The organism is Pseudomonas sp. AF03-9 (assembly GCF_020515815.1).
Classification (GTDB): Bacteria; Pseudomonadota; Gammaproteobacteria; order Pseudomonadales; family Pseudomonadaceae; genus Aquipseudomonas.
Genome location: NZ_JAHPJF010000017.1, coordinates 115,344 through 157,708 on the forward strand (window position 1 = coordinate 115,344; position 42,365 = coordinate 157,708).

General features: G+C 61.3%; 38 protein-coding genes and 3 pseudogenes (1 of these 41 only partly in view). 21 read left to right on the forward strand and 20 right to left on the reverse strand.

What is annotated here, in order from left to right; translation table 11 throughout:
- The 7 genes in view from LIY36_RS21430 to LIY36_RS21460 are tightly spaced (at most 60 nt apart) and all read left to right on the forward strand, a layout consistent with a single transcriptional unit that may run on beyond the window.
- On the forward strand, positions 1–526 hold the 3' portion of the coding sequence (locus LIY36_RS21430) for an SDR family NAD(P)-dependent oxidoreductase (protein ID WP_192300975.1). 269 nt of this gene lie to the left of the window's left edge; 526 of the gene's 795 nt are visible here — the last part of the coding sequence; its start codon lies off the left edge, out of view; its stop codon occupies positions 524–526.
- Between the two features lie 12 nt (positions 527–538).
- On the forward strand, positions 539–1,579 hold the full coding sequence (locus tag LIY36_RS21435; RefSeq protein ID WP_226457058.1) for a WD40/YVTN/BNR-like repeat-containing protein: 1,041 nt from the start codon (positions 539–541) through the stop codon (positions 1,577–1,579).
- 11 nt (positions 1,580–1,590) lie between these two features.
- A complete protein-coding gene (locus tag LIY36_RS21440) occupies positions 1,591–2,049 on the forward strand; it encodes a VOC family protein (protein ID WP_192300973.1) in 459 nt (152 codons plus the stop codon).
- A 10-nt stretch (positions 2,050–2,059) separates the two neighbouring features.
- The gene (locus tag LIY36_RS21445) at positions 2,060–2,662 is read left to right on the forward strand and encodes an amino acid synthesis family protein (protein ID WP_192300972.1); all 603 of its coding nucleotides are present in this window, start codon (positions 2,060–2,062) and stop codon (positions 2,660–2,662) included.
- A gap of 60 nt (positions 2,663–2,722) precedes the next feature.
- Positions 2,723–4,330: a bifunctional 3-(3-hydroxy-phenyl)propionate/3-hydroxycinnamic acid hydroxylase gene (locus LIY36_RS21450; RefSeq protein ID WP_226457059.1), complete on the forward strand. Its 1,608-nt coding sequence runs from the start codon at positions 2,723–2,725 to the stop codon at positions 4,328–4,330.
- Positions 4,327–5,106: a 2-keto-4-pentenoate hydratase gene (locus tag LIY36_RS21455; protein WP_226457060.1), complete on the forward strand. Its 780-nt coding sequence runs from the start codon at positions 4,327–4,329 to the stop codon at positions 5,104–5,106. Before LIY36_RS21450 ends, LIY36_RS21455 begins: the two co-directional genes overlap by 4 nt.
- A gap of 43 nt (positions 5,107–5,149) precedes the next feature.
- On the forward strand, positions 5,150–6,091 hold the full coding sequence (locus LIY36_RS21460; RefSeq protein ID WP_226457061.1) for a helix-turn-helix domain-containing protein: 942 nt from the start codon (positions 5,150–5,152) through the stop codon (positions 6,089–6,091).
- Positions 6,092–6,109: 18 nt separating this feature from the next.
- Here the strand turns inward: LIY36_RS21460 and LIY36_RS21465 are convergent, their stop codons facing one another.
- The 5 genes from LIY36_RS21465 to LIY36_RS21490 all read right to left on the reverse strand — a co-directional run bounded on the left by LIY36_RS21465 (position 6,110) and on the right by LIY36_RS21490 (position 10,435).
- Positions 6,110–7,030: an ABC transporter six-transmembrane domain-containing protein gene (locus LIY36_RS21465; protein ID WP_226457062.1), complete on the reverse strand. Its 921-nt coding sequence runs from the start codon at positions 7,028–7,030 to the stop codon at positions 6,110–6,112.
- The gene (locus tag LIY36_RS21470; RefSeq protein ID WP_226457063.1) at positions 7,003–7,395 is read right to left on the reverse strand and encodes a hypothetical protein; all 393 of its coding nucleotides are present in this window, start codon (positions 7,393–7,395) and stop codon (positions 7,003–7,005) included. The genes LIY36_RS21465 and LIY36_RS21470 overlap by 28 nt, the downstream gene beginning before the upstream one ends.
- 249 nt (positions 7,396–7,644) lie before the next feature.
- Positions 7,645–8,721 carry an ATP-binding protein gene (locus LIY36_RS21480; protein WP_226457064.1) on the reverse strand — a complete coding sequence of 359 codons (1,077 nt, stop codon included), beginning with the start codon at positions 8,719–8,721 and terminating at the stop codon, positions 7,645–7,647.
- The gene (locus LIY36_RS21485) at positions 8,718–9,464 is read right to left on the reverse strand and encodes a response regulator (RefSeq protein WP_226457065.1); all 747 of its coding nucleotides are present in this window, start codon (positions 9,462–9,464) and stop codon (positions 8,718–8,720) included. The genes LIY36_RS21480 and LIY36_RS21485 overlap by 4 nt, the downstream gene beginning before the upstream one ends.
- 155 nt (positions 9,465–9,619) lie before the next feature.
- Entirely contained in the window at positions 9,620–10,435 is an 816-nt protein-coding gene (locus LIY36_RS21490; protein ID WP_192300964.1) for a helix-turn-helix domain-containing protein, read from the reverse strand.
- Between the two features lie 186 nt (positions 10,436–10,621).
- Here LIY36_RS21490 and LIY36_RS21495 point away from each other — a divergent pair, with 186 nt between their 5' ends.
- From LIY36_RS21495 to LIY36_RS21510, 4 genes are read left to right on the forward strand one after another with little or no spacing between them, the layout of a single operon-like run.
- A complete protein-coding gene (locus LIY36_RS21495; RefSeq protein ID WP_226457066.1) occupies positions 10,622–11,761 on the forward strand; it encodes a tyramine oxidase subunit B in 1,140 nt (379 codons plus the stop codon).
- 34 nt (positions 11,762–11,795) lie between these two features.
- Entirely contained in the window at positions 11,796–12,218 is a 423-nt protein-coding gene (locus LIY36_RS21500) for a RidA family protein (RefSeq protein ID WP_226457067.1), read from the forward strand.
- Between the two features lie 60 nt (positions 12,219–12,278).
- Positions 12,279–13,571: an NAD(P)/FAD-dependent oxidoreductase gene (locus LIY36_RS21505; protein WP_226457068.1), complete on the forward strand. Its 1,293-nt coding sequence runs from the start codon at positions 12,279–12,281 to the stop codon at positions 13,569–13,571.
- 17 nt (positions 13,572–13,588) lie between these two features.
- On the forward strand, positions 13,589–14,443 hold the full coding sequence (locus tag LIY36_RS21510) for an alpha/beta fold hydrolase (RefSeq protein ID WP_226457069.1): 855 nt from the start codon (positions 13,589–13,591) through the stop codon (positions 14,441–14,443).
- Between the two features lie 26 nt (positions 14,444–14,469).
- Here the strand turns inward: LIY36_RS21510 and LIY36_RS21515 are convergent.
- From LIY36_RS21515 to oxdA, 12 genes and pseudogenes are all read right to left on the reverse strand, one after another.
- A pseudogene (locus LIY36_RS21515) lies at positions 14,470–14,970 on the reverse strand (zinc-binding dehydrogenase); the annotation flags it as partial.
- Positions 14,971–14,983: 13 nt separating this feature from the next.
- Positions 14,984–15,277, reverse strand: a complete 294-nt coding sequence (locus LIY36_RS21520) for an AraC family transcriptional regulator ligand-binding domain-containing protein (RefSeq protein ID WP_226457090.1) — start codon at positions 15,275–15,277, stop codon at positions 14,984–14,986.
- A 35-nt stretch (positions 15,278–15,312) separates the two neighbouring features.
- Positions 15,313–15,888, reverse strand: a complete 576-nt coding sequence (locus tag LIY36_RS21525) for a TetR/AcrR family transcriptional regulator (protein WP_226457091.1) — start codon at positions 15,886–15,888, stop codon at positions 15,313–15,315.
- Positions 15,889–15,899: 11 nt separating this feature from the next.
- Positions 15,900–17,540, reverse strand: coding sequence for an AMP-binding protein (locus tag LIY36_RS21530; protein ID WP_226457070.1), 1,641 nt, complete (start codon positions 17,538–17,540; stop codon positions 15,900–15,902).
- Positions 17,541–17,615: 75 nt separating this feature from the next.
- Positions 17,616–17,900, reverse strand: a pseudogene (locus tag LIY36_RS27945) (methyl-accepting chemotaxis protein); the annotation flags it as partial.
- Positions 17,901–18,899: pseudogene (locus LIY36_RS27750) on the reverse strand (PAS domain-containing protein); the annotation flags it as partial.
- A 28-nt stretch (positions 18,900–18,927) separates the two neighbouring features.
- On the reverse strand, positions 18,928–20,178 hold the full coding sequence (locus tag LIY36_RS21545) for a GTP-binding protein (RefSeq protein WP_226457071.1): 1,251 nt from the start codon (positions 20,176–20,178) through the stop codon (positions 18,928–18,930).
- Positions 20,175–20,837: a nitrile hydratase subunit beta gene (gene nthB, locus LIY36_RS21550; RefSeq protein WP_226457072.1), complete on the reverse strand. Its 663-nt coding sequence runs from the start codon at positions 20,835–20,837 to the stop codon at positions 20,175–20,177. Before nthB ends, LIY36_RS21545 begins: the two co-directional genes overlap by 4 nt.
- Before the next feature lie 41 nt (positions 20,838–20,878).
- Positions 20,879–21,481 (reverse strand): nitrile hydratase subunit alpha, encoded by a 603-nt coding sequence (gene nthA / locus LIY36_RS21555; protein WP_226457073.1) that lies wholly within the window; start codon positions 21,479–21,481, stop codon positions 20,879–20,881.
- Positions 21,482–21,561: 80 nt separating this feature from the next.
- Positions 21,562–23,076, reverse strand: coding sequence for an amidase (locus LIY36_RS21560; RefSeq protein WP_226457074.1), 1,515 nt, complete (start codon positions 23,074–23,076; stop codon positions 21,562–21,564).
- Between the two features lie 117 nt (positions 23,077–23,193).
- Positions 23,194–24,063 (reverse strand): transporter, encoded by an 870-nt coding sequence (locus LIY36_RS21565; protein WP_226457075.1) that lies wholly within the window; start codon positions 24,061–24,063, stop codon positions 23,194–23,196.
- On the reverse strand, positions 24,060–25,127 hold the full coding sequence (oxdA, locus tag LIY36_RS21570) for an aliphatic aldoxime dehydratase (RefSeq protein ID WP_226457076.1): 1,068 nt from the start codon (positions 25,125–25,127) through the stop codon (positions 24,060–24,062). Before oxdA ends, LIY36_RS21565 begins: the two co-directional genes overlap by 4 nt.
- A gap of 544 nt (positions 25,128–25,671) precedes the next feature.
- On the opposite strand from oxdA, the gene LIY36_RS21575 reads away from it, so the two are divergent.
- Positions 25,672–26,607 (forward strand): helix-turn-helix domain-containing protein, encoded by a 936-nt coding sequence (locus LIY36_RS21575; RefSeq protein WP_226457077.1) that lies wholly within the window; start codon positions 25,672–25,674, stop codon positions 26,605–26,607.
- A 162-nt stretch (positions 26,608–26,769) separates the two neighbouring features.
- On the opposite strand, the gene LIY36_RS21580 is transcribed toward LIY36_RS21575, so the two are convergent.
- Complete coding sequence (locus tag LIY36_RS21580) at positions 26,770–27,684, reverse strand: LysR substrate-binding domain-containing protein (RefSeq protein ID WP_225595727.1); 915 nt, start codon at positions 27,682–27,684, stop codon at positions 26,770–26,772.
- 268 nt (positions 27,685–27,952) lie between these two features.
- Between LIY36_RS21580 and LIY36_RS21585 the strand changes: the two genes are divergently transcribed.
- The 4 genes from LIY36_RS21585 (at position 27,953) to pgm (ending at position 34,325) form a co-directional block, all read left to right on the forward strand.
- Positions 27,953–28,975 (forward strand): zinc-dependent alcohol dehydrogenase family protein, encoded by a 1,023-nt coding sequence (locus tag LIY36_RS21585; protein WP_192300956.1) that lies wholly within the window; start codon positions 27,953–27,955, stop codon positions 28,973–28,975.
- 713 nt (positions 28,976–29,688) lie between these two features.
- On the forward strand, positions 29,689–31,125 hold the full coding sequence (locus LIY36_RS21590) for a hypothetical protein (RefSeq protein WP_226457078.1): 1,437 nt from the start codon (positions 29,689–29,691) through the stop codon (positions 31,123–31,125).
- A 36-nt stretch (positions 31,126–31,161) separates the two neighbouring features.
- Positions 31,162–32,568 carry an aminotransferase-like domain-containing protein gene (locus tag LIY36_RS21595; RefSeq protein ID WP_192300955.1) on the forward strand — a complete coding sequence of 469 codons (1,407 nt, stop codon included), beginning with the start codon at positions 31,162–31,164 and terminating at the stop codon, positions 32,566–32,568.
- 113 nt (positions 32,569–32,681) lie between these two features.
- Positions 32,682–34,325 carry a phosphoglucomutase (alpha-D-glucose-1,6-bisphosphate-dependent) gene (pgm, locus tag LIY36_RS21600; RefSeq protein ID WP_226457079.1) on the forward strand — a complete coding sequence of 548 codons (1,644 nt, stop codon included), beginning with the start codon at positions 32,682–32,684 and terminating at the stop codon, positions 34,323–34,325.
- A gap of 69 nt (positions 34,326–34,394) precedes the next feature.
- Here pgm and LIY36_RS21605 read toward each other — a convergent pair whose 3' ends face one another.
- Positions 34,395–35,090 (reverse strand): pirin family protein, encoded by a 696-nt coding sequence (locus tag LIY36_RS21605; protein ID WP_226457080.1) that lies wholly within the window; start codon positions 35,088–35,090, stop codon positions 34,395–34,397.
- A gap of 219 nt (positions 35,091–35,309) precedes the next feature.
- Between LIY36_RS21605 and LIY36_RS21610 the strand changes: the two genes are divergently transcribed.
- Positions 35,310–37,757 (forward strand): UvrD-helicase domain-containing protein, encoded by a 2,448-nt coding sequence (locus LIY36_RS21610; protein WP_226457081.1) that lies wholly within the window; start codon positions 35,310–35,312, stop codon positions 37,755–37,757.
- A 93-nt stretch (positions 37,758–37,850) separates the two neighbouring features.
- Here LIY36_RS21610 and LIY36_RS21615 read toward each other — a convergent pair whose 3' ends face one another.
- On the reverse strand, positions 37,851–38,123 hold the full coding sequence (locus LIY36_RS21615; protein ID WP_003174017.1) for a DUF1652 domain-containing protein: 273 nt from the start codon (positions 38,121–38,123) through the stop codon (positions 37,851–37,853).
- A gap of 256 nt (positions 38,124–38,379) precedes the next feature.
- Between LIY36_RS21615 and LIY36_RS21620 the strand changes: the two genes are divergently transcribed.
- Genes LIY36_RS21620 through LIY36_RS21635 form a run of 4 tightly spaced genes read left to right on the forward strand, consistent with a single transcriptional unit; the run spans position 38,380 to position 42,153 of the window.
- Positions 38,380–39,189, forward strand: a complete 810-nt coding sequence (locus LIY36_RS21620) for a helix-turn-helix transcriptional regulator (protein ID WP_226457082.1) — start codon at positions 38,380–38,382, stop codon at positions 39,187–39,189.
- Positions 39,190–39,238: 49 nt separating this feature from the next.
- Positions 39,239–40,645 carry an NAD(P)/FAD-dependent oxidoreductase gene (locus LIY36_RS21625; RefSeq protein ID WP_226457083.1) on the forward strand — a complete coding sequence of 469 codons (1,407 nt, stop codon included), beginning with the start codon at positions 39,239–39,241 and terminating at the stop codon, positions 40,643–40,645.
- Positions 40,646–40,671: 26 nt separating this feature from the next.
- Positions 40,672–41,013 (forward strand): cupin domain-containing protein, encoded by a 342-nt coding sequence (locus LIY36_RS21630; protein ID WP_226457084.1) that lies wholly within the window; start codon positions 40,672–40,674, stop codon positions 41,011–41,013.
- Between the two features lie 60 nt (positions 41,014–41,073).
- Positions 41,074–42,153 carry a polyamine ABC transporter substrate-binding protein gene (locus LIY36_RS21635; RefSeq protein ID WP_226457085.1) on the forward strand — a complete coding sequence of 360 codons (1,080 nt, stop codon included), beginning with the start codon at positions 41,074–41,076 and terminating at the stop codon, positions 42,151–42,153.
- The last annotated feature ends 212 nt before the right edge of the window (positions 42,154–42,365 follow it).

Below are 42,365 nucleotides of genomic sequence, written 5' to 3' on the forward strand. Positions count from 1 at the left end.
CAACGGCGCGGCAGCACCGTCCGGTGTGGTGCGCAATGACATCGAACATGCCGGCGACGACGAACTGCTGTCGGACCTCAACACCAAGGTGATCGGCTACTTCCGCTGCGCCAAGGCCGTGACCCCGCACATGAAAGCCGGTGGTTTCGGACGCATCATCAACATCGGCGGCCTGACCGGGCGCGGCAGCAAAGTGCTGTCGGGCATGCGCAACCTGGCCATCGCGCACATGACCAAGACCCTGTCCGACCAACTCGGCCCGTCGGGTATCACGGTCAACCTGATTCACCCAGGCGTGGTGGATACCCCGCACATCCAGGAGCTGTACGAGCGTGAAGGGGTCAAGCAAGGCAAGACCCCGGCGGAGGTGGAGCAGGGCTACATCGACGCCACGCCGATCCGGCGCACCCTGGCACCGATTGAAATGGGCTGGCTGATCGGTTTCCTGGCATCCCCCAAGGCCGGTGCGGTCACCGGCGAATCCATTGGCATCGACGGCGGCCTGACCCGCGGCATCTTCATCTGAGGAGCATCAGCGATGAGTAACGGAACCCTTTTGGTGGCAACTGTCGGGCAGGCGGTGATCCGCAGCGCCGACGATGGCCGGACCTGGCATCGCCTTGGCCTGGGGCAGGACCTGGAGTTCGACGCAATCACCCGCTCGTTGAGCATGCACCCGGACACCCCCGAGGTGATCTACGCCGGTACGGATGTGGGCCTGTGTGTCAGCTACGACACCGGCGGCCGCTGGCAGCGCATCAACTCGCCGTTCAACGGGCAGACGGTGTGGAAAGTCGCGGTCGACCCGCAGGACGCCCAGCGGATTTTCGTCGGCACCGGAGCACCGTCGCGCGCGGTGTTGTGGCGCACCCTCGACGGTGGCCTGACCTGGGACCGCGCGCCGGTGGAAATCCCCGAGTTCTGCGACGGTGTCAGCCGCCCGCGCTTGCTGGCCTTCGCCTACGACCCGACCGACCGCAACCAGCTGTGGTTCGGCCTGGAAGAGGGTGGCCTGTTCCACTCCCGCGACGGCGGCGACAGCTGGACCCGCGTCGATGACCGCTTGCTGTGGGACTACAACTCGGACGTACACAACATCCTGGTGCTGCCCAACGGTGGCCAGAAAGTCATCGTGGTGGTGTGCGTCAACGCGGTCTACCGCAGCCTCGATGAGGGCCTGACCTGGACCGGCATTATCGGCCGTGAAGCCTTCGGCCTGTATTACATCCGCGCCATGAACGCGCCGCTGGGCACGCAAAGCGATCTGTACCTGAGCATTTCCGATGGTACGCCGGGCACCACCAGCAAAATCCTGGTGTCCCGCGATGCCGCGCTCAGCTGGGAAGTGCTGCCGCTGCCGCAGCAACCGAATTCCTGCGTGTGGGCGATTGCCATCAACCCGGCCAACCCACGCCAGATCGTCGCGGGCACCAAGTACGGGCATTTGTTTACCTCGGAAAATGGCGGTGAAGGCTGGCAGAAGCAGTGGCGCGATTTCAGCGAAATCGCCGATGTGCTGTGGACGCCTGCCGTGGCGCAGATCAAGGCCGGGCATCAATCCATCGTCAAAAAAAGCTGAGGTGGCCCGCGATGAAAGTCGACATCCTTCGTACGCACTTATCGCTGTGGGTCAGTGACCCTGACGTGTCGGCCCGCTGGTACGCCGACATCCTGGGCATGCACGAAAGTGCCCGTGGCGAAAGCTGGGTGATGATGGCGTTTGGCACCAAGCATCACGACATTGCGTTGATCCGTGCCGACCCCGGTGCCCACCAGGGCGGCATGGGGTTGCAGCACTACGGCCTGGAAATCGCCGGGGACATGACCACCTTGCGCCAGCTGTACGGCATGTTGCTGGGCAAGGGCGTGGAGGTGGTGAAAATCACCGACCACGAAATCGGCCATGGCGTGTACTTCAACGACCCGGACGGCAACCGCATGGAGTTTTTCCTGGAGACCGAACACGACGATGCGCGTGGCAAGGCGCGGTTCAAGGAAGCGGGCGCGCCCAGCCGACATTTCAAACTCGACCCACTCGACCCCTTGTGAGGCAACCCCGATGAAAACTGCGAATTTCGCCACCTATCACATCCGCAAATGGTACAGCTTTGTCGAAGAAACCCTGGCCAATGAAACCGGCCAGTTGGCCGATGGCGAGCCGTTGTTCAAGTACGCCGTCGCGGCGGTGATCGCCAACCCCTATGCCGGGCGCTACAGCGAGTCGCTGGCCGAGCTGGTGGAGCCGTCGCCGCTGTTGGGCGAAGAGTTCGGCCGCCGTATCCAGGCGCTGGCCGGCCAGCACGACATCGTCAGCTACGGCAAGGCCTGCCTGGTGGGCAGCCAGGGCGAGTACGAACATGGCAACGCGTTCCTCACCAACCCGGCGGCCGACCCGGTGCGCGTGGCGCTGGGCGGAGGCAAATCGTGGGTGCCGTCTACCGGCAAGCGCGGTGGGCCGGGTTCCACCATTGATGTACCGCTGGCACACAAGGATGCCCTGTATGTGCGCTCCCACTACGACAGCATGTCGCTGATGTTTGGTGACGGCCCGGCGCCAGACGAGGTGATTATCATCTGGGCGTTCGCCACTCGCGGGCGTTTGCATGCACGCCTGGGCGGCTTGCAGGCCGACGAGGTCAAAGGGCTGGATGGGCTGCACTGATACACGCGTGCGGCTTCGGCGGCGCAGATTAAAACCACAACAAGAAAGCGGTGATAAGCGATGAAGCAGCAGAAGACCCAAGTTGTCATTGTCGGCGGCGGCCCCAACGGGATCACAGCCGCACACTATATGGGGATGTACGGTGTCGACTGCGTCGTCCTTGAACTCGCCGACTGCATCTTGCCGTACCCGCGCGCGGTCGGCATGGATGACGAGGCCCTGCGCGTACTGCAAGGCATCGGCATCGCCGAACTGGCCGCACGCGACATGATCTGCGATGTGCCGCTGCGTTATTACAACGCACGCGGCGTGTGCTTCGCCGAGGTCAAGCCGAGCACCGCCCATTACGGTTGGCCGATGCGCAATATCTTCATGCAGCAGTTGCTGGAAGGCACGCTGCGCGAAACCCTTGGCCAGCACGCCAGTGTCGAGTTGCGCCAAGGCCATGAAATGCTCGAACTGGAGCAGGACGGCGAAGGCGTGACCTTGCAGGTGCGCGATGCCCAGGGCGAGACCTATCAACTGCGTGCCGATTACGTGATCGGCGCCGACGGCGGGCGTTCCACCGTGCGCAAGAAGCTCGGTATCGAGCTGCTGGGGCTGACCCATGCGCGCAAATGGGTGGTGGTCGACACGGCCAACGACACCCTGGATGCGCCCTATACCGCCTTGCATGCCGACCCGCAACGGCCGTTCGTGTGCATTTACCTGCCGTACCAGCAGCGGCGCTGGGAGTTCATGCTGCTGGAGGGCGAAGACGAAGCGAAGATGTGCGAAGAGCACACCATCCGCGACCTGATCCGTGGGCATATCGGCGATGCGGTGGACTCACTCAACATCATCCGCATCCGCGCCTACACCCACCATTCGCGGGTCGCGGCGCGGTTTGTCCAGGGCCGCGTGGCCTTGGTGGGCGACGCCGCACATATCTCGCCACCGTGGGCCGGGCAGGGCCTCAATTCCGGGCTGCGGGACGTGGCCAACGTGGCCTGGAAACTCGCCGCGATCCTCCAGGGCCGCGCCGCCCACGGGATTCTTGCCAGCTACGACCAGGAACGCCGTGGCCACGCGACCGAACTGGTGGCCCTGGCCGACAACATGGGCGCGGTGCTGGGCCTGACCAATCCGTTGATGGCCGGGGTGCGCGACTGGTTGTTCCAGGCGGTGAACAGCGTCGACAACCTGCGCTCGCATTTGCTGGAGTTCAAGTTCAAACCCAAGGCAACCATCACCAAGGGCCTGGTGCATCACGAACGTGCCGAATTGCGCGAGGACGATCTGGTCGGCCAGCTGTTTGTGCAGCCGCATATCGAAGATGCCCAGGGCCAGCGCCGACGCCTGGACGATGTGCTGGGCAACTCGTATGCGGTGCTCGGTTACCGGGTCAACCCACACGCGCATCTCAGTGGCGAAATGGCCGCGTATTGGGCGCGCTGGGATACGCGGTTTATCCAGGTCAACCGTTCGCGCAGCGGCCTGGGGCGCGGCCAGCCGTTGACGGCCGCAGCGGCCCTCAGTGTGGAAGACGTGGATAACCGCCTGGGCGAATGGTTCTCCAGAGTGCGCGATTGCATTGTGGTGGTGCGACCGGATCGGTTTGTCGCCGCCATTACCACCCCCGAGCGGCTCGACGGCGTGCTGCGCAAACTGGCGGAGCAACTCTCATGAATGGCAACAACGAATTGCTCAACCGCTTGCGCCAGGCCACGCATAGCGCGCAGGCCTTGCCAGCGCTGCCGGCGGATGCGCTGGACGTGTATTCCGGCTACGCGCTGCAACGCCTGGGCCTGGAGGCACGCCAGGAAGCAGGCGAGCGCCTGAGCGGCTGGAAAATCGCCTTCGCCGGCCGCGCCGCGCAACAGCGTTTTGGCCTCGACCAGCCGGTGTATGGCGCGCTGACCACGCCGATGCACATCGCGCCCGGCACACCAGTGGCCATGTCGCGGCTGATCCAGCCCAAGCTGGAGATTGAAGTGGCGATCATCATGGGCCGCAGCCTGGCGCCCGGTGAATACCGTGACGAGGACATCCTGGCCGCCATCGGCGAGGTGGCGCCGGCCTTCGAGATCGCCGATTGCCGCTGGCAAGGCTGGGCGTTCGGCGCCGGGGCATTCCTGGCCGACAACGCGGCGGCAGGGCTGTATTGCATCGGGCCGCGCACGCCGTTTGATCCGTTGCTACACAGCGGCGTCGACTATCGCCTGGAGTGTGCCGGCGCGCTGTGCGGCGAGGGCAATACCGCCGAGCGCGAGGACCCGCCGCTGATCAACCTGTGCTGGCTGATCCGCCGCCTGCTGGCTGACGGTCAACCGGTGGAGGCGGGGCAAGTGGTGCTGTCCGGGGCGTTGCTGGCGCCGATGGCGATCCAGCCGACCACGTACCGCTTGCGGATGTTTGGCACGGAACTGGCTTTGGTTTTCACGGTTGATACCGCCCCAGTGTGAACACCAGTTGCCGTCATGCCGGGGCCACCGAGGAACCACGACCATGCTTGCTGAAGCGCGAACCTTCAATGACCCTCAACAACACGCCGGCTCGATCCACGGTTGGCGACAGGTGTACGACCAGCTTGGCCGTGGCTGCCTGACCAGTGAGCTGCGGCAGTTGTCCGCCGACCGCTTCCAGGTGTTCCAGGAGGTCCTGGACAAGCGCGTGGTCCAGCGTGGCTATGCGCCAAAAGGGCGGCTGTGCGCGGCGATGTCGTTGGGCAGTGCTCCGGTGGTGCAGGGGCAGCAAGTGGGCAGCCACAGCGTGGTGCTGTTGCGCGACGCCGAGGAGTTTGTGCTGCACGCGCCGGAGGGCACGCACTTTTTTGCGTTCAATGTCGACACGGTGCGCTTCGCCAAGCTGGCGGCCTTCGAATTGTCCAGTGAACAGCTCAAACGGCTGAAGACCACCTCGCAACTGAGTGTGGATGATGCGTTGCTGGCGCGCATCCACCAGCGCATCCAGCCGCTGTTTCGTCACCTTGTGGAGCAGTCCGACGCCATCAGCCCCATCGCCGAAAAAATGCTGGAGGACGCGCTGCTCAACGCTTTCCTCGATCTGTTCAGCAACGCCACCGATGAGGTGCGCTGCCGACGTGGCAATGTCACCGTGAGTGCCTATCTGGTGAAACGCTGCCAGGACCTGATCGACGCCAGCGGTGACACGCCCCTGAGCATTCTTGACCTGTGCGAACACCTGCGGGTGAGTCGCCGGACCTTGCAGAACAGTTTTCAGGCGGTGACCGGCATGCGCCCTGTCGAATACCTGCGTAACCTGCGCCTGAATGCGGTGCGCCGGCGCTTGATCACCACGTCGGCATGCACGCAGAACGTCGGCGAAGTAGCGGTGGCGATGGGGTTTTTTCACCTGAGCCATTTCGCTACCCATTACCGCGAGCTGTTTGGCGAGTCGCCCTCGGAAACCCAGCGGGCGCCGCGTTGAAGGCGCTGTAGCGTGGGCTCAGTGAGTGGTGCCGCCCAGCCCGGGGTCAACGCGCTTGCCGATGTCCTTGAGCCTGGCCAACTGGTCGACCATGCCAGGGGCCTCATCCAGGCAACTGACAAACGTCCATAAATACGTCATCACCGCGTAGATGTGCCCGGCCTTGACCGCAGGTGACAGGGCGAGTTGGGTGATGGCGAGCACAAACAGCAACGCCGCGAGTACCCCGATGGTCAGGAAGGCGATGGCCTCGCGGTCCGACAGCCCGATGCGCAAGCGCGACAGTACCCGGTAGTGGCGGCGCAGGGTGTGGGCGCCGACCTGTTCCACCAGGCTGATTTCCTTCTCCAGGCGGTTGTTCAGGCGCTCGTGCAACTGCTCGTTGCGCCGGGCGAAGCCGGGCAGCACGGTAAGGCACAGCCCCAGGGCCAACAGGCAGCCCAGGCCGACCCACGGTTCGATCACCAGCAGCATCGCCGCTGCGCCGATGATGGACACCAGCGCGGTGGCCATGATCGGCACGTGCTTCTCGAAAAAGTCCACGAAGTCCCGCGCCAGCACCACCCGCGCCGCGGCCTTGGAAGTGCTGTGGCGTTGCAGGCGCTGGTTGAGGATCACCGGCACCGCGAGGTCGGCATAGATACGTGTAAAGGTGCGGGTGTCCAGAGCCCGCCGGGCCGCGCCCACCACCCAGAACCCCAGCACCACCAGGGCATAGAACAGCGCGTTGGCAGTATCGCCACGGATAATCGCGTCCACGGCGAACCCGGCGAAGAGTGGGTAGGCAAGCAGCAGCGCGTTCTCCAACGCCACCAGCGACAAGGTGGCAAACAACTTGCCGGGGTAGGCCCTGGCGATGGCCTTGAGGGTTTGGCTGGCGGATTGTTGACCGATGTTGTGGCTGTGCTCGATCACTCTTTGTGGTGTGGCGGAGGGCATGGGGCACCTGTGTGCAGCGCAGTGGGGGGACGCAATGAGTCGGTATACAGACCGCGAGTGATGTCGAGCAGATAACGGGCTTCCTCGGTCATCAGCAGCAGGTCGATCTGCATTTCGTCGATGACGATCTCGAGGACGATCAACAGGCAGATCGCCGGTGCGGTGAACAGCCAGTGGGCATAGGACTGGGTGAACAGCGACGCGCTCACCCCAAGCACCCACAGCACCATCACCAGGCGCGGCGCCTGTTTTTGCAGGGGGATCCAGAAGCGCTGCAACTTTCTGAGCCTGGCGCTATAGAACTTTACCGAGTCTTCCAGTTGGGCCAGGTCAATCAGGTTTCGACTGCGATAGTTGAGGGGCATAGGTGCAATCCGCGTGTGAATCACAAGGGTCGGTTGGCGTAGTCAAGGCGCCCGCAGGCAACGCCCGGTTCAACCAGGCGAGCTTGACTTCGTTGACTTGTACCCACTTGCCGTTCTGTGGCATCCCTTCGCAGCTCTTGAAAGCGATACAGCGTCCGTGTGTGTCCAGCAAGGCAAAGTGGCGATAGGGTGTGGCTCTATAGAAACCAAACATAGAGAGGCGCATGCCTTCACCTGGGCCGGTTGAGTTCAGAGGTCAGTGGGATGGTCGGGCCAGCTCAGTTCGAACAACGTGCCGCCGCTCGCCAGGTTGCGGCAGGTCACGCTGCCGCCATGGGCCAGGGCAATCGCACGCACCACGGCCAGCCCCAGCCCGCTGCCACCCTGGGCGCGCGAGCGAGAACTTTCGCCGCGCTGGAACGGGTCGAAAATGTGCGCGACGAAGGCTTCATCGATTCCCGGGCCTTCGTCCGCGACACTCAAGGTGTTGAGGCCGTCCCTGCTGTCCAGGCGCACGATGACGTTGCCGGGCGTGGCATGCCGCCGCAGGTTGTCGAGCAGGGCCAGCAAGGCCTGGCGGATGCGCGCCGGGTCGCAGTGCACGGGGTGCTTGAGCAGGTCCAGGTGCAGGGTAAAGCCACTGGCGTTCAGGCCAGGCTCGAACAGTTGTGCGTCGGCCTCGATTTCCTCGGCCAGGTCGGCGTGCTGGATGTGCACTTCCAGGTAGCCGTTGTCCGCCAGGCCGACCACACGCAGGTCTTCGATCAGGCGCGTCAGGCCCTCGACCTGGGTGAGCAAGCTGTAGAACTGGGCCTTGTCCGGCTCGAACACACCTTCGGCCAGGCCCTGCAAGCGGCCACGCAAGATGGTCAGCGGGGTGCGCAGTTCGTGGGCGATGGCGGCGTTCCAGAACGACTGTTCTTCAGCCATGCGTTGCAGGCGCTTGGCCATACTGTTGAAGTCATCCACCAACACGGCGGTCTCTCCCAATGAAAGGTCGGGCGCAACGGCCCGCGCATCGAGGTCGCCGTCGGCCAGCCGGCGCAGGCTGGCGGCGACGGAGTTCAAGGGCATGAGAATGCGCCGGGACAGCTTGATCGCGACCACGGCACCCACTGCCAGGCTGATGCAGGTGATCAGGCCCATCCATGCCCATTCCATGCCGGTGGGCAGCCACTCATCGACGTCAAGGTCCGACGGCGGCCAGAACGTCCACAGCACCGCGTAGAACACGTAGGAGCCAACCACCGCGAGGGCAATCACGCACAACACCACGGCCGACATCGACACAATGATCTGCCGGCTCAACCCGTTGACGACCTTCATGTGTGGCTCCCGAATCGGTAGCCGACGCCACGGATGCTGGTGGGTACGCCCTGCACGCCGAGGTCTTCGATTTTTCGCCGCAACTTGCTGATGTGGCTGTCGACCGTGCGTTCCAGGCTGTCACTCTCGGGGGCGCACAGGGCCAGCAGTTCGGCGCGGCTGAACACGCGCTTGGGCGCCTTGGCCAGTTGCGCCAACAGGCGGAACTCCGTGACGGTCAGGTGCAGCGGGTGCTTGTCGGCACCGACCTGCACGTTGACTGCATGGTTGTCGATGTCGATCTCGAACGCCTGCACGCGCAGCACGCGCTGGCCGCTGCCGTAGCCGTGATCGATGCTGCGGCGCAGCACGGCCTGGGTCCTGGCGACCACTTCTGCCGGGTTGAACGGTTTGACGATGTAGTCGTCGGCACCGATGCGCAGGCCCAGCAGTTTGTCCATGTCCTGGTCTTGCGCGGTGAGCATGATCACCGGGGTGTTGCCGCGGTGGCGGATCTCGGCGAGGACCATCCAGCCATCCAGCTGCGGCATCAGTACATCGAGCAGCACCAGGTTGGGCTTGAGTGTCTGGTGCAGTTCCAGGGCACGGCGCCCGTCTAGCGCATGGGCGGTCTGGAAGCCGCTGCGCTTGAGGTAGGCGGCGAGGATGTCGGCAATTTCCGGCTCGTCTTCGGCGATCAGCACCAAGGCCTGGTGTTTGCCGGTGGAGTCCTGGGGTGTCGGTGCAAGCGGCGATTCAGTCATGGCAGGCTCGGGTCTGGGTCAGGTGCACTGGGATCGTCGCAGTATGACGAATCATCCAAGGGCAACGAAGGCCAGTGTGCACCCCGAGCGTGCGCTTTCATGGGAGGTTTTGTGGAGAAACGATGGAGACGCGAATTTATTTTGTCGGCGCGTGATCAGGCGTAGCTGATGCGGTCGGTGTAGGCGTTCTGCAGCATTTGGCGCTGGTAGTCGCAGGGCGTGGTGCTGACCAGTTTCTTGAAGTCGCGCAGGAAGTGCGACTGATCGGAAAAACCCAGGTCCAGGGCCAGTTCGCAGAACGATACATCGGGCTGGGTGTTGAGGGTTTCAAGCGCGGCCTGGCAGCGGATGATCCGGCAGAACGCCTTGGGCGACAGACCGGTGTCCTGGCTGAACTGGCGGTGCAGGGTGCGGCTGGTGTAGCCGCTGAGGTCTTCGAGTTGCCTGATGCGGATCGCCCCGCGATGACGCAAGGCTTGCTGAATGACCATGCGCGTCAGCGGCGACGTGCGCCCCATCAACTGGGGGGCCAGGTAGTCGTTGAACAGGCGCATCTGTTCGCCCAGTTGCGGGGCCTGCACGATGTTGTCGAAGATGCGCCGGGCAAACCGCGAGACCTCCAGCAGGTCGAGTTCGCGCTCGGTCAACTCTTCAGCCAGCACATTGATGAAGCCGGGGATGACGCCGGGGGCAAAGCGCACGCCGAAGTAGTGGTGGTTCTGGTTCAACTCGACGGCCTGGGCCGCCAGTGGCGTGCCGCAGATCTTGGCGCTGGGGCGGGTGGCGTCGCAGTCGAAGACAATGTCCACGCAACCATCCGGCACCGCCAGCACCTCAGTGGTTTGCGCCACATCGAAGGCATAGAAATGCGAGATCGCCGGGTGTTCGGAAGGCATCACCGAATACCGTGAGGAGTTGAGGACGAACCAGGGCTGTTCGTTTGCCGTGTGGTGCCGTGGAGTCGGAGTCATGTGTGCACTGTCGATAGGCTGCGAGGCGGGATTTATCACGCATGATTCGCGCCAACTACTGCGGTGACACGGGCCCTGGCGTGTCCGAAATTTACAATACGGCGCGCAAGTGCCCCTCGATACTCGACGTCGACAGCGTGGAGCTGCGCCTATCGCAGCGATCTCACTTGCGGCCCGAGAATGACTATGTCTACTTCCACAAAAATCGACTTTATCTACCTCTCCGAGCAGGACATGATCCGTGCCGGCGTCACGGACATGCCGGCCTGCGTGAATACCATGGAAGAGATGTTCGGCTTGCTCTATGCCGGCGATTACCGCATGGCCGGGCCGAACAATGACTCCCACGGGGCGATGGTGGTCTTTCCCAAGGATTCGCCATTCCCGAACATGCCCAAGCCCACGGCGGACCGGCGCATGATGGCGATGCCCGCCTACCTGGGCGGCAGCTTCGGCACGGCCGGCGTGAAATGGTACGGCTCGAATATCGCCAACCGCGACAAGGGCCTGCCGCGTTCGATTCTGATGTTCACCCTCAATGACCCCGATACCGGCGCGCCGTTGGCGCATATGTCGGCCAACTTGCTGTCGGCGTATCGCACCGGCGCGATCCCCGGCGTTGGTGCGCGGCACCTGGCGCGCAAGGCGGCGAGGGTGGTGGGGTTGCTCGGCCCGGGGGTGATGGGTAAGACCACCTTGTCGGCGTTCATTGCGGTGTGCCCGCAGATCGATACGTTGAAAATCAAAGGCCGTGGCCAGAAGAGCCTGGATGATTTTATTGCCTGGGTGAGGGCGACCTACCCACAAATCACCTCGATCAGCGTGGTCGACACCCTGGAAGCGGTGGTTCGCGACTCGGACCTTGTTACTTATTGTAGCTCCGGCGAGACGGGCGACCCCTCGATCTACCCAATTGTGCGGCGCGAGTGGGTCAAGCCGGGCGCGTTCCTGGCGATGCCGGCGGCGTGTTCCCTGGATGACGGCATGGAGCAACCCGACGTGCGCAAGGTGCTGGACAACACCGGCCTGTACCAAGCCTGGTTTGACGAGCTGCCCAAGCCCGCGCACCACAACGTGCCGGTGATTGGCGTGCGCTTCATGGACATGATCGCCGAAGGCAAGCTGCGCCTCGAAGACGTCGAAGACATCGGCAAGATCATCGCCGGTGCCGCGCCCGGCCGCCGGAACGATGAGGAAATTATCATCATGTCGGTGGGCGGCATGCCTGTCGAAGACGTGGCCTGGGGCACGGTGGTGTACCGCAACGCGGTTGAAAAAGGCATCGGCGTGACCTTGAACCTGTGGGACACCCCGGTGCTGCGCTAAGCCACCCGACACTTACTCTGAAGAGGCATTCGACATGACAAAAATCATCAAGCTCAAGACCGGCTCCCCCTTCGAAGAAATGGGCAGCTATTCACGCCTGGTGGTCGTGGACAACTGGATCTACGTGTCCAACACCGCCGGCCGCAACCCGCAGACCAAGCTGATCCCGGAGGATGTGCTGGAGCAGACCCATCAGGTCTTCGCCAACATCGAAACCGCCCTGGCAGCGGTGCAGGCGAGCCTGGCGGATGTGGTGTGTTCACGGGTGTTCATCCAGGACCCCAAGGACGTCCCGGCGGTGATGGGCCTGATCGGCGAAAAGTTTCGCGGCGTCGATCCGGCCAGCACGGTGACGTGCCCGCCGCTGGGCTCGACGGTCTACAAGGTCGAGCTGGAAGTGACGGCGTATCGCAACGCCGCCAAGGCACAGGTTGAAGTGATCCGCCTGGCGCCATGACCGTCACGCGGCCGCGCAGCACGGCGGCCGCTTTTATTTGCCTATCACCGAGTCTTGAGCATGGCACCGACTATCGCGCCCGTGAACACCTCCACCGCGTTTCCCGCCAGCACCAGCGTGGTCATTATCGGCGGCGGGATTATTGGCCTGACCGCCGCGCTGACCCTGGCCGAACGCAATATCGCCGTGGTGGTCCTGGAAAAAGGCCGCATCGCCGCCGAGCAGTCGTCGCGCAACCTTGGCTGGGTGCGCAAGACCAGCCGCCATGCGGCCGACATTCCCCTGGCCCTGGCCGCCGACCGCTTGTGGGCGCAGATGCCCGAGCGGGTCGGCGCGGACGTCGGCTACCGCCAGGAGGGCATTATGTTTGTCGGGCGGACCCCGGCGCAGATGGCGATGCATGAAGGGTGGCTCAAGTCGGTGGAGCACCTGTCGCTGGATTCGCGCCTGCTCAGCAAACGTGAAATCGACGCATTGGTGCCGGGTGGCGTAGGCGACTGGGCCGGCGGCATCTACACGCCGTCCGACGCGCGTGCCGAGCCGACCCTGGCCAGCAGCGCGATCGCCAAGGCTGCCATGGCGAAAGGGGTGGTGATCATCGAACAATGTGCGGTACGTACGCTGCAGATGTCCGCCGGGATTGTCAGCGGGGTGGTCACCGAGCGCGGTGAAATCCGTTGTGATCACGTGCTGCTGGCGGGGGGCATGTGGTCGCGGCGTTTCCTCGGCAACCAGGGCGTGGCGTTGCCGACCTTGCCGCTGACCTGCTCGGTACTGCGCACCCACCCCATGGAAGGCCCGACGCAGATTGCGGTCGGCGCGCCGGATTTTTCGTTTCGCAAGCACAAGGATGGCGGCTTCATCATCACCCAGCGCGGCAAGCTGGACGCGTTCCTGACCCTGGATCACCTGTTGCTCGCCAAGCCATACATGCCGCAGTTTCGCGCACAGCGCCATGTGCTGAACGTGTCGCTGGGCAAGCCTTTTCTGGACGATCTGAAACTTGCAAGGCGTTGGCGCGCCGACAGTGTCAGCCCGTTCGAGCGGGTGAGGGTGCAGGACCCGGCGGCCAACCCGCGCCTCAACGGTGACGCGATGAACAACCTGATCGCCGCCTGGCCGGTGTTCGAACAGGCGCGAATTGCCCAGGCGTGGGCGGGCACCATCGACGTCACGCCGGACTCCAATCCCGTGATCGGGCCGGTCGCGCAGATCCCCGGGCTGACCGTAGCCACGGGTTTTTCCGGGCACGGCTTTGGTACCTCACCGGCGGCGGGCCACCTCGCGGCGGACCTTGTCAGCGGGGACACGCCGATCATTGATCCAAGCCCGTATCGTTTCGATCGTTTCTGACGCAAAGGAATCAACCCATGGCTTCTGACAGCTGTTTTTTCACCAATCGTTCAGGCCTGCGCCTGCACTTCGTGCACTGGGGCGATTCGAGCGGCGTGCCGCTGGTTCTGCTGCATGGCTTGCGGGCCTACGCACAGACCTGGGAATCGCTGGTGCAGTCCCTGGGAACCGGTTACTGCATTTACGCCCTGGACCAACGTGGGCGCGGTTTAAGCGACTGGGCCGCACCAGAGACCTACCACACGCAATCCTATGTGGAAGACCTTGAGGACCTGGTGGCTCATCTGGGATTGGGGCGTTTCGTCTTGCTGGGGCATTCCTTGGGGGGAGCCAACGCCCTTGAATATGCACGGCAAAACCCGGGGCGTTTGATGGGGTTGATGATCGAAGACATCGGCCCCGGCTCTTCAACCCAAGGTGATGGTGCCGCACGTATTCGCCGCGAGATGAGCCAGACGCCGTTGCAGTTCGGCAACTGGGAACTGGCCCGTGCGTTCTGGCAGGCGTCGCGCCCAGGCCTGTCGGAGCAGGGCCTGGCCTCACGGCTCGCGCACTCGATGAAAGACAGTGGCACAGGGGTCACCTGGCGGCATGATCAGCAAGGCATTGCCAAGGCCCGCCTGAGCATCGAACCGACAGATTTGTGGCCCGCCGTACGCGCCCTGGACTGCCCGACCCTGTTCATTCGCGGCGGCCGCTCGGACTTCCTGCCGGCCGCGACGCTTGAGGCCATGACTGCCTGCAACCCGCACATCAGAACGGTGGAGGTCGCGGACGCGAGTCACTATGTGCATGACGATCAGGGGGAGGTGTTCAATGGTTTGGTTGCAGGCTTCTTGAAGGGGCTGTGTGAATCGCCCCGGGTTTCGTAGACACCTCATTGCCTGAAACAATGCTGTCAATTATTGACGTTAACCACAACCCGTCCGCGTACTTCGCCGGCGAGCAGTTGCTCTGCCGTCTGAACAACCGCGCCCAAACCAATCTCTCGCGTTACTTCTTTTAAGATAGAGATATCAAGATCTCGTACCAGACGATCCCAAGCTGCGATCCGATCTCTTCGCGGACGCATCACGCTGTCGATACCAGCCAGTGTCACCCCACGCAAAATGAAGGGGGCAACGCTGGCAGGTAAGTCCATCCCTTGTGCGAGTCCGCATGCCGCAACGGTGCCTCCATAACAGGTGCTGGCACATACGTTGGCCAGCGTATGGCTACCAACCGAATCAATCGCGCCTGCCCATCGTTCTTTGGCAAGTGGGCGACCTGGCCCGCTTAAGACTGAGCGATCAATGATCTCCGAGGCGCCAAGCCTCTTTAGGTAATCAGATTCTTCAAGACGACCAGTTGAAGCCACGACGGTGTAGCCCAAGCCAGCGAGGAGGGCGATAGCAAAAGAAACGTTGCGCTTTTCATGCGTGAGACCCCTCGTTTTTATTTTTGTGGGAAACCGTCATCTCCAGTAGCTCAACGACTTGTCGATTGATTAGCGCATCGTGGGTGCCGATGGGGGTATTGGCCCAGTGATTGGCACAGATAAATAGATTGTTCTTGCGATCAAAGTGCACCGGGCGTCTAAACAAGTGTTCATAGTGATCGGCGTAGGCGGGCCTTGGGTAACTCAGTTCGATCGACGATGGGCTGAAGGTCGGGCCCGCCAGCGCGCGGGCGATATTCAGCAGCATCCCGAAGGTGAGCTCACTGATGAATTCGGATGGTTTTCAGATCTTGGTACGCGCACTCAGGGTAGGGAGTTGATGGCTCGTAATACCGCATCAGCGATGGTTTTGGTGATGATTTGGCGCTGAGCGTCATCGATTGTCGGGCTTAACCAGGTAGGCAGGCTGTTCAGCATGGGGACAATGGCGATGAGTGCATTCTCGCGCAACGGCCCGCCAGGCTGATGGCCTAGTTGGCCGATCACCTTAATGAGTTCTGACTCATAGGCACGTCTCAGTTGCTCGACGCTTGCCTGCATCGGGGCGCCCAGGCAATTGGCGTCCATGACCGCTAACTTGAAGTGCCCGGTCATGTGGGCATGCAATTGAAGATGGCCCTCGATCAGTTTTGCCACGCGTTGCGCAGGCGTCAATCTTCGCGTCTTGATCAGATCAACGTGCGACAACAACGCCTGATACAGCTCCATCAGCCATTCAAAGAGCATTGCCTCCTTGCTTTCTACATGGTGATAAATCGCTCCAGGGCTAATGCCAACGTGCGCCGCTAGTTCACGCATGCTGACCTGGCCGAAACTACGCTCCTTGAACAATTCCATGGCTCTGCGCTGAAACTCCGACCGGCTTATCACCGGAGTCATCCGCCCCTGGGTCATGTGTCGAGTGCCTGCTGTTTGGCAATTTCCTGGTTGCGCAGAATGAACCGCTGCAACTTGCCACTGGGTGTCTTGGGCAGTTGTTCGACGAACTCGATTTCCCGTGGGTACGCATGTGCAGCCAGGCGCTGGCGGACATGCAGGCGCAGGATTTCAGCCAACTCGGCACTTGGCGGGTACTGAGTGTTCAGCACGACAAACGCCTTGATCAGCTCGGTGCGTTGCGGGTCGGGTTTGCCGATCACGGCGGCTTCGACAACAGCCGGGTGTTCGATGAGCGCACTTTCAACATCGAAAGGCCCGACACGATAGCCGGACGTGGTGATCACGTCGTCGTTGCGCCCGACGAAGCTGATACTGGCGTCATGATTAAGCTCAACGATATCGCCGCTCAAATAATAGCGGTCGACAAAGGCCTTGGTGGGCATGCCGAAGTAGCCGTTGAACCAGCACAGGGGTGAGCACTCGCGGTCCACCGCCAGTACGCCGGGCTGGCCCGTCGGTAATTCCCGTTGCGCATCATCCAGCACAACAATGCGGTACCCCGGCACCGCATAGCCTGCCGAGCCTTCACGGATAGGGTGTTTTAAGCCGTGGTGATTGCACAGCACCATGCCGATTTCAGTCTGGCCGTAGTGGTCGTGAATGACCACGCCGAGCTGTTCGGCAAACCATCGGATGACTTGCGGGTTGAGCGGTTCACCAGCGCTGCTGACCACACGCAGTTGGCCACGCACGGCGTCGGCGAACTCGGCTCCCGCCGCGATCAGCAAGCGATAGGCCGTGGGCGAGCCGGCCAGATTGGTGATCGCATACTTGGCGATGATCCGGCAGGTAGTGTCCACCGTGAACGGGCCATCATAGAACAGCGTGGCACGGCCACAGGCCAACGGGCCGGTGACTGCGTAATACAAACCGTAGGCCCAGCCAGGGTCGGCGAGGTTCCAGAAATGGTCTTCCTCGCGCAGGTCGATGGCGTCCCGCACATAGCCCTTGAAGGCCAGGATGGCGCTTAAAGGCACTTCCAACGGCTTGGCCGGCCCAGTGGTTCCCGAAGTACACATCAGCAGGAAAGGTGCGTTGGCGTCCAGTAACGTTGGTGTGCATTCAGCCTGTTGACGTTCCATTGTGCTCCAGAAGTCGTAATCGCTCGGGTGCTTTACGGCCCCGTCGGTCACGATGATGGGCGGGCAGTCGGTGACTTCGTCCAGCTTGGGGCGATTGAGGGCGTCGGTCACGATCCAGCGTGCGTTTGAACAACCCAATCGCTGCTCAATCGCCTTGGGACCGAATGCGGTAAAGAGCGGCTGGTAGACCGCCCCGATGCGCCAAGTGCCCAGAATGGCAATCAACAGTTCCACCGTGCGTGGCATCAGGCCCGCGACACGGTCTCCTGGCCGGACGCCTTGCTCGCGCAGAAAATTGCCGAAGCGCGCGGCGTGCGCCTGCAGTTCGCTGAAAGTGTACTGAGTGGCGCGGCCATCCCGCGTCTCGCAGTACAACGCCACGGCATTCCCGTGGGTGTGTCGGTCGCAACATTCGACGCAGGCGTTCAACGCAGTCAACTCGCCATGCAAGTCCTGAGTGGCCAGCTGTAGATAGTCGAAAGAGGTCATTGCTGAGTCGTAATCGCGCATAACACACCTGGTTGTTATTGTTGAAATAGGTTCTGTACCCACGCCATCGCGCAGATGTTCAAGGGGCTAGCTGTCCATCATCTCGGCCGCTTGCTGGGTCGCCTGGCTGGTTCGCGTGGCCAGTTTGCGCACTTCGTCGGCGACCACCGCAAACCCGCGCCCGGCATCGCCTGCTCGTGCCGCCTCGATGGCGGCGTTCAGCGCCAGCAGGTTGGTCTGGCTGGCAATGCCCTGGATGGTGGCGACAATCTGCGTCAGCTTGCTGAGGGTTTCCTGCATGACCCGATGCTGTTGTGCCTGCGCCTCGCGCATCGCGGTTTCTTCATGGTGGGCATGAATATCGGTGATGGCGCCCACCACCCTTTGTGGGGAGCCGTCCTGCGCACGACGCGTTTGTCCTCGGCCACGAAACCAGCGATACGTGCCGTTTTTGTGTTTCAGGCGATAGTCCACATCGAACGGTGTCTTGCCGCTTCGATCGTCGACGTGTGCCACAAACGCGCCGATGGCCCGCGCGCTATCCTCGGGATGCAAGCGTGAGGTCCAGCTTTCCAGGGTGTTGGGGAACTCCTCAACCGTGTTGCATCCCAGCAGCCGACGCATTTGCGACGACCACCAAATGGTGTTTTTCGGGTTCGCTGGGTCGCCGGCTACAACCTCGATATCCCATAGCCCGTCATGCAGCATTTCCCGGGAAATTTCGAAACGTGTTGCGGCCAGTTCGAGTGCTTCGTTGTGCAGGTGCTGTTCGTGCACGTCACGAACGGTTCCGCCGATGGCCAGTGGCATGCCTTGCTCGTCGCGTCGCGATAGGCCGCTGACCCTGCACCAGCGATAGTCGCCGCCGGATGCAGGCTTCATGCGCACGTCTAACGTAAACGGTGTTCGCCCGCTGCGGTCGGCGAGATGCTGGTTAAGCGCTTCCAGATGCGCTTGCCGGTCAGCCGCGTGCAACTGTTCGCTCCAACGGCCCAGTTGATCAATGCCCTGGACCTGGATCGACGTAAGCCCCGTCCATTGCATCGCGCATTCCGGCTCGGGGGTAGTGCTTCCCTCCAGCTCCAGCACCCAGAACAGTTCACCCGCGCCTCTGCTGATCAGGGCCCAGTACGCTTCCATTTGGCGCACATGCTGGTCGCGACCGGCCAGGTGCTCCTGCAATTGGGCAACTTCCAAGGCGAGTGCCTGGGTTTGGTCTTTCAGCGCTCGCCGCTCCTGAAGCAGTTGCTCTGCGCCGGCCAAGATGCGGCGTAATATCGGGTTGCTTGACGATAACGGCGTGCTCGTCTGGTCAGGCTGTTCCAGCCTGTCGGCGAGTGGCGCCAACACCCAACGGGTGGTTCGGCTAAAAAAAAGCATGGAACACCTCTATCTCTGTCAAGTCGGATCAGCCCTCGAGGCGGTGCCTGGGACGTGCCGACAGGGTCCGGGCGTCAAAGGCCGTCGCCCCCGCCAAGTTCTGCCAAGTTGACGGACCGCCGGCGATTTCCTCAGCACTCAGCAGGCAATGGTCGAGTTCGCGCTGTAACGCGTGGGTATCGAGGCCTTGGCCGATGAAAACCAACTCTTGTCGGCAATCGCCGACAATGCTGTCCCACTTGGTCATGATGCTTTGCAACCGATACTCATCCCGTGGCCATTGCGACTGCTCGATGAAGTTCCACCAGTGCCCCACATAGTCCCACTGGAATTGTTTGCCGCTCTGCACCAGCAGACCGGTTTCCAGGTGTCGGCTGGCTACCCAGAAGTAACCTTTACTGCGTAACAGGCACCCGTTGTTCCAGGGGCGGCTGAGAAAGTCGAACAAGCGCTGAGGGTGAAAAGGGGCACGCTCGCGGTACACCCAAGACGTCACGCCATAGGCGTCCGACTCGGCGGCCGGTGCGTCTTCAATTTCCATTTTCCTCATCCAACCCGGCGAGGCCGCAAGACTGGGTAAATCAAACAGGTGGGTGCCGAGGATGTTGGATAACCCGACATTACCCTGCGTCATTGGCACAATCCGCGCGGTCGGGTTAAGGCCGGCGAGGATCGCGTGCAGCGCCTGATAAGCCGATGCGCCGATCAGGTCCAGTTTGTTGACAAGAATGACGTTGGCGTACTCCACCTGCTCAATCAGAAGATCCGCCAGAGGGCGTTTGGGTTCGTCTTCCTGTACGTCGTCGCGGACCACGGCGTCCGGTAACTCCAGCAACGCCTGAAAACGGCTGCCATCGACCACCGTCACCAACGTATCGAGCCGTGCCAATTCGCTGAGGCTGAAACCTTCGGCGTCGAGGAAGGCGAATGTCTCTGCCACCGGCATCGGCTCCGAGATCCCCGTGGACTCGATCAGCAGGTAATCGAAGCGCTGCTGACGTGCCAGGGTACTGATCTGCTCCAGCAAATCAGCGCGTAGCGTGCAGCAGATACAACCATTGCTCATCTCGATCAATTCATCTCGGCCACGGTGCAGCGATACATCGCGTTGCACCTCTGCGGCATCGATGTTGACCTCACTCATGTCATTGACGATGACCGCCACTCTCAGACCTTCGCGATTGCGCAAGATATGGTTGAGCAGGGTGGTCTTGCCGGCGCCGAGGAAGCCGGAAAGCACGGTCACCGGCAGTCGGCTCGCCTGGGCGCCGTTCATCATGCGTTCACCACTCGACTGCCCTGGGCGTGGTCCAGGTAGCTTTCGAAGAGATCGACCACCACCAAGCCCTCGTCTGCCGCGTCGCCCCACAGATCGAATGTACGGAACTCAACATGGTAGGTTGGCTGATGCGCCGCGCTCGTATCGCCATGGCCAATCGCGTCCGGGAATGGCCATTGTTCGGATGTGCGATGCACCACCACGCCTTGCTTGCCGCGCACGTAGGCTGGCATGCGGGTATGCCCGGCCACATATTCGTCGCGCACGACCACGTGGTCGCCAATCTCAAAGGGGACTCGACCAGTGATAGCCGGGCGACCTTGAGCATGTGCTGGGTTCGCCAGCTTGAAGTGGGAACCCAGCGCCTGGTCGAGATCGGCCTGGGTGATCACACCGGTTTCGACCAGCAGGGTCGCGGTGGCGATGACATAGCGTTCGTAATACTGGGTGCCGACATGTTGGCGAACATCCAGGCGTTCGACGGCATGGCGCACTTCGTCCACGCTGAACTTTTTCAAGTGGTCGGCACCGATAAACATCAGGCTATAGGCCAGGTGCTCCCAGTCCTGCTTGAATACCTGTTTATAGCTCAGGCTATTGATGGTGTGGGGGACTTTGCCAAAGCCTTGGAAACCGCCGAGATCGTGAAAGCCATCCATAATAGAAACTCCGGGAATTGAACGATGATGCGTTGTTTTTCTCAGTCAACGCGGGGCAGGGCGACACCGATCAGCACGTCTTTGGTCACCAGTGTCTGAAGCTGCTCCTCACTCATGTGCTCGGAGCCTTCAGGCCTTACCGGCAACACCAGATAGCGGCTTTCGGCGCTGGTATCCCAAACCTTGACCACCATGTCGCTCGGCAACTCAGTGCCCAGTTCGCGCAATACGGTGCGTCCTTCCCGGACCAGGCGTGCACGGAACTCAAAGCCCTTGTACCACTCAGGTGGCAGGCCGAGCACCGGCCAGTTGGTGCAGGAGCACAGACTGCAGACAATGACGTTCTTCACCTGCGGCGTATCTTCCAATGCGACGATGTATTCGCCCTGCGGGCCGGTATAACCGAACTGGGCACACGCAGCGGTCCCGTCCTTGAGTAACAGCGCGCGGAACTGCGGATCGACCCAGGCCTTGGCGACCACGCGGGCGCCGTTCTCCGGGCTCCAACCGTGTTCCATCAATTGTGTGAGCTGCTCGACGTAGCCCTCCGGGATGAGCTCCTTGCTTTTGAGTACTTGAAACAATGCCCTGGCCCGTTCGCCGGGCGTTGAAGGGCTCACAGGTGTGGAAGTGGATGGACTCATTGGTTCTCTCCTATCAGTCAACGCGGTTGGGGTGTGATTGAAACGTACCGGTCTTTCTTATTGTTTTTCCGCTAGGAAACTCAGAGTGTGCGCCAGTCCACCGAGGCTTCAAATGCCGCCGCTGCCTGGTAAATTGTGCCTTCGGCATAGTGCTTGGCCACCAGCATCAACCCGACGGGTAGGCCGTCTACCAGGCCGCACGGGATCGACATGGCCGGATGCCCGGTAATGTCCTGTGGCGCAGTGTTGCCGATCATTTCCAGCGCCCGCGCCACGTATTCGGTGATCGAGCAGCCCGCCGCAGGGTGGGGTTGGGCCGTGATGGGGGTGGTCGGCATCACCAGCAGGTCATAAGTCTGCAGCGCCTTGTCGTAGCCTTGCCGGGCAAAGCGGGAAAGGTTTTGTGCCTTGGCGTAGTAACGTCCGTTGTAGTGGGTCAGGCCGTATTGGCCGACGAACATGCACAGTTTGAGCGACGCGGATAATTGGTCGGCCTGTTCGCGCCAGCCGGCTTGTTTGTCCAGCAAGCCGACGTCGTACAGACCTTTCCAGTTAAAGCCCGCGCCGTTGCCATGCATCATTTGCATGGTCAAGCCTTCGCAACCGATGGGGTGCCACAGCGAACCAGCCAGGTTGTGTTCGGGAATGGATACCGGCTCGACCTGCGCGCCCAATGCCTCAAGGCGGGCGATGGCCTCGCGCACTTTGTCGGCCACGCGGGGATCTTGGTTGGCCAGCGCGAAGCCTTCCTGCAACACGCCGATTCGGAGGTCGCTGACGCCCCGCTCGAGGTAGCGGCAATACTCATCGACTTGAGGCGCCGCTTGGCGTGGGTCGAGCCCATCCGAGCCGGCCATGGCCTGCAACATCAGCGCGTTGTCGCGCACGTTGGCGGTGATGGGGCCGACATGATCGATAGTGGCTTCAATCGCCATGATGCCGGTGTAGGGCACCAGGCCGTGGGTTGGCTTCATGCCGTAGGTCCCGCAAAAGGCCGACGGGATACGTATGGACCCGCCCTGATCACCGCCCACTGCGATGTCTACCTCGCCGGCGGCGACCAATGCCGCACTGCCCGATGATGAGCCGCCAGCGGCATAACCGTGGCGATGTGGGTTGTGCACTGGGGCAGGGTCAGATGTGTGGCTGCCGCCTGACAGACAGTAGTGTTCGCACGTGGCTTTGCCGAGGATGGTTGCGCCGGCATCGAGCAATCGCGTAACCACGGTGGCATCAAAACCCGGCACAAAACCTTCCAGCGGTGCGGCGCCGTTCATCATGGGCACGCCAGCCAAGGAGACGTTGTCTTTGAGCGCGACGGTTTTGCCCGCCAGCAGGCCGTCACGGGCGCCATTCACTTCAGTCCGGTAGTACCAGGCATTCAGCGGATTTTCTTTGTTCGAGGGACGATAGCCCGCACTGCGGTCGTAACGTATGGGCGGCACGAAATCACATAGCTCGTCGACCAGGTCGTAGGCATCGAAACTCGGTTGCATCAGATCCAGGTAGGACGCCGCCTGCTCGTGGGTCAATTGCATGTTCAACTGGGCCGCGATGGCGACCAACTGATCACGTGTGGGACGAATAATGGCCATGATTTTCCTGTCTTTTATCAATTCAGTCCGGGAAGCAATAGAGGCCAAATTAGGCGTCTATCACCGTATTCGCATGGTTGAGCAGGACACTCATTTGGCTGAAAAGGACACCGGGACTCAGAACACTTTCAACACGCGCAGATTCAGGCGCGCACCTTCCTTGAAGCCTTGCTCCACCTCGATGTCCTTGCCGAGCTGAGCCTGGATCTGCAGGGTGGGGTCGATGAAGTGAGTGACCGTGAAACGGGCGTAGGACGTTGAGACACCGTCGTGCTGGTCAACGCCATCCACAGTGGTCGCGGCCCCGCTGACATAGCCTGCGCCGAGTGCAAACGTGGTGCTTGGCGTCCAGTTGTAGCGCACGGCTGCCTGGTACTCGTAGCGCGTGTTTTCTTCGAGTTTTGCGCGGGTGGGGCCGTAGTCGTTATTGGTCGAGACCCAGGACACGTCGGCGACGGTGTCCAGCGCCCACTGCGCTGAGAAGTGGTGGATGTAGGCCGCTTGCAACGTCGCCCGCCAGCGGTTCTCGCCCAGGTTCAACGCATCGTTTTTGTTGTAGCTGCCGACGGGGATGTACAGGTAAGGGGCGAGGGCAAACACATCTTTGTTTGCCGTGGGTAATGTCCACTTGAGTGGGGCGGTGATAATCGGATCACCCACGCCATGGCTGTCGCCCAAAGCACCGACATCGCCGGAGGCGTTCATGTAGCCGAACGGCAGCAAAATCTGCGGCTCCCATGAAAGGTTCTCGGAAAGACCTATCGCATGGATGTAACGCAGGATGCCCACGTCGGAGCTGAGCTTGGCGTTGTCGGAGGTCCGATGGCCGTTCTGATAGAGATCGGACCTGTCGGCATGCTGGTAGTAAAACAGTACGGCATCGGCGCCTGCGGGCAGCGGTTCGAAATCCCCCGGCGATACTTCAAGGGCCTGGCTTTTGGCAAACGGCAACATTCCCAGCGCAAGTAGGACTCGACTGAATTTCATGGCCGTTCTCCTTGCGCGGCAGCCGCATCGCGCAACATCCCGGTGTGCGGATGGCAGTTGATGTACTCGAAGATCTGGCTCTTGGCGTCCGATACGGACACCTCGTGGTAGAGCCGCAACTTCTTCAAGCCCGCAGCCACGCGAAAGAACGTCACGAAAATACGCAGGTGGGTCGGGTGGGATTCGGCCCAGCGTTCGAGTTTCTCCACCGAGCGCCAGTGACCGATGTTGTAGCTGACGTCGAGAAAGTTGCCGTCCAGGTCGATATTGCGCACGAACCGGTTGCTGTAGCAGCCCAGCGGTTGGCCGTTGTCACGCAGGAAGTCCATGCCGTCTTGCAAGGTAGGCAGGATCTCGTCGAGGTACAGCGAGCGTTCGTCCGCCTCGGCGTCTGCCCAGTCCTGGCCGGAACGAATCAATGTGAGGTTGTCATGCCCCAGTACCACAACCCTTCCGCCTTTGGCTGGATTACCGGCGATCACTTGCAGCTCACTTGTAGGCTTCATCCAGTCGGTCTGGGAGATCGGAAAACGGTCGCGCATCGAGCCCCAGTAACCGTGCTCTTCGATTTCGCCACTGGTTGCATCCATGACCGCGCCGACGCCGGGCAGGTTGTCTTGGAAGGCATACAGCGTCTCGAACTGCTCGGCGCGCGGTGCGCTGATTTCACGGAAATAGCCAAGGCCGTCGTTGAGCCTATCCGGTGAAGTCCACCAGTCGTTCACCGGTGCGCTGCGCAACCAGCGGCAGTGGGCCGCCGGGTCTTTCCAGTAGCCGACGACAATCAAGTTATCAAAGCCGCTGCTGTCGGTGTGGTGGGTCAAATCGTGGGTCTGAGGGCCATCGGCCAGGTCGAAACTGCCTACGATGTGACGCATGGCCAGGAGTGCCGCTTCGCGCTGCGCCTCGCCTTGATACTGCACGCCGACGTAGGCCATCACCACTTGTTCCAACTGCTCGTCGGCGCGCGCAACCCACATCGGGAACGGAGGTTGATACTCGTCCGGCACACGGCGGGACAGGCTGCGTGAGCATTTGAGATGTGTGTCGATTGCAGATTCCATATTTAGCTCCTCGTTATTTTGGTTCAGGCCTACGGTTGGGCTTTAGCGCTTTGCCGACGCACTGCGTTTGGCGATCTGCCGTCGGTGCAGCAGCTTCATGGCTCCCCACTCAATCAACCAGCAAGCCGACTCTTCTGGTGCAAGATCGCGCCTGTGCAGAAGCCAGGAGGAATCAGCCAATCGTTGTGAACAGTGTCGATGCATGGCGTGCCTCATCAGCGGGGTATGAGCTGCTGTGAGGTCGAAATTAGGCGTGACGGCGAGGAGCCGCTTGGTTCGTCAAGACAACCGCTTGGTTGGAAAAGACAACACCAGAAGGGACCATCACCGGTGATCGGCGTTGGTGCGCCAATGTCTAAAGCTCAGCCTTCTGTGCCTCTTATTGGGGACGATGAGAGTACTGACATCCACACTTGGACGCAGGGTGGGGGCGAGATGAGTAGGCGAGGGCGACAGAAAGTGCTTGGCCTGTTAATTGCTAGCGCCGACAAGCCGGTTACACCTTTTCCAGCTCTTACTGCATCGCTGTACCGAGGTCAGTGTCATGAACCCAAGCACCCAGTATTCGACCCTTACCGTTGCCGCACCTCGTCGCTTTGATTACTGGAAAGAAGTGGTCTGCCGCCATTGCCTGGCGGCCGATAGCAAACCCTTGTCCCAGAGCAGTTTCGATGGCGCGCTCGCGATCAATACTTTAGGCAGTCTGGACATCTGTTCACTGTCATCGCCACTGCATTATTGGGAGCGCTCCGAGCGGCATCTGCGTAGCGGTCCGGCTGAAGATCTATGGTTGGGTTTTGCCCGAAACGGCCACGGCCAAATTGAACAGGGCGGAAGAAAAGCCAGCTTGGCCGTTGGCAATTTGTTTCTTTATGACGCAACTCAAGCGTTTCGATTCAGCTTGGGTGGTACCGAAAACCACCTGATCCGTATTCCGCGAGCATTGCTGACCGAACGCCTGCCACGTATTGCCGAGTACACCGCGATGGTCCTCGACGATCGACGGCCTGGCGTGATCCCGTTGCGGGAAATGTTACGCCAGGCGGCGAGTACGCCTGCGTCGTTGCAGGATGAACGCATCTCAACGCGCTATTCAGAGGCGTTGCTCGATCTTCTGGTCATCAGCCTGGAACTTCAGGACCTCAAGACCACTCACCAAGAGCTGGACCTCTACGGCCGCATCATGCAGTACATCCAACGGCACCTGACCGAGCCGGACCTGTCCATTGAGGTCATCGCCCAGGCTCACAATGTGTCCACCCGCACCGTTACGCGCGCCTTCGCGCGGTACCAGAAAACCCCCGTGGCAGAGATTTGGAAAGAGCGTCTGAATGCCAGTCGCGAAGCGATTGAACGCGGCCAGGTACGCAGTGTGTCCGAGGCAGCGCTGGACTTCGGGTTTTCTGACTTCTCCCATTTCAGCCATGCGTTTCGCAAGGCGTTTGGTGTGGCGCCGAATACGCTTTTACGCCGTAATTGAAACTGCCGGGTTTGTAAAGTAGACGTGAAGATGGGGGCTCACAGAGATGGGCAAGTCGAAGCGCCCTAAATGCCGTTCTTCTTGCTGCTCGCGTTCTTCCTTGCCGGTCTCCACCCTGGCTTGCAGGGTGGCGTCGGTACCCTACAATCTGCCCTACCAGCCTTATAGACTCTCAGGGTCGCCAAAAAACATCTGAATCCGCGACCGCAACCACCGCTCCCCGGGATCATTATCCTGCGACCCACGCCACGCCATATGCAGTTCAAACGAGCGCACCGGCAACGGCGGCTCCTCGGCGCGAAGGCCGCCGGCGGCGGTCAGTGCTTCGGCGGCATAGTCCGGCACGATGGCGACAATATCGGTGCCCGCCAGCAAGGTGCCCAGGCCGTTGAACTGCGGAACGGCCAGCACTACGTGGCGTTTGCGGTCGAGTTTTTCCAGTTCTTCGTCGATAAAACCGCTCAAGTCTCCCGCAAATGACACCAGGGCGTGGGGGCGGGCGCAGAAGTCGTCGAGGCTCAGGGCGCCGGGGACGCTGTCGGCGCGCAGCAGTTTGGGCAGGCTGCGGCGCAGGACTTTGCGTTTGGCGTTGGCCGGCAGGTCGGCGGTGTAGCTGACGCCGATGGAGATTTCGCCGGAGGCCAGCAAGCTGGGCATCAGGATGTAGTTGACGCGGCGCACCACCAGCACGATGCCGGGGGCTTCGGCGCGCAGGCGTTTGAGCAGTTGCGGGAGCAGGGCGAATTCGACGTCATCGGACAGGCCAATGCGAAATACCGCGGTGCTGGTCGCCGGGTCGAACTCGGCGGCACGGCTGACGGCGGTGGAGATCGAGTCCAGGGCCGGGGAGAGCAGGGCGAAGATTTCCACGGCGCGTGCGGACGGTTCCATGCTGCGGCCGGTACGCACGAACAGTGGGTCATCGAACAAACCGCGCAGGCGTGACAAGGCCGCGCTGATGGCGGGCTGACCGAGGAACAGTTTCTCGGCCGCGCGGGTCACACTGCGCTCGTGCATCAAGGTTTCGAATACGATCAAGAGGTTAAGGTCGACACGACGCAGGTCGTTACGGTTCATCTTGTGTCCTGGAAGAGTCAGCGAGCTTGACGAGAGCGGCCATAAAAGAACCCCCTGGATTCGATTAAGAAGCATGACCGGCATGAATCTTACGGGGAAAGGCTGGTACTCTGCACCGGCTAATTGAGTTTTCCTACGTTAGCCGGGGTCTTTTCCTCGGGAGCGGAATCAATGACAGGCATGTCGACTATTAATGGTGACCTGTGGTCTTACCGGGAAAGCCCAGATAGAGTTCATGGCATTAGAGGTTACTTTGACGAGGTTTGCGATGTCCCGCACGATCCGTTTTCACAAGTTTGGTCCGGCCGAGGTGCTCAAGTGCGAAGAGCATGTAGCCGCGCAGCCCGCACCGGGCGAAGTGCAGGTGCGTGTCGAAGCGATCGGCATCAGTTGGTACGACATTCTGTGGCGCCAGAACCTGGCGTCTTCCCATGCGCGCCTGCCATCCGGCCTTGGCCATGAGATGGCCGGGGTGGTCGTGGCCCTGGGTGAAGGCGTGGATGATTTGGCTGTGGGCGATAAAGTCGCCAGTTTTCCGGCCGAGAGCCCCAATGATTATCCGGTGTATGGCGAAGTGATCGTCCTGCCCCGTTCGGCCCTGACCCGCTATCCGGATGTGTTGAGCCCCATTCAAGCCAGCGTGCATTACACGCCGCTGTTGATTGCCTACTTTGCATATGTGGACCTGGCGCGGGTCAAGCCCGGCCAGTTTGCCTTGGTGACCGACGCGAGCCACTGCGCCGGCCCATCGTTCGTGCAACTGGGCAAGGCCTTGGGGGTGCGGGTGATTGCGGCCACCAAGGACAGCGCCGAGCGTGAATACTTGCTGTCCCTGGGGGCGGAAAAGGTCATCGTCACTGAAGAGCAGGACTTGCTCATGCAGATCAACAAGTTCACCGACAACCGCGGCGTCGATGTGGTGTTTGATGGCTTGGGTGGCCCGCAGATGTCGTTGCTCGGCGATGTGTTGGCGCCGCGTGGCAGCCTGGTGCTGTATGGTTTGCAGGGTGGCAACCAGACGCCATTCCCCGCATGTGCAGCGTTCCAGAAAAACATTCAGTTTTTTGTGCACTGCATCGGCAATTTCACCGGCAAGCCGGAACTGGGCATCATCCAGGACCAAGTGGCATTGCAGCGTGCATTACGCGACATCAACCAACTGACCGCCGATCGCGTGCTGGTACCGCTGAAAACCACGGTGTTTGCGTTCAGCCAGTTTGTCGAAGCACACCGCTATATGGACGAATGTCCGTGCCGCGAGCGCGTCGCATTGCAGGTTGAAGCTGTTTGATCTGTAGGAGTATTCGCAAATGCGTGTCCAATGCATCCGATCGGATGGGGCGAATGCGCCATTTGACAGGGCTTAACCCGCGGCACGGTTAAGTCCGCTCAAGCACGCCGACCCCGCATTTAATACCTTTGCCCCTGACGCCGCGCTGAATTTCAGTGCGGCGTTGTCGTGTGGGCGCAAACAAAGTTTCGCCGGTTGTTCATCTGAACTGGTTTTCGGCACTTTTCTGTATCTGTTAATCAGTATTCGACTGCCGATAATTGTGCCTTCACTGTCATCTCAAGGATTGAGCAATGATTGAATGTCTGACATTACCGTCCCATGCCTCTAGCACTAAGAGGTTGTTTATATGTTCGCGCAAACGAAAAGCGCAAGCGTCAGAAAGTACTGATCAATAGCCGCTGAATTCACGGTTTTGCTTGATTGTTACTTGTCGGACGCTTCTCTGACTTTCTGGATAAAGCAGCGTAGGAAGTTGTCGGAATATTCCTAGGTTGTACGGCGGCACCGCTCTAGCCCCTGTGGTTCTGCCGCCTGTGAAGGGGTTGGGCACCCGGCAGGCGAATAAGTGCACACAGTGCTTTTGTTGCGAGGTGCTAACGTTGATCCAGCGTAGTACAGAGCGATACACATCCAGCCTATAGGTGTAATGGGTCGGGCAACTAATCTTGATAGTTGCCTGAAACTGATATTTCAACTCGGGTAGTAGAATTATGAGCGCAATTCACGAGCAGGCCATGAACTATGTTTATCAACAAGTTCTACAACGTTTGATCGGGCACTTCACACGCGCCGAACGCACCGCACTTCAATTACTGATTCAACGCATAGTCGTCGCGGCCGGTGGCATGGAGCAGGTGGGTGATTACAAAGTGCTGATAGCCCATGGCGGCGGCGAAGTCAGCAGCTACACGCTGGCGTTGCTAAGGGCGGCGCAACTGTCCATCGCCGGGCGCGCACCCAAGACTTTCCAGTTGCGCGTGGCGACCTTGCGACACGCAGGGATGACCCAGGCCACCCTCGACACGCTGCACCAAGGGTATAGCGCGCTGTTTTTCCATGACGACCCCCGCGTCGAATTATTGATGGTGGAAAACCAGGAGGTGTACCCCTTCAACCACCAGCGCCCTGCGTCGAGCAGCGGTCGCGAAACCAGCCAGCGCACGACGCTGATGGTGGGGCACCTGACGTCCGGTGATCTGCGCGCCACGTTGTGCAATGACACCTTCCTGTCCCTGGGCGATTTCTTTCAGCGGGTTACAACCTGGAACGGTGGCGTGCATGCCGTGGTCAGTGGCGATTCGGCGCGCAAGCAGAGCCAGTACCTGGCCTGGCTGAAAAAGCACGCACTGATAGCCGGAGTGGGGATTTCGCGAGGTAAACCGATGTCGCTCAGTGGGCTGTTTGCACGCATGGAGGAGTGGAGCGTCGGCTGTTACCGCGACCTCTACGGCGATCAATACGTGCCGGGCGAAAGCCCTGGTCGTGGCGGGCATCGTCACTTGGCCTACATTGGGATTGCCGACCTACTGACCGACGTAGACCCCGGCTCCGCGCCGTTGCTCACGGAGTTCCTGGCCTATAAGCCAGACCCGTTCGGCTTCCACTTCAGCCATCCGGTGTATCCGAACCCGCTGCTGATGGCCCATCTGTACGGCTTGCAGGCCCAGTGTCTGCGCGAGCTGTCCTACGAGGATGGCGTCGAAAGCTTTATTCGCCAGGCGTACGGCTACATGAGTCGCCGGCAGATTCCCGAATACCTGATCGCAGAGGCCAGCAGCCCGGATGGCCGTGCGTTGTCGACCGTTCATGCGCAGGCGGTTTTTGGCCTGGATGAGAGCCAGTTGACCTGCTTGCTCTACTCGCCCTTCATCCACCACGGCCAGCGCCTTGAGGGTTACCTGCGCCAATGCCACCCCGGGATGCTGGTTGCGCTCCCGGAACTGCATAAGGTGCTGCAAGGCAAGGTGTCCTCCGACGTGCTGCAACAGTGGGCTGTCGATACCAGCGGGCTGCCGCTGCCGTTACTCCAGGCGTTGTACCGCCGGCGGCCCGGAGAGGTGGAACGTAGCATGCTTGCGCGCGGCCGCGAGGCCTCGGGTTCGGCTGTCGCCACACCAGGCTGCGCCTTTCAAATGTCCGGGCGCTAGCGGCATGGGTGGGTGCAGTTGCCCTGGTGGATGGTCATGAACCTGCGGGGTGAGCGGCAAGCGGAATTTGCCTATCAGGCGGTGTACCGCTACATGATCAGCCTGATCAATGAAGTCGGCCTGGAGACCCCGGTCAAACTACCGTCACTGCGGCAGTTGTCGACGCGCTTGAACGTGTCGATCTCGACGATTCAGTACGCCTATTCGCTGCTGGAAAAGGAAGGGCGGGTCTACTCGGTGGCCAAGTCCGGTTACTTCGCCTGGCCAGTGACCAGCAACCCGTTGATGGCTCCCGGTGGCGACCTGCTGGAAAGGCTCTATGCCGCGGCACGGCGCCCGCGCATGGCCGTACTCAGTAGCGACGAGCCTGCGTTGCTGGGCGCACTGGATGGCACCTTGCTGACGCTCGAGCGCCAGTTGATACGCCGTTATCCGCGCCACCTGCAACCCTGGTCGCAACCCTGCGGCGTGTGGGAGTTGCGGGCGGCACTGGCGGCGCGCTACACCTCATCGCCCACGCGCTGCTGGCAAGCCGACGAGGTGTACATCGGCGCCGACCTGCGTGGCGTGCTGGAAATCCTGATCGATGTGCTGGGCCTCAAAGGGACTACGTTGATTGTCGAATCGCCCTGCGACTGGTTGATTCTGCGTTTGCTGCAGGCCGCCGGTGTGCGGGTGATCGAGTTGCCCTGGAAGGCCGATGGCAGCCTCGACCTGATGAGCTTCGAGCACTTGTTGCGCCATGAGCCGGTGCAGCTGGTACTGCTGTCATCCGTGGTCAGCCTGCCGTCGGGCGTGGCCATGTCGGTGCAAGAGCGGCTGCACGTGGCGCATCTGCTCGAGCAGCACGGCTGCTGGCTGCTGGAAAACGACAGCTACGGCGACTTGGCGTTTGCCGCTGGCCAGCCGGCGCTGCGTAATCTGGTCAACCCGGAGCGGCTGATCGTCTTTTCGTCGTTCGACAAAACCCTGGGGGCGGAAGCGCCGTTCGGCTATCTGCTGTCGCGGCACTTGAGCAGCGAATTGCAGCGTCAGTTCCTGCTGCGCGCCTTTCGTTTGTCGTCGATCCGACAGCGTGCCATCGCCCGCCTGTACCAGAGCGGGCGGTTTGACCAACACTTGCAGACCCTGCGCCAGCGCCTGCAGGAGCAAGCCGAGGCCATGAGCCAGCGTGTGGACGCGCGCCTGGAGGGGCGGGTGACCTACCAGCCGCCACGCGCGGGCGCCAGTCTATGGCTGCAGTCGGTGGCCACGGTAGACATGCGCCAGGTGTTCCAGCGCATGGTTGCCCAGCAAGTAGTAATTGCCCCGGGCGAGCTGTTCAGCCTGGCTGGCCTGCACCACCAGCATGTGCGCCTGAGCCATGTATTCAATGGGCATCCGAACCTGGACGTGGCCTTGGATGCATTGGCACTGGCATTCCAGCAGGCGCAGATTGGCTGAGTTAGGGAGTGTTAGAAAATTCTCCTTCTGCTGTGGGATCGATACCATCGCGTCGTAGTCCAACTCTCAGTAAACTGTCATTTTTTCCGAATCCTTCTTTCCGAGGTTTATGCATGACAATCAGTCCTTTTGCGGGCAAGCCGGCGCCAGCCCAGTTGCTGGTGGATATCCCGCGACTGGTCACGGCCTATTACACGGGCCAGCCTGATGCAGCGATCTCCACCCAACGCGTCGCCTTCGGCACCTCCGGGCACCGGGGCAGCTCGTTCGAACTGAGCTTCAACGAATGGCACGTACTCGCCATCAGCCAGGCCATTTGCCTGTACCGTGAAGCCCAAGGTATCAACGGCCCGCTGTTTGTTGGCCTGGACACCCATGCGCTGTCCACGCCTGCCGGTGCCAGCGCGCTGGAAGTGCTTGCCGCCAACGGCGTACACGTGATGCTGGCCGAGGGTGATGAATACACGCCAACCCCGGCGATTTCCCACGCGATCATCTGCTACAACCGCGGCCGTACCAGTGGTCTGGCGGACGGCATCGTCATCACGCCGTCCCACAACCCGCCGCAAAGTGGCGGCTACAAGTACAACCCGCCGAACGGTGGCCCGGCCGATACCCACGTCACCAAGTGGATTGAAGCCAAGGCCAACGAGTTGCTGGCCAACAAGCTCGCCGGGGTCAAGCGCATCAGCCACGCCCAGGCGCTCAAGGCCGACACCACCCATCGCCATGACTACCTCAACAGCTACGTGGCCGACCTGATCAACGTCATCGACATGGACGCTATCCGCAGCGCCGGCCTGCGCCTGGGCGTAGACCCACTGGGCGGAGCAGGGGTGCGCTACTGGTCGGCGATTGCCGAGCACTACCGCCTGAACCTGGATGTGGTGAACACCGAAGTCGATTCGACGTTCCGCTTCATGAGCGTCGACTGGGATGGCCAGATCCGCATGGACCCGTCGTCCAGCTACGCGATGCAAGGCCTGATCGGCCTTAAGGAGCGTTTCGACGTGGCGTTCGCCTGCGATCCGGACCACGATCGCCACGGCATTGTCACCCCGTCCGGTGGCCTGCTGGCACCGAACAACTACCTGGCGGTGTCCATCGACTACCTGTTCCAGAACCGTCCCGACTGGCGCGCCGATGCGGCCGTGGGCAAGACCGTGGTCAGCAGCGGCTTGATCGACCGCGTCGCCGCACGTATTGGCCGGCGCCTGTACGAGGTCCCGGTGGGCTTCAAGTGGTTCGCTGATGGTTTGTTCGACGGTTCGCTGGGCTTTGGCGGTGAAGAAAGCGCCGGCGCGTCGTTCCTGCGCAAAGACGGCAGCGTCTGGAGCACCGACAAGGACGGCTTGATCCCGGCGCTGTTGGCAGCAGAGATGACCTCGCGCAAAGGCCAGGACCCAAGCCAGATCTACCGTGGCCTGACCGAAGCCCTGGGTGAGCCGTTCGCGATCCGCGTCGACGCCAAGGCCACCCCGGCGCAGAAGGCATTGCTAGGCAAGTTGTCGCCGGAGCAGGTGACGTCCACCCAACTGGCCGGGGAAGGCATCCAGCAGATCCTCAGCCATGCGCCGGGCAACAACCAGGCGATCGGAGGCCTGAAAGTGATGACCGAAAACGGCTGGTTTGCCGCACGGCCATCGGGCACCGAGGACATCTACAAGATCTACGCCGAGAGTTTTATCGGCGAAGATCACCTCAAGTTGTTGGTGGAAGAAGCCCAGGTCCTCGTAGACGGCGCCATTTCCCAGTAACACCGCAAAACCAGTGTGGGAGGGGGCAGGCCTCTCCCACATTTAGCCCCCTCCAGACGTCGAAGGCGGTCAAGCCAGGTCGACGAGAACGATCTCGCTATCCTCGATGGCAGTCACCCGCAACACCGACTCATCTTCAACCGCAACACCATCCCGAGCGTGTGCGCGCAAGCCGTTGACGTCTACGGCTCCAGTGGCCGGCACCAGGTACGCCCGGCGCCCATTGTCGAGCCGATACTCGGCGCTTTCCCCAGCCTTCAAGTTCGCCGCGACCAGCCGTGCGTCCGCACGAATACGCAGGCTTTCGCTGTCGCCCGTTTTACCGCTGGCCAGGGTCACAAAGCCTTCGCGGTCACCTTTGGGAAACGGCTTGGCCCCCCACGACGGCGGCAAGCCGCTTTCATTCGGGATAATCCAGATCTGAAAGATCTTGGTCGGCGTGGCTTCCAGGTTGTATTCACTGTGGGCGATCCCGGTGCCGGCGCTCATCACTTGCACATCGCCAGCCTCGGTACGGCCTTTGTTGCCCAGGTTATCGGCATGGCTGATGGCGCCTTCGCGCACATAAGTGATGATTTCCATGTCGCGATGGGGGTGCTGCGGGAAGCCGGTGCCGGGGGCGATGATGTCGTCGTTCCACACCCGCAGGTTGCCCCAGTGCATACGCGCAGGGTCGTGGTATTCGGCAAAGGAAAAGTGGTGATGGGCGTCAAGCCAGCCATGGTGGGCGCCGCCCAGCGTGTTGAAAGGTCGAAGTTCAAGCATGATCGTCTCCTGTGGATAGCGCCTATGATCCGGCAGTACATGATCGATAAAAAGCGTAAAAAGTGCCTGATTCCTATCGACTTACTAGATTGATAAACAGGGTTTTGACTTTCACTTCATCGCCTAACTGCATGACAGCAAAGCAATTGGCTGGAACTGAACGCCGATTCCGGCGACCATGGCGCATTCGCCAAAACCAACCTCATCGCTGGAGTCCGCGTGCCGCAACACACCCCTGATTTGCCCCCAGAGCTACGCCCACTGGCAGACATGCCGTTGTTCAAGCGCCTGGCGGCGCGCCTGTTTGGCCACGGACTCACGCGCCTGCGCGCCCAGCACCGGTTTTCCTGGCTGCATGGGCAGGCCGATGGCTTTCGCAGTGGGCACGAGGCAGGCGTGGAGTATGGCTACCGCGAGGGCAAGGCCGACGGCATCGAGGAGGGCCGGCAAGTCCTGCTGATCCGTGACTTTCGCCCCGATGAACACCGTGCACCGGGTGTCGACGACAACCTGTTCGATGATTGGCGCCTGCCGCTGACCGCCGACCTGAAAAAACGCATCAAGGCTGACGTGGCGCGCCTGCTGCCGACGCATGCCCAGCCCAGTGCCGCGCAGTGGAAGATGATCTTCAGCGACACACCTTCGACGTCGGTGATCGCGGGTGCCGGTGCGGGTAAATCCACTTCGCTGGTGCTGCGTATCCTGCTGTTGACCCATTACCTGGGCTTTGAACTCAGTTCGATGACCGTGGTGACCTTCACCCGCGAATCGCGCAGAGACTTCATCCACAAGCTCATGGAAATTCTCAACCTGTGGGGCCAACCCCTTGGCTTCAAAGAGGCCCAGGCGGTGGTACGCACCTTCCATTCGCGCATCCTGCCGATGGTGCGCAGCTTGCCGGGTTTCGAGCGCCTGCAGGCCTTCGAGAACCTGAGTTCGGGTGCTGAAGAGGCTGACAGCAACCCGTTCGACCTGCGTATCAACGACGCCCAGCGTCAGCAAATGAACGCCTGCTATCACCGTTTACACGGCCAGCATGCGCGGTTCCGCGAGCTGATCGCGCCGCTGGCCCGGCATGGGCTGCAGCTCAAGGAGCTGGAGCGCGAGCATCCCGACGTGCAAAAGCGCGTGGCAGTGACCGAGTTGGCGGCCAAACGCGACGAAGAACTCTGCGATGTGATCGAAGACCTGTGGTTCCGCGCAGGGGCCTGGCCGATCAAGGGCATTGAGCCGAGCCGGCAGGCCGTGGAGATCAATGGCGCGAAATTCCATTGCCATGGCTACATCCCGCAGCTGGATGCGTGGGTGGTGCTGGGCTTCGATTCGCGGGAAAACGCCCAGGTCAGTCGGCCCAATTCGAAACTTTCGGTGCGCGCCGAGTGGGCGGTAAAGCGCACCCTGTTTCAAGCTTTCTGCCGTAAGCCACTGATATGGCTTGATAATTACGATTCATCAAAACGACTGTTAAGCAGCCTGGCCGGTGATGCCAGCGCGGGGCCGGGCTTTGATTACAAGGTCAAGGGCGAGCTGGCTTCGGCGCCGCTGTTGGACTGTTTCGTCGTGGCGGCCGGTTTTATCGAGAACCTCGGGTTGGATGTGCCCACGGCCGTGGGCCAGATGAGCTTTGCCAAGGACGACCCGGACCGCTTTTTCTTCGAGGCGCTGAGCATTTTCTGGAAGGCCCTGGAAGACCACTTGCTCGACCAGTCGCCGCCGATCATGACCTACAACCGCATGTTCTCGCTGTTTGGCGAAAACACCCCGGAAAACCTCAAGCTGCTCAGCGATCCGTTGCTGCGGCCGCTATCCCACCTGATGATCGACGAATTTCAGGACGTCTCGCCGCAGATCGTCTCGTGGATCCGCGCCAGCCTGCGCGAGATCCGCAGTCGCGGTCCGGCCATGCACGTCGGGCGCGGCGCCCAGCGTTCATCGCTGCTGTGCGTGGGGGATGACTGGCAGTCGATCTATGGTTGGCGCGGCAGTTCGCCCAAGTATTTCATGCAGTTCAACCAGGAATTCCCATCCCCGGCCACCACTCGCGTGATGCTGGCGGAGAACTACCGCAGTCACCAGCACATCATCGACGCGGCGGAGCATATCGTGCGCGCTGCGCCGGCGATTCCCGGCAAAAAGGCCAAGGCCAGCGGAGCGCCCAAGCCGTTGGTGCCGGTCAAGGTGCTGGAGCGCGACGAAGCCGCACTGGGGCAGCAGCTGTTGATGCACTATCAAAACGGCGAAACAGTGTTAATGCTTTATCGAAAAAGTAGCGATAAGTTACTGATTCAAGAGCATATTCAGTCTGTAGTTAATCTAGATTCTAGCTTGCCTCCCCAGGCGCGCAGGCTTAAGCAGCTGACCTATCACAGTGCCAAGGGCCTACAGGCAGACGCGGTATTTCTGCTGGGCGATTGCCAACATGTCACCAGCTCGCCCTACAAGAATCAGGTGTATCGCATGGCGGGGCTGGGCAAGGACGGTGACAGCGAGCCGTATGACACTGCGCAAAAGGACGAGGTGCTGCGCCTGGCCTATGTCGGCATTACCCGCGCCGTCAGCCATTGCTACTGGTATGTGGAAAAGCCCGAAGGCCAGGCGGTGAATGTGCCCAAGGCGTCAGAGCGGGTAGATGGCAAGAAAGCCTTCTTCGACGACCAACGCGGTTAGCCGGCGAATGCAACACCCCCCCCCCTGTGGGAGCGGGCTTGCTCCCACACAAGCCTGTTCCACCTTCGAACGGTGTTGTCTGTCAGCGCGTATTCAAGCCCGTAAAGACAGCGGCGGCACAAACGACGCCAACTCATCCTCCACCGCTTCGATAATCCGCTCCACGTCGGCCGCATTCATCACCGTGGCGCAAGGGATGCCCGCGATGGCAATCAACGTCTCGCCACTCGCTCGGTCAAACAGGCGGGCGACCATGCTGCCGGGCGCGTCCATGCTGCCCTCGAAGCCCATCGGATGGAAATGCCAGCGCATCAGCTGGCAGGCGTTGGGGAATGTCACTTTGTTCATATTGCCCACCTTGTTCATTGAGCGCTTCCTTTTGCTCGCGGCAGGGGCCATGACCGTCAGTGGTCGTGGCATCGGAGAAGTTAAAAATAGCATCCGTTCGTAAACACAACGTGACTTTTTTCGCCCCGTTTGGCGGTTGTTTTCCTACCTTTTGATGTGGGTCACGTCTTACAACAAGGCAGGCAAAAGGCCATTATTCCGGTATTCCATCTGGCCATTGTCGCACGCTGCAAAATTCGGCAATCTCCACGCTTTACCCGCCGCAGAGCCTTCCATGCCAAACATCGCCCCAGACGATGATAGCCAGCACACCCAAGCCACCTGCGACGTCGTGCTGCGCCACAGCCTGTGTTGGCGGCGTCGCGACCTTGATGGGGTGATGTCCTACTACCACCCGCAGATCCAGTACCACGATTTTTTCCAGAACCGTGTGGTCGGTTACGCCGAGCTGCGTGAGTACCTGCAAGCCAGGATGCCCCGTGAGGCGGACGAGGCGATTGAGCACACCGACCGCATCCGCGCTGATGGCAACACTGCGTTCATCCAATATCGCATCACCTTGCGCGGCGGCCAGGGCCTGGTGTCGTTTCGCACCAGCGAAGCGATCACCGTGCGCGACGGGCTGATCTGGCGGGTCAACGAATACGCCTCCCTGGTGCACGAACAGCCGACCCAGACCCTGCGTCCCACGGTCAGCCGCCTGGGCCTGTCACCGCAGCAATTGGGGCATATGGCCAATGACTTGCAGCAGTACTTCGAACGCAAGCAGCCTTATCTGGACCCCGAATTGGACCTGCAACGGGTTTCCAAGGAATGCGGCTACAGCCGTAATCAGATTTCCTACCTGCTTAATCAAGTGCTCGGCCAGAGCTTCTACCGCTATGTGAACCAGGCCAGGCTGCAACATTTGCTCGCCGCGCTGGAGCACGCCACGCCGCCGATCAAGGTCGATGACCTGGCGTTCGCCGCCGGTTTCAATTCGTTGTCGGCGTTCTACAGTGCGTTCCGTCAGCACACCGGGCAGTCGCCCAAGGCTTACGTCAAACAAATTTCCCTGCGTGCACGCGCGCAAGACATTCAGTAACACCGCGCTCTAGGATCGACCCTATCGAAACGAGGTAGGGGAAGCGGGCATGCCAGCATGGCGCAATATCAGTTTATGGATGGGCCAGTTGGACGACCCGCTGGTGGCGCGGCCGTCCCTGGAGCATGACCTCGACGTCAACGTGGCCATTATCGGCGCCGGTTACACCGGGTTGTGGACCGCCTATTACCTGAAGCGCCAGGCCCCCGAGCTGAACATCGCCATCATCGAGGCACAAACCGCCGGTTTCGGCGCGTCGGGCCGTAATGGTGGCTGGCTGATGGGCAACCTGCTCGGCGAAGATCGCCTGCTGGCCGACGTGTCGCCCGAACAGCGCCGCGCCTCGTTCGACCTGTTGCACGGCATCCCCGATGAAGTTGCGCAGGTCCTGGGCCGTGAAGGCATCGACTGCGACTACCGCAAGGGCGGCGCGCTGTACTGCGCCGCGCGTTATCCCGAGCAGGAAGGCAGCCTGCGCCGCTACCTGGACAAACTCTACGCCCAGGGCCTGACCGAAGCGGATTACCGCTGGCTGGCCCCGCAACAACTGGCCCAACAGATCCGCATCGCCAAGCCCTATGGCGGTATCTATGCGCCCCACGTCGCGACGATCAACCCGGCCAAGCTGGTGCGCGGCCTCGCGCGGGTGGTCGAAAGCATGGGCGTGAAGATCTACGAAAACACCCCGGCCACCCACTGGCAATCCGGCCACGTGCGCACGCCCAAGGCGAGCATCCGCGCCGCCTGGGTGGTGCCGGCTGTGGAAGGCTATGCCAACACCTTGGCGCCCCTGGGCCGGTACCAATTGCCGGTGCAAAGCCTGATCGTCGCCACTGAGCCGCTGCCTGCCAGCACCTGGGATGAGATCGGCCTGAGCCACGGCCAGGCGTTCGGAGAAAGCAGCCGCCAGGTCACCTACGGCCAACGCACGGCCGACAATCGCCTGGTGTTTGGCGCCCGTGGCGGCTATCAGTTCGCCGGCAAACTGCGGCATGACTTCGATTTGACCGACAGTGAAGTCGAGCTGCGTCGCTACCTGTTCGGTGAGCTTTTCCCACAGCTCAAGCACGTACGGATTACCCATTCGTGGGGTGGCAACCTGGGCATGGCGCGCAACTTCCGCCCGCACATGCTGTGCGACCACCAGACCGGCATCGCGCTGTCCGGCGGTTATGGCGGGGAGGGCGTCGGCGCCAGCAACCTGGGCGGGCGCACCCTGGCCGACCTGATCCTCGGCCAGGCCACGCCGCTGACCAGGCAACCCTGGGTAATCCGCGAACGTGGCCTGGACGCGCTCAAGGCCTGGGAGCCCGAACCGTGCCGCTGGTTGGGCTACAACGCGATCATTCGCAGTTTTGTCCATGAGGACCAAGTGTTGGCAGACCCCAACAGCGCCCCTTGGCGCCGCAAGTTGGCGACCGGCGTGGCCGAGTTCATGGAAGGTTTCATGCACTAAGTCGTTTCACTCACACGGGAGAACCCATGAGCATCACTCAATTCAAAGACACGCTGAACGCCCACCTGCCGGACTCGTCACCCGTGGCCGTGCCCCTCGGCGAACCGATCGCCGTGGCATCGACCCTGAGCGTGGAGCGCAGCGACGGCGTCGAGACCGGTATCTGGGAATGCACCCCGGGTCGCTGGCGCCGGCAGATCAGATCCCAGGAGTTTTGCCATTTCATCCAGGGCCGCTGCACCTTCACCCCCGACTCCGGTGAAACCGTCCACATACAAGCCGGTGATGCACTGATGTTGCCGGCCAACAGCACCGGCATCTGGGACATCCAGGAAACCGTGCGCAAGACCTACGTATTGATTCTGTAACGCTTTGATCCTTGATCGCCTGCCATAAAAACAGCCCTAAAACCGCCAGGAAATCGAACCATGAAAGCCATTGCCCTGTTGCCCTTGATGTTGCTGGCCTCCGCCAGCCAGGCCGCCGAGACCGTGAAGATCTACAACTGGTCCAGCTACATTGCGCCGGACACAACCAAGAACTTCCAGAAGCAGACCGGTATCGGTTTCAGCTACGACGTGTACGACAGCAACGAAACCCTCGATGGCAAGCTGATGACCGGCAACTCGGGGTATGACGTGGTGTTTCCGTCCAACCACTTCATGGCACGGCAGATCCAGGGCGGCGCCTTGAAAAAGCTCGACAAGAGCCAGTTGCCCAACTGGAAAAACCTCAACCCGGTGCTGCTCAAGGCCCTGGAAAACAACGATCCGGGCAACGCCCATGGTTTCCCGTACCTGTGGGGCAGTACGGGCATCGGCTACAACATCGACAAGGTCAAGGCAGTGCTGGGTGACAACGCCCCGGTGGATTCCTGGGACTTGATCTTCAAGCCCGAGTACATGGAAAAACTCAGCAAATGCGGGGTGGCAATCCTGGATAACGGCCCGGAATTGCTGCCGATTGCCCTCAACTACCTGAAGCTGCCACCCCACAGCAAAAATCCCGAGGACTACAAAAAAGCCGAAGCGCTGCTGATGAAAGTGCGGCCGTATGTGGCGTACTTTCACTCCTCGAAATACACCGGCGACCTGGCCAATGGCGACATCTGCGTGGCCGTCGGCTTCTCCGGCGACGTGTTGCAAGCGGAAAGCCGCGCCACGGAAGCCAAGAATGGCGTGAAGATCGGCTATCAGATTCCCAAGGAAGGCGCCGCGATCTGGTTCGACATGGTGGCCATGCCCGCCGACGCGCCGGATGAAAAGGCCGGGTATGCGTTCATGAACTACCTGCTGGAGCCCCAGGTGATGGCCGACATCACCAACTCGGTGCACTACGCCAACGGCAACAGCGCGGCGGACGGCCTGGTGGCGCCCGAGATCAAGGCCGACACTAAGATCTATCCGAGCGAAGAAATGATGGGCAAGTTGTTTGCGCTGGAGGCGATGCCGCTGAATATCGACCGGATTCGCACGCGGGTGTGGAACACCATCCGCACGGGTCGTTAAACACCGGCCGCCCCTCTATGTGCGGGCTTCTGTGGGAGCGGGCTTGCTCGCTCCACAGTTGATCGGAGTTGCTGGGCAGTAGGCGCTCGGCTGGAGATCGCCCAGGCACTGCCAATCCCTTGTGGGAGCTGTCGAGCCCTAGTGAGGCTGCGAAGGCGGCGGCACTGCTGGTGGAGGTGTTGCCTGAACCACCGCTTTCGCGGGCAAGCCCG

Bases quoted from the DNA above. Each gene is read 5' to 3' on its own strand.
- LIY36_RS21435 (WP_226457058.1), top strand. From the start codon at position 539: ATGAGTAACGGAACCCTTTTGGTGGCAACTGTCGGGCAGGCGGTGATC.
- LIY36_RS21440 (WP_192300973.1), top strand. From the start codon at position 1,591: ATGAAAGTCGACATCCTTCGTACGCACTTATCGCTGTGGGTCAGTGAC.
- LIY36_RS21445 (WP_192300972.1), top strand. From the start codon at position 2,060: ATGAAAACTGCGAATTTCGCCACCTATCACATCCGCAAATGGTACAGC.
- LIY36_RS21450 (WP_226457059.1), top strand. From the start codon at position 2,723: ATGAAGCAGCAGAAGACCCAAGTTGTCATTGTCGGCGGCGGCCCCAAC.
- LIY36_RS21455 (WP_226457060.1), top strand. From the start codon at position 4,327: ATGAATGGCAACAACGAATTGCTCAACCGCTTGCGCCAGGCCACGCAT.
- LIY36_RS21460 (WP_226457061.1), top strand. From the start codon at position 5,150: ATGCTTGCTGAAGCGCGAACCTTCAATGACCCTCAACAACACGCCGGC.
- LIY36_RS21465 (WP_226457062.1), bottom strand. From the start codon at position 7,030: ATGCCCTCCGCCACACCACAAAGAGTGATCGAGCACAGCCACAACATC.
- LIY36_RS21470 (WP_226457063.1), bottom strand. From the start codon at position 7,395: ATGCCCCTCAACTATCGCAGTCGAAACCTGATTGACCTGGCCCAACTG.
- LIY36_RS21480 (WP_226457064.1), bottom strand. From the start codon at position 8,721: ATGAAGGTCGTCAACGGGTTGAGCCGGCAGATCATTGTGTCGATGTCG.
- LIY36_RS21485 (WP_226457065.1), bottom strand. From the start codon at position 9,464: ATGACTGAATCGCCGCTTGCACCGACACCCCAGGACTCCACCGGCAAA.
- LIY36_RS21490 (WP_192300964.1), bottom strand. From the start codon at position 10,435: ATGACTCCGACTCCACGGCACCACACGGCAAACGAACAGCCCTGGTTC.
- LIY36_RS21495 (WP_226457066.1), top strand. From the start codon at position 10,622: ATGTCTACTTCCACAAAAATCGACTTTATCTACCTCTCCGAGCAGGAC.
- LIY36_RS21500 (WP_226457067.1), top strand. From the start codon at position 11,796: ATGACAAAAATCATCAAGCTCAAGACCGGCTCCCCCTTCGAAGAAATG.
- LIY36_RS21505 (WP_226457068.1), top strand. From the start codon at position 12,279: ATGGCACCGACTATCGCGCCCGTGAACACCTCCACCGCGTTTCCCGCC.
- LIY36_RS21510 (WP_226457069.1), top strand. From the start codon at position 13,589: ATGGCTTCTGACAGCTGTTTTTTCACCAATCGTTCAGGCCTGCGCCTG.
- LIY36_RS21525 (WP_226457091.1), bottom strand. From the start codon at position 15,888: ATGACTCCGGTGATAAGCCGGTCGGAGTTTCAGCGCAGAGCCATGGAA.
- LIY36_RS21530 (WP_226457070.1), bottom strand. From the start codon at position 17,540: ATGCGCGATTACGACTCAGCAATGACCTCTTTCGACTATCTACAGCTG.
- LIY36_RS21545 (WP_226457071.1), bottom strand. From the start codon at position 20,178: ATGATGAACGGCGCCCAGGCGAGCCGACTGCCGGTGACCGTGCTTTCC.
- nthB (WP_226457072.1), bottom strand. From the start codon at position 20,837: ATGGATGGCTTTCACGATCTCGGCGGTTTCCAAGGCTTTGGCAAAGTC.
- nthA (WP_226457073.1), bottom strand. From the start codon at position 21,481: ATGAGTCCATCCACTTCCACACCTGTGAGCCCTTCAACGCCCGGCGAA.
- LIY36_RS21560 (WP_226457074.1), bottom strand. From the start codon at position 23,076: ATGGCCATTATTCGTCCCACACGTGATCAGTTGGTCGCCATCGCGGCC.
- LIY36_RS21565 (WP_226457075.1), bottom strand. From the start codon at position 24,063: ATGAAATTCAGTCGAGTCCTACTTGCGCTGGGAATGTTGCCGTTTGCC.
- oxdA (WP_226457076.1), bottom strand. From the start codon at position 25,127: ATGGAATCTGCAATCGACACACATCTCAAATGCTCACGCAGCCTGTCC.
- LIY36_RS21575 (WP_226457077.1), top strand. From the start codon at position 25,672: ATGAACCCAAGCACCCAGTATTCGACCCTTACCGTTGCCGCACCTCGT.
- LIY36_RS21580 (WP_225595727.1), bottom strand. From the start codon at position 27,684: ATGAACCGTAACGACCTGCGTCGTGTCGACCTTAACCTCTTGATCGTA.
- LIY36_RS21585 (WP_192300956.1), top strand. From the start codon at position 27,953: ATGTCCCGCACGATCCGTTTTCACAAGTTTGGTCCGGCCGAGGTGCTC.
- LIY36_RS21590 (WP_226457078.1), top strand. From the start codon at position 29,689: ATGAGCGCAATTCACGAGCAGGCCATGAACTATGTTTATCAACAAGTT.
- LIY36_RS21595 (WP_192300955.1), top strand. From the start codon at position 31,162: ATGAACCTGCGGGGTGAGCGGCAAGCGGAATTTGCCTATCAGGCGGTG.
- pgm (WP_226457079.1), top strand. From the start codon at position 32,682: ATGACAATCAGTCCTTTTGCGGGCAAGCCGGCGCCAGCCCAGTTGCTG.
- LIY36_RS21605 (WP_226457080.1), bottom strand. From the start codon at position 35,090: ATGCTTGAACTTCGACCTTTCAACACGCTGGGCGGCGCCCACCATGGC.
- LIY36_RS21615 (WP_003174017.1), bottom strand. From the start codon at position 38,123: ATGAACAAGGTGGGCAATATGAACAAAGTGACATTCCCCAACGCCTGC.
- LIY36_RS21620 (WP_226457082.1), top strand. From the start codon at position 38,380: ATGCCAAACATCGCCCCAGACGATGATAGCCAGCACACCCAAGCCACC.
- LIY36_RS21625 (WP_226457083.1), top strand. From the start codon at position 39,239: ATGCCAGCATGGCGCAATATCAGTTTATGGATGGGCCAGTTGGACGAC.
- LIY36_RS21630 (WP_226457084.1), top strand. From the start codon at position 40,672: ATGAGCATCACTCAATTCAAAGACACGCTGAACGCCCACCTGCCGGAC.
- LIY36_RS21635 (WP_226457085.1), top strand. From the start codon at position 41,074: ATGAAAGCCATTGCCCTGTTGCCCTTGATGTTGCTGGCCTCCGCCAGC.